Source organism: Janthinobacterium sp. GW821-FHT03C10, assembly GCF_059420865.1.
Window position 1 is genome coordinate 225,163 of record NZ_JBWKUN010000008.1, and the last position, 56,217, is coordinate 281,379.

Below are 56,217 nucleotides of genomic sequence, written 5' to 3' on the forward strand. Positions count from 1 at the left end.
TGGTGATTTAATGCTTGATATATATCTCTGAATAGCGCGATATAGCGCTTTACGACAACGTAGCCAGTCTACGGCCTCTGGCTGAAGCGAACCTTAAGAATACTTGCTTAATATCAAGATAACAGCAGATGGGGATGGTGAGGCGCATGGCGGCACCGCAGGCGCCGCCATGGAAAGGAAGGTCAGTTCAGGCGCGCCAGGTGGCGCTGCACGCAGAGGAAGGCGCCGATCAGGCCAAGGCCGGCGCTGACGGCCAGCAAGCCGGCCATCGGCAGCGGCGCCAGCGGCACCAGCTGGAATTCGGACGCGTACAGGCGCGCAAACTCGGCAATTGCGGTATTCAGCGGCTGCAAGGCCAGCGCCACGGCGCCCAGCGCCAGCGCACCGGCGCACAGGCCCAGCAGGGCGCCAGTGTAATAGAAGGGGCGGTGGATGAAAGTATCGGTGGCGCCGATCAGTTTCGAGATGCTGATTTCATCGCGCTGCTGCATCACCTGCAGGCGGATGGTATTGAAGACCACGGCGATCACGGCCACGCCCAGGGTGATCGCCAGCAACAGCAGCACCAGGCGCAGCACGCCCAGCAGGGCCGCCAGTCGCTTGACCCAGGCCGAATCGACTTGCGCCGATTCCACGCCTGGCAAGTGGCGCAATTGTTCCGCCACGGCATCGACGTCCTGCGCCTCGCTGGCGCTGCTGAAGGCGTCCAGTTTCAGTACATAGCTGTCGGGCAGGGGATTGTCGCCCAGGGTGCTCAGCACGTCGGCCAGGCCGTTCTTGTTCTTCAGCGTGTCGAGCGCCTGTTCGCGCGGGATGAAGACGATCTTCGCCTTTTGCTCGCCGACGATCTTGCGCATGGCGCTGGCCAGGGCCACGGCTTGCTCGCGCGGCGTGTCGATCTTCAGGAAGACGCTGATTTCCGGGTCGACCGACATCTGTTCCGACATGGGACGCACATTGTCGAGCATGGTCAAGCCGGCGAACGGCAGCGACAGGGCGATGGCGACGACGAGCACGTTCAAGAGAAAGCCGCCCGGCGACTTGCGCAAGTGAATCAGCGCCGAACCGAGCGCGAAGCGGTGTTGACGGAACCAGCCTCTCATGCCTGTTCTCCCTGCGCGTCGTCCGCATCGGGGGCGGGCGCAAAATCGGGGTCGGGCGGGGCGAAGACGGGCGCCTGCGTGGCCTTGTCGATGGCGACCAGCTGGCCGTTCTTCAGGTGGATCACGCGGGCGGCGGCGTCGAGCATCTGTTCGTCATGGCTGGAAATGAGGCAGGTCACGCCCACCGAGTGGAATGCTTTGAGGGCGTCGAGCACCTTGTTGGCGCTGGCGCGGTCCAGGTTGGCCGTCGGTTCGTCGGCCAGGATGATCTGCGGCCGGTTGACGATGGCGCGCGCGATGGAGACGCGCTGCTGTTCGCCGCCCGACAGCGACAGCGGGCGCGCCATGGCACGGTCCAGCAGTCCCACCTTGTCGAGCGCGGCGCGCGCGCGCTGCTCGGCCGCCACTTTGTGCGCGCCGACGACGAGCAGCGGCAGCATGACGTTGGCCAGGATGGAGCGGTCGTTCAGCAATTTTTGCTGCTGGAAGATCAGGCCCATGTTGCGGCGCAGAAAGGGCACGCCGGCCGGCTTGATCTTTGCCATGTCCTGGCCATTGACGATCAGCTTGCCCGACGTGGGCCGTTCCATGGCGGCGATCATCTTCAGCAAGGTGGACTTGCCGGCGCCGGACGGGCCGGCCAGGAAGACCAGCTCGCCTTTGGCAATATTGAGCGAAATGTCGCTGAGCGCCACGGCGTCGGCGGAGTATTGCTTGGAGACGTGCTGAAATTCAATCATGTATGGGCTTATCCGAGCAGCGCTTCGACAAATTCGGCAGCCACGAAGGGCTGCAAGTCCTCAATTTTCTCACCGATGCCGATGAAATACACGGGCACGGGGCGCACGCGGGCAATCGCCGCCAGCACGCCGCCCTTGGCGGTGCCGTCCAGCTTGGTGATCACCAGGCCGCTCAATTGCAGGGCATCGTCGAAGGCCTTCACTTGCGTGAGGGCATTCTGGCCCGTGTTGCCGTCGATGACGAGCAGGGTTTCATGCGGCGCGCCCTCCATGCCCTTGCCGATCACGCGCTTGATTTTCTTCAATTCTTCCATCAGGTGTAACTGCGTCGGCAAGCGGCCGGCCGTGTCGACCATGACCACGTCGATGCCGCGCGCCTTTGCCGATTGCACGGAATCGTAGGCCACGGCGGCCGGGTCACCCGATTCCTGCGAAATGACGGTGACGTTGTTGCGCTCGCCCCAGACCATCAGCTGCTCGCGCGCGGCGGCGCGGAAGGTGTCGCCCGCGGCCAGCAGCACGGACTGGTTGTTCGACTGCATGTGCTTGGCCAGCTTGCCGATGGTGGTGGTCTTGCCGGCGCCATTCACGCCGGAAATCATCATCACCAGCGGCTTGTGGCGGCCCAGCTCGAAGCGTTTTTCCAGCGGGCTCAGTAGCTCGATCAGCAGCACTTTCAGGGCGGCCTTGACGGCGGCCGCGTCCAGCAGCTTGTCTTCCTTGACCTTTTTCTTCAATTCCGTGAGCAGGAATTCGGTGGCGTCGATGCCGGCGTCGGACATCAGCAGCGCCGCTTCCAGCTCTTCGTACAGGGCGTCGTCGATCTTCGCGCCGACGAACAGCACGGATAAAGTGGTCGAGGTTTTCGATAGGCCCGCCTTCAGGCGCGTCATCCACGATTTTTTCTCGGGTTCGGCGGCCACGATCACGGGCACGAGCTCGGCCGGCGCGCCGCTCAGGGGCGCAGCGGCAGGCTGCGGTGCAGGCGGCGTGGCGGGAAGGACGAGGGGCTCGGCTGGCGCAGCCTCGGGAGCGATGGGTTTTTTCTTGAAGAAACTAAACATGGATGTGTGGTGGCGGGTGCTGACCTAAGGCCCGGCGGCGCCGGACACTGTGTTACGGGCTATTCTACCAGAGCGCGCCCGGCCCTTCATGCTTTACTGTTCGATTGGCAACATTGCGCGGCTATCCACGGAGATCGCCGCAGTTGCCGCGCTTTCCAGCCGGATCAATGGGTTTGCAGGGCCAGCGCCTGGTGGCGGCGGCGCCAGTCGGCGATGCTTTCGTCGACTTGCCGCAAGTCCAGCACATGCAGGAACGAGGGCGGCTGCTTGTACAGCACGGGACTGCGTCCGCCGGCCCACAACTCCATGCTTGGTGGCAAGCTTGCATGCAGCTGCTGCAGGCTGTCGCGCGTCTGCCGCTGCTTGCTGGCGCTGGAAAACGACAGCGCCACGATGTCGGCCCGCTGCGCGCGGGCGGCCGCGACGATGTCCGTCAGCGGCGTTTCCACCCCCAATGACATGCAATGGGCGCCCGCCGCCGCGCACAGCGCCTCGGCCATCAGCAGGCCCAGGCCATGCCGCTCCTGCGGCAAGGTGCTGAGGACGATGCGCGGCGTGCGCATGGACGGGCTGCTTGCTTGCGGCAGGGAAAAGATGGCATGGCGCATCACCGTCTGCAAGGTTTCGCTGTACAGATGCTCTTCATACACGGCCAGTTCGCCGCAGGCCCACGCTTCGCCCACCAGGCCCGTCAGGGGCGCGATGACGTCGATGGTGAAGCTTTTCAAGCCCAGCACGGCCAGCGCCTGGCGCAGGGCCTCACCCAGTTCCGCCATCTGGTGGCCACGGCAGAGGGACAGGTAATGCTCGAGCTGCGGTGCCGGCGCCGCCGGCGCCGCGCTGCCGGCACTGGCCAGCTGCTGCAGTTGCACGGTGCTGTGCTGCATGATCTTGCCCGGACGAAAGCCGAGGTCCAGCAGGCGCTTGACCATGCGCAATTTCTGCACTTGCTCGGCCGGGTAGCTGCGCTCGCCAAAGGCGTCGCGCTGGGGCTGGGGAAAGGCGTAGCGGCGTTCCCAGACACGCAAGGTTTCCTTGGCCAGCCCGGTGTCGCGTTCGACATCGCTGATGCTGAAGGCGGAAGTAGGTTGCAGGTCAGTATCCATACCAGGGGGCTTTGCTCGCTTGCGGAAGAACGTGGCATGCATTTTACGCCTTCCGCCGCCCCGGACCAAATCGCTGAATCCGATTGGAAATTGCTTGCGTATAAGTTTATGTGCGGCTGAGAGCGCTCATTGACATAAATCAATATTTCATCGATTATCCATGAGGCTCATTTTGTCCAGGACAAACTTAATACAGGTGTACTCATGAAAATTGCCGTCGTCGGAGCAGGAATTGCAGGATTGTCGTGTGCCTATCGCCTGGCGCAGGCGGGCCAGGACGTCACCTTGTATGAAGCGGGCGACTACTTTGGCGGCCACAGTCACACGGTCGATGTCACGCTCGATGGCTTCACGCATGGCGTCGACACGGGTTTTCTCGTGTTCAACCACGCCACCTATCCGCACCTGGTGCGGCTGTTTGAGGAACTCGGTGTCGAGGCGGCCGACAGCGACATGTCGTTTTCCGTGAAGATGCCTCTGGGTACTGCCCCCGATGCCCGCGTGCTGGAATGGGCGGGCGCCAATTTCGATACCGTATTTACCCAGCGCAGCAATCTGCTGCGCCCCGCCTTCCTGCGCATGCTGCGCGATATCCTGCGCTTCAACCGCCAGGCCAGCGCCCTGGCCACGGCCAGCGTGCCGGCGCCGGCCATGTCGCTGGGCGAATTCCTCGACCTGCACGGTTATGGCGAGGAATTCCGCCACTGGTATCTGCTGCCGATGGCCGCCTGCATCTGGTCGTGCCCGGCGCGTCAGATGCTGGCCTTTCCGCTGGCCACCTTCATCCGTTTTTGCCACAACCACGGCTTGCTGCAAGTGAGCGACCGGCCCCAGTGGCGCACGGTGCGGGGCGGTTCGCGCGTGTACGTGGAGAAACTGCTGGCAGGCATTCCGCAGCAGCGCCTGGCCTGTCCCGTGCTGGCCGTGCGCCGCCAGTCCCACGGCGGCGCGCGCATGATCGAGCTGCACACGGCCGCTGGCGTCGAGCACGCCGATCACGTGGTGCTCGCTTGCCACAGCGACCAGTCGCTGGCGCTGCTGGCGGACATCCGCGACGACGAGCGCTCCGTGCTCGAAGCCGTGCGCTACCAGCCGAACCGGGCCGTGCTACACACGGATGCGTCCTGTCTGCCGCGGCGGCGCCGCGCCTGGTCGGCCTGGAATTACCAGGGCAGGCCGGCCGAAGAAGGGGAGGCGCCGCAAGTGTGCGTGCATTATTTGCTGAACCAGCTGCAGCCCTTGCCCTTTGCCACGCCCGTCATCGTTTCGCTCAATCCCCTCGATGAACCGGACCCGGCATCCATCCTCGACGAGTTTTCGTATGCCCACCCCGTGTTCGATGGCGCGGCCATTGCCGCCCAGGCGCGCCTGGCCGGTTTTCAGGGCGCGCAGCATACGTGGTTCGCGGGCGCCTGGACGGGCTATGGTTTCCACGAGGACGGCTTGAAGTCGGGCCTGGCCGTGGCGCAAGTGCTCAATGACATGGCGGCGGCGGAGCTTGGCCATGCCGCGTGATCCCACGCAGCCGGCCCGGCCGCAGCCCCAGCTGTGCCTGGGGCGGGTGCGCCATGCGCGCCTGCGCCCGCGCGCGCATGCCTTTGCTTACGGCATGTTTTATCTGCGCCTGCCCTTGCGCAGCATGGGGATGCAGGATTTCCCGGCACGCTGGATCTCGCGCAACGGCGCCAATGTGCTGTCCTTCCGCGACAGCGACCATGGCGATGGCGCGACGCCGCTGCTGGACTGGATCGATGGCTTGCTGCGCCAGCATGGCGTGCTGGACGCGGGCGGCGAAATCTGGCTGCAAACCATGCCGCGCATGTTCGGCTATGTCTTCAATCCCGTCAGTTTCTGGTTTTGCCACCGCCCGGACGGCGCCTTGCGCGCCGTGGTCTGCGACGTGCGCAACACCTTCGGCGAGCGTCACCTGTACCTGCTCGAGCAAGGCGGGTCCATCGCCTATGGCAGCGAATTGCAGGCCAGAAAAATTTTCCATGTCTCGCCGTTTTGCAAGGTGGAAGGGCATTACCGCTTTCGTTTCCTGCGCAACAGCGAACACGATGGCGAACGCCACCTCGCCCGGGTCGATTACGATGATCTCGACGGTCCGCTGCTGCAGACGAGCTTGTCCGGCACGGCGCAGCCGCTGCGCGATGGCGCCATCGCCTGGGCCCTGCTGCGCTACCCATTGATGACGTTTGGCGTGATGGCGCGCATCCATTGGCAAGCCTTGCGCCTGTGGCTGCGCCGCGTGCCGTTTTTCAGCAAACCCCACCCTCCACAAGAAAAGGTGTCCCGATGAGCTCCGATTCCCTGCCGACCGGCCTGCATGCGCGCAGCAGTTCCACCCATTTGCATGGGCATGTGCATCTGGATATGCCCGCTTCCGCGCGCATGATCGTGCGCCTGCTGCAAAAATTACAATATGGCGCCCTGCGCCTGCGCACGCCGGACGGCAGTATCCTGCTGTATGGCGACGGCAGTCATCCCGTCACCCTGGACTTGCACAACTGGCGCCTGTGTGCGGCCGTCCTGCGCTCGGGCGACATCGGCTTTGCGGAAACGTTTATCGCCGGCGACTGGCGCACGGACAATCTGCCGGGCTTGATCGAATTGATGATACGCAACCGCGCGCAGATCGAGTCCTTGATCTATGGCAACTGGTGGGGCAACCTGGCCTATAAGCTGCGGCATTTGCTCAACCGCAATTCGCGCGCCGGCAGCAAGAAGAATATCCACGCCCATTACGACATCGGCAACGCCTTCTATCAGCTGTGGCTGGACCCGTCGATGACGTATTCGAGCGCCCTGTTCAGCGAGGGCGCCAGCCTGGAACAGGCGCAAGGGGCGAAATACGCGCGCATCGCGGATCAGCTGCAGCTGCAGCCTGGGGCGCGCGTGCTGGAAATCGGCTGCGGCTGGGGCGGCTTTGCGGAAACGGCGGCGCGCGATTACGGCGCCCAGGTGACGGGGCTGACCTTGTCGACCGAGCAGCTGGCGTATGCGCGCCAGCGCCTGCAGGACGCGGGGCTGGCGGCGCAGGCCGACTTGCGGCTGTGCGATTACCGCGACAGCGATGGCCAGTACGACGCCATCGCCTCGATCGAGATGTTCGAAGCCGTGGGGCAAAGCTACTGGCCCGGCTATTTCGCCTGCGTGGCGCGCAACCTGAAGCCGGGCGGACGGGCCTGTATCCAGACCATTGTCATCGCCGACGAATTGTTCGAGCGCTACAGCAAGAGCACGGATTTCATTCAACAGTACATTTTCCCGGGCGGCATGCTGCCGTCGCCGGCCGAGTTCCGCCGCGCCGCCGAGGCGCAGGGCTTGCGCGTGGTGGACGCCTTCCGCTTTGGCCTCGATTACGCGGAAACCCTGCGCCAGTGGCGCGCCAGCTTCCTGGCCCAGCGCATGGCGCTGGAAAAGCAGGGTTTCGATGGCCATTTCCTGCTGACCTGGGAGTTTTACCTCGCGTATTGCGAGGCCGCCTTCCAGGCGCACAACACGGATGTGATGCAATTTACCCTGGTGAAGGACTGACCATGCGCCGCCTGCTTGCCACCGTTGTGCTGTCATTGACCATGTTGGGCGCCGCGGCCGCGCCGCCGGCCTTTGTCGCCGCCGACGTGCCCGAAGCCCGGCTGGCGGGGGAGGGCGAATACACGTGGTTCGGCATGCGTATTTATCGGGCGCAATTGTGGGTGGGCGCGAACGGTTATCAGGGCGCGGCGTCGGCAACGGCGCCTTTCGTGCTGGAATTGCGCTACGCGCGTTCGCTCGACGGCAAGAAGATCGCCGAGGCCAGCTATGAACAGATGCAGAAAATCGGCGCCGGCACGCCGGAGCAGCGCCTGGCGTGGCTGGGCAGCATGCAGCGCATCTTCCCGGATGTGAAGGAAGGCCAGCGCATCGCGGGCGCCTACCGGGCCGGCATCGCGCCCGGCGTGCGCTTTTACCTCGACGGCAAGGTGCTGGCCGACGTGAGCGATGGCGATTTCGCGCGCGCCTTTTTTGCCATCTGGCTGGCGCCCGAATCGACGGCGCCCAAGCTGCGCGCGGCCTTGCTGCAGAGTGCGGCGCCGCTGCCATGAACGCCGGGGCCAGCGCGTTGAGCTTGCCTGCCCTGTTCAGTTATGGCCTGTTCGGCTTGCCGCTGGCCATGCTGGCGCTGCCCATCTATATCTATGTGGCGCCGTTCTATGCGCAGCGCAGCAGTCTAGACCTGGCGCAGATCGGCGCCGTGCTGCTGGCGGCCCGCATCGCCGCCGCCTTCATCGACCCTGCCCTGGGCGCCTGGATGGCGCGCGGCGGGCGCGCGTATGCCGTGTATGTCGGCGCCGCGCTGCCCTTGCTGCTGCTGGGCTTTGGCGCCCTGTTCCATCCGCCGTCCATGCAGGAGGCGGCCACCCTGGCCTGGTTCCTGGCAGCCTTGCTGCTCGTGTATGCCGCCTATGGCCTGGCCGGCATCGCGCACCAGAGCTGGGGCGCGGCGCTCACCCAGGCGCCCACGCAGCGGGCGCGCGTGGCGGCCGTGCGCGAAGGCTGCGGCTTGCTGGGCGTGATCCTGGCGGCGGGGCTGACTTCCGTGCTTGGTTATGACGGCTTGTCGCTGGCCTTTGCCTTCTGCCTGCTGGCGGCGGGTGCGCTGCTGCTGGCGCGCGCGCCGCGTCCCGCGTTGCGCAGCGCCGGGGAAACGGTTTCCGGCAATGGCTGGAAGCTGCCGTTTCGCCAGCGCGCGTTCCGCTGGCTGTTCACTGTTTTGCTCGTCAATGGCGTGGCGGCCGCCATCCCCGCCACCCTGTTCCTGTTCTTCGCCGGCGACTACTTGCGCCTGGGCCATTACGCGGGACCCTTCCTGATCGTCTACTTTTGCGCGGCGGCCGCCTCGATGCCCGTGTGGGTGGCGCTGGCGCGCCGCTTTGGCGAGGCGCGCGCCTGGGGCGGCGCCATGCTGCTGGCCGCGACCGTGTTTGTCTGGGCATATGGCCTGGGCGCCGGCGCCGCCTGGGGCTTTGCCGCCATCTGCCTGCTGTCGGGCCTGGCGCTGGGCGCCGACCTGGCCTTGCCGCCGGCCCTGCTGGCAGGGTTGATCGGCGCGGCCGGTCATGCCGGGCGGCACGAGGCGGCGTATTTCGGCTGGTGGAACTGGGGCGTGCAAATGAGCCTGGCGCTGGCGGCCGGCATCGCCTTGCCCCTGCTGGGCTGGCTCGGCTATGTGCCGGGCGGCAGCAAAGGCTTGCCGGCCTTGTCTGCCGCGTACGCCTTGCTGCCTTGCGCCCTGAAACTGCTGGCGGCGCTGCTGCTGTGGCGGACGCCCTTGCAACATATATATAGCGAACATCGGGAGAACCACGCATGCGCCTCATGACATTGTATGCACGCGGCATGGCGGCCGCCTTGCTGCTGGCGCTGGCCGCCTGCTCCACGCCGCCCACGCCTGCCACGTACGCGCAGGAAACACCCAAGCTGGATCTGCAGCAGTACTTCAATGGCACGCTGGACGCGCATGGCATCTTCCAGGACCGCTCCGGCAAGGTCGTGAAACGCTTCACCGTCGTGATGCGGGCCAGCTGGGCGGGCGAGATCGGCACCCTGGACGAGGATTTCACGTATGCGGACGGCAGCCGGCAGCGGCGCGTGTGGACCCTGCGCAAGACGGCGCCCGGACGCTTTATCGGCACGGCGCCCGATGTGATCGGGGAAGCCGTCGGCGAAGTGGCCGGCAATGCGCTGCGCTGGCAATACGTGCTGGCGCTGCCCGTCGACGGCACGGTCTACCACGTCGACTTCGAGGACTGGATGTTCCTGATGGATGACAAGGTCATGCTCAACCGCGCCGCCATGAGCAAGTTCGGCTTCAGCCTGGGCGCCGTCACTTTATCGTTCAGCAAGCGTCCACAGGCGGCCCCATGAATCGCAAGATCACCAGCTGGGCCGGCAAGCGCGTGTGGATCATCGGCGCGTCGAGCGGCATCGGCGCCGCCTGTGCCACCTTGCTGCTGCAGCAGGGCGCCTGCGTGGCCCTGTCGGCCCGCCACCGCGCCAGCCTGGAGCAACTGTGCGAGGGACAGCCGCTGGCGCAGGCCTTGCCGCTCGATATCACCCAGCATGCGCAAGTGCGGGCCGTCTGCGTGGCATTGCAGCAGCAGTGGACGCATATCGACCTGATCCTGGTCGTGGCGGGCGGCTATCAGGCCATGCGCGCCGACAGTTTCGACCTGGAAGCGGCGCAGGGCTTGCTGGCCCTGAACGTGGGCGGCGTCTTCAATTGCCTGGAGCAGGCCCTGCCGTGGCTGTTGCGCCAGGGCAGCGGCGGCATCGGCATCGTCGGCTCGGTGGCCGGCTATGGCGGCTTGCCCAAGGCGCTCGCGTATGGCGCCAGCAAGGCGGCGCTGATCAATCTGACGGAATCGCTGTATCTGGATTTGCATGGGCGGGGGATTGACGTGTATCAAATCAACCCTGGTTTTGTCGCCACGCCGCTGACGGCGGGCAACGATTTCACCATGCCTGCGCTGATGACGGCGCAGGACGCGGCCGCCGCCATGCTCGACGGCATCGAACGGGGCCAGTTCCACATCCATTTCCCCAAACGCTTCACGAATACCATGCGCCTGGCACGGCTGTTGCCGTACCGCGCCTATTTTTGGCTGATCCGCAAGGTGACGGGCCTATGAACGCGACCATGGACGGCCCGCTGGCGCGCCTGGTGGCGTTTTACGAGCACCTGAGCCTGGAAAGCCTGGCCCAGCTGGGCGCCGTGTACGCGCCGGACGCCCGCTTCAAGGACCCGTTCAACGAAGTGGTGGGCCATGCCGCCATCCTGGCCATCTTCGAGCACATGTTCGTGCAAGTCGATGCGCCCCGGTTTGTCGTGCTGGAAAGCCTGGGGCAGGGGGAGCAGGCGTTCCTGACATGGGAGTTTCATTTCCGCATGAAACGCCTGGTATCTGGCGAACAGTGCATTCGTGGCGCAACGCATGTGCGCTTCGATGCGCAGGGACGGGTGGTCGTGCACCGCGATTATTGGGATGCGGTGGAAGAATTGTATGAAAAACTGCCGTTGCTGGGCCCTTTCATGCGCCTGCTCCGGCGCGCAAGCCGGAACTAGCATTTTTTCTTGATGCTTTTAAGCAAAAAATGCGAAAAAGAAAAAGTAAATTGTGCGGAATGGGGCTGACGAAAACTTGATTTCAATCAAAGTGTCGTTTTTTAGACACAAATATGTCAAAATATTGAGAAGGCAACATTGTAAGAAATTGTTTCAACTGATGTGCAATTTGCAAGCAAGAGTCGTCCTCATCCGTTCGAATCGGCGCGCTGCGGCGTTGGCTGGAAAACATGGAAAACATTTCTATGTGAGCAATTTAAATTACCGGAAAGTCAGTAATTGTATTGTCACTCTGCCTATTTTCCTGACGCGCGCGCCGACGTCGAAAATGGCGCCTACGCCCCTGAATAATGCGGCAACGCACCAAAAGCGGGCGCATGAATTCCCGTTTTTGGGCGTTCGGCAGCAAACATTGGCGATGCCGTGTATGCTTCGTCCCGTTTATCCATTATCGCCTGACAAATTGTGCGCTTTGTCGCGTAAATATTCGAGGGAAAATGATGGGTAAAGCATGTTGACGTTTTAATCACTCGCCTGATACTGTTGCACTAATACAACGGGTGCCAGCATGCCATGCGCTATGATGGAATGGTCAATCAGGCCAATGCATTGGTTGGCAAGGGGCACTGGCTCTGTCGCGTAGTACGGTTGGCGATGGTCGGGATGCCTGAAAAAGCCCCCGGCCTGGTACCGGAAGTAACATGTTGGAACTTGATGGAATGTGAAACGGTCGTTATAGTGCCGCTTCCGGTGCCCTTTGAGCACCGAACCGGCGCACGAATGACGGTCGTTATGCAGCCTTCAAGCTTATCGGTGCAATAGCGTGCCGATACCGATATGAATGTTCCCCTGACCGGAACAGCAATGTGGCAGGTGGAGACCTTGCCCTCACTCATAAAAAGCGCTCTGTTAGAGCGCAGCTCGAGATGCATAGGCTGTATTACTTTTTGCTTCAAAAATTAAAGGAAATCGCAATGAAAAAAACTCTGATCACCCTGGCAGTTCTGGCAGCAGCCACTGGCGTAGCCCAAGCTCAATCGAGCGTTGTTATCTACGGTACCGTTGACGCTGGTTTCGTCAGCGAGCGCGGCGGTGTTAACGGCAACGTTAACAAACTGGACAGCGGCATTGCTTCGGCTTCCCGTATCGGCTTCAAAGGCACCGAAGATCTGGGCAGCGGCCTGTCGGCTCTGTTCGTTCTGGAATCGGGCTTCGGCGTTGACAACGGTCAACAAGACGTTGCAGGTACCTTGTTCAATCGTCAAGCTTACGTTGGTCTGAGCAGCAAAACGACCGGTACCCTGACCCTGGGTCGTCAATACACCCCTTGGTACAACACCCTGTCGAAAGTTGCTGATCCATTCGCAGCTGGCTACGCTGGTTCCGCTAAAAACTTGTTCCCAGCGAACACCCGCACCAGCAACACCGTGCTGTACACCTCGCCAAACTTCAACGGCTTTGACGCTGACGTGGCTTACACCTTCGGCGAAAACGCTGAGTCGAACAAAATCGGCCGCAAAATCGGCGCGTCGGCTGGCTACTCGAACGGTCCTCTGAACGCTCGTATCGCTTACAACAACACCAGCAACGACACCGCGCTGACCGAAACCGGCAGCGGCCGTAACTACCTGGCTGCAGCTAACTACGACTTCGCAGTTGCAAAAGCTTACGTCGCTTATGGCGTGAACAAAGGCAACAACAGCGCCATCCGCAACAACGGCAATGTGAACGCGTTTAACTACACTTCGGCTGGCTACAGCACCGACAGCAACAACATCCTGGTCGGCGCAACCGTACCTGTTGGCCCAGCTGGCACCGTAATGGCTTCGTTCATCCGCACGAACGACAAAACCAACGCCAATGCTGACGCTGATCAATGGGCACTGGGCTACTCGTACGCTCTGTCGAAGCGCACCAGCACCTACGCTTCGTACGCTAAAATCAAGAACAAAAACAACGCTGGCTACACCGTTGGTAACAACAGCAATGTTGGTACGGGCGACAAAGCCTTCAACGTTGGCGTTCGTCACTCGTTCTAATATTCGCGCAAGCGAAGCTTAGTACCGCTGCCAGCATCCCTTCGGGGATGCTGATAGGCAAGGAAACGCGTCTCCAGGCTAGTCCTGGCGGCGCGTTTTTGCATTGGCGGCGCCAGTTATAATGGCGCCGTTACTCAAGTAAAGGAATGCCATGTATCCATTCACCTCGCCGCGCCTGGCCGCCATGCTGGCCGCGCTGCTGCTCGCTGGCGCCACGGGCGCCGCTGTCGCTGCCGTCAAGGGCAAGAAGGCGGCCGGACTGGAGCGCTACGGCGTGGCCGTCTACTCCGACCTGTGCCTGCAGAAGGATAGCGGTGAAATCGGCGGCCAGCGCGTCACCCTGCACCGTTTTGCCGAAGCCGATTCCGTCATCTATGAATTCACGGCCGGCGCCCTGAGCTGGCCCATCGTGGCCAGCGACGTCAACCTGGACGCCGCCACGGGGGCCTTCGACTTCACCATCGCCGGCGCCGACAGCGAAGAGCGCACCATCGTCGGCAAGTTTTCCAAAGATGGCCAGACCCTGACCCTGGAAGGCGATTACTGCGGCGGCAACGTGCGCATGCCGATGAAACTGAGCCGCGTGCGCGATTTCGGCCGTCCCCTGAAAAACTGCACGCCATGCCCGCCGATGCCGGAAGCGCCGGCGCAGGCGCCAGCGCAGGACAGCGCCGAGGCGCCCGCCGCCTGACGCGGTTGTGACTTGCACATGAAAAAGGCCCGGTATCGACCGGGCCTTTGCTATTGCTCGCTAGGCAAGAGGCCTATTGGGCCGCCTGCGCCTTTTCCGCATTCGCACGGATGGTGGCGAGTGTCGCGTTCGGCGTGATCAGGTTGCCGTCATAGCGCAGCTCGATCAGGGCCGGCAAGTTGTGCGCCCTGGCGTGCGCCAGCGCCCGCTGCAGGGCAGGGGCGAACTCTTCCGTCGTATTCACCACTGCGCCATGCGCGCCGTATGCCTGCGCCAGCGCCGCGAAATCCGGGTTGTGCAGGGTCGTGCCCGACACGCGGCCCGGGTAGTCGCGCTCCTGGTGCATGCGGATGGTGCCGAACATCTGGTTATTGAAGACGATGATGACGACGCCCGCCTGGTATTGCACGGCCGTGGCCAGTTCCTGGCCATTCATCATGTATTCGCCATCACCGGCGAACGTGATCACGGTGCGCTCCGGATGCACGATCTTCGCCGCCACGCCCGACGGCACGCCGTAGCCCATGGCGCCATTCGTCGGCGCCAGTTGCGTGCGCATGCCGCCGTAGCGATAAAAACGGTGCGCCCACGAGGCGTAATTGCCGGCGCCGTTCGTCAGGATGGTGTCAGCGGGGGCCTGCGCCATGATCTCTTGCGTGACTTGCCACAGATCCAGCGGCGCCTGGCCATCCTGGAAGATGGGCGGGCGCTCCTGGTAGGCGGCCAGCTCGGCTTTGGCTTCGGCCGGCGTATGTTTCCATGCGGAAGCATCGACGGGGGCCATCGTGGCCAGCATGGCGCACACCTGCGGCATGCCGCTGTTGATCATCAGCTCGGCCTGGTAGACGCTGCCCAGTTCCTCGGCATCCGTATGGATGTGCACCAGGCGCTGGCGCGGCACGGGCGACTCGAACAGGGTGTAGCCGCCCGTCGTCATTTCGCCCAGGCGCGGGCCGATGGCGATGACCAGGTCGGCATTTTTCACGCGCGCGGCCAGTTTCGGGTTGATGCCGATGCCGACGTCGCCGATGTAGTTCGGGTGTGCATTGTCGAGCAAGTCCTGGAAGCGGAAGGCGCAGGCGACGGGCAGGTGATTGCTTTCCGCGAACTGCTGCAGGTCGGCGCACGCTTGCGACGTCCAGGTGGTGCCCCCGAGCAATACCAGCGGCTGCTTCGCCGTCGCCAGCATGGCGCGCAGTTGCTGCAGCTGGGCATCCGATGGCGCTGCCTGCACGGCTTGGTAGGCGCGCGTGTCGGCGACAGTCGCCATGGAAATGAGCATGTCTTCCGGCAATGCCAGCACGACGGGGCCGGGGCGCCCGCTGGTGGCGACCTGGAAGGCGCGCGCCAGGTATTCGGGGATGCGCTCGGCGCGGTCGATCTGCGCCACCCACTTGGCCATCTGGCCATACATGCGGCGGTAGTCGATTTCCTGGAACGCTTCGCGGTCGATGAAATCATTGCCCACCTGGCCGATGAACAGGATCATCGGCGTGGAGTCCTGGTAGGCCGTGTGCACGCCGATCGAGGCGTTGGTGGCGCCCGGTCCCCGCGTGACGAAGCAGATGCCCGGCTTGCCCGTCAGCTTGCCGTAGGCTTCGGCCATGAAGGCGGCGCCGCCTTCCTGGCGGTTGATGATGAAACGGATGCCCGAGTCGTGCAGGGCGTCGAGCACATCGAGGTAGCTTTCGCCAGGCACGCCAAAGGCGGTGTCGACACCGTGGATCTGCAGGGCATCGACCAGGATCTGGCCGCCGGTACGGGATTGTTGCGTCATGTTCGGCTCTTTATATTCTAGTGGGTGGCAAAGAAATGGGGCAAGCGGTGCGCATGCGCCTGCATGCAAGCAGCTTGCCCCATTCTATGTGAGCCGATTTGGCCCGGCTTTTGAAATGGCGACACCGAATTACACAATCCCTCGACGGCCACGCCGCGCTTTTGCAGAAACATGCTGCGGCGCGGTACAATGGCGGGTGAAGCAGGCCAGACAGTCGCTGGCCGGCGCAGCAATGCGCTGGCGGGAGGAAGGTCCGGACTCCATAGAGCGGGGTGACGGTTAACGGCCGTCCGCTGAAAGCCGCAAGGTATAAGGCGAGGAATAGGGCCACAGAGACGAGCGTATTAAGTTACGGTGAAACGCGGTAACCTCCACCTGGTGCAATTTCAAATAGGCACGCGATGATGCTGCTCGCGGAGCGTGCGGGTAGAAAGCTTGAGCGCCCGAGTAATCTGGCGCCTAGAGGAATGACTGTCATAGCGCCGACCTGCAAGGGAAGGCGCCGTAACAAAATCCGGCCTACCGGCCTGCTTCACTTGAATTCCTGCTCCCTGGCTCGCCAGGGAGCGTCTCGGCCGCAGCGGTTTTCACGCTGCACGCCGCGCCAAAAGCCCCCGCAACGGGGCTTTTTTTGTTTCTAAAAATATAGTGCTTGAGATAAAGTTGTATATACAACTAAAGATGGACAATTGGTTAAAGTTTCCGGCTTTCAATTAATTGCTGCATTGCAAAAATAGTTTTCCCGTGTCAGGCCAGGCCCGGAAAACAGGGCCGGTACGCGCCATGGGCGATTATTTTTTGCTTTAAACCAAGTCTTTCGCTGCGGCTGGCTACCGTTGTGCCTGGATGACGAAAGTATTGTCATGTGTCAACTAACTGTAAAAAATTCAATTTTTCGATTTCGTTTTTTTCGATGTTTACGGTAGGAAAACACATGTGTGCAGATGAGGTAGCACATTCACTATCTTTCATAAGTATCTAATTTATCGATATATTTTTATTTGAGACTCCTTCAACGATATGCGCTAAGTCCTTAATTTCATTAATAAAATTCCTGTTTTGCCAATCGGAAACCGCTTGACCACTATCTTTGCTTCCTCTAAAGTGGGCAACTGTGTGAAAAAGTGTGTTTTTGTGGGAAATTTTCCCTTTTCATCGCGATGCGCAAGCGTCGCAACCCAAGCTCAAAAAGGTCTTCCGTGTTTCAAGGCGCGTCCGCAATCAATCTCGATGCCAAAGGCAGGATGTCTATCCCTGCCAAGCACCGTGACGCGCTGGCGATCCAATGCGAAGGCCGTTTGACCCTGACCAAACACCCCGATGGCTGCCTGCTGTTTTTCCCCCGTCCCGTGTGGGAAAGCCACCGCCAGCAAATCGCCGCCTGGCCCATGTCGGCGCGCGCCTGGCAGCGCATCTTCCTCGGCAACGCCGTCGACGTCGAGCTGGACTCGGCGGGCCGCGTGCTGATCTCGCCCGAATTGCGCAACGCCGTCGGACTGGCGCGCGAAGTCATGATGATCGGCATGGGCAGCCACTTTGAAATATGGGATGCCGCCAAGTTGGCCGACAAAGAACAGCAGGCGATCGATGCCGGCACCCCCGATGTACTTTCCAATTTTTCTTTCTAAGGCTCCGTAATGACACAACTCACGGTGCCGGAATTTCAGCATCGCACGGTGCTGCTCGATGAGGCGGTCGATGCGCTCGACCTGACGGGCGACCGCGCGCACGGCATTTACGTCGACGGCACGTTTGGCCGCGGCGGGCATAGCCGCCTGATCCTGTCGCGCCTGGCCGATGACGCGCGCCTGATCGGCTTCGACAAGGACTTGCAAGCCATCGCCACGGCCGAACAGATCGGCGACCCTCGTTTTGAAATCGTCCATGACAGCTTTGCCACCATGACGGCCAGTCTGGCCGAACGCGGCGTGCGGCAGGTGGACGGCATCCTGCTCGACCTGGGCATCTCGTCGCCGCAGGTCGACGACGCGGCGCGCGGTTTCAGCTTCCGTAACGACGGACCGCTGGACATGCGCATGGATACCACGCGCGGCATTTCCGCGGCCGAGTGGCTGGCGGTGGAAACCGAGCAGAATTTAGAGAAAGTGATACGCGATTATGGGGAAGAACGGTTTGCTTTTCAGATTGCAAAGGCGATTGTTGCTGGCCGGGCAGTCCAGCCAATTTCAAGCACACGACAGCTTGCCGGCATCGTGGCAGGCGCCGTCAAGACCCGCGAGAAGGGTAAGGACCCCGCTACCCGCACCTTTCAGGCAATCCGCATTTTCATTAACAAAGAGCTCGAGGATCTCGAGATCGGTCTGAACCAGGCATATGCCTGCCTGGCGCCGGGCGCGCGTATGGCCGTGATCAGTTTTCATTCGCTGGAAGACCGCATGGTCAAGCGCTTCTTCGCCTCGAAGGCGAACGTGGAGCAGCCTGACCGCCGCCTGCCGATCCGCGCGGTCGATTTGCCGCAGCCGGAAATGAAGCTGATTTCGAAAATGAAGCCGTCCGATGCCGAGATCGAGGGCAATCCCCGTTCGCGTTCGGCCGTGATGCGCGTGGCGCAGCGCCTGCCGCTGGCCGCGCCTGCGAACGGCGGCGCCCGATGACTGGCAAGCTGTGTGTCGTGCTGTCGGCCCTGCTGGTGTGCTGCGGCCTGTCGCTGGTGAACGCGCAGTACCAGTCGCGCCACCTGCTGATCGACCTGGAACGCGCGCAAGCGCTGTCGCGCCAGCTCGACATCGACTGGGCGCAACTGCAGCTGGACCAGTCCACTTTGGGCAAGCATGAACGCATCGAATCGATCGCGCGGCGCGACCTGAGCATGACGCCGCTGACGGCGGCGCGTACGCAATACCTGACGGAGGGCGAATAATGAAGTTGGGCGGCAATAGCAACGGCCGGGTGGCGGCATCGAAAGGCGTGCCATTCTCGAAGAACCCCGTACTGGCGGTGCGTCTGCCCGTCTGGCGTTCGCGCGTCGTGCTGTTCCTGCTGTTCTTCGCTTTCGCCGGCCTGGGCGCACGCGCCCTGTGGCTGCAGGGCGTGTCGACGCAGTTCCTGCAAAAGCAGGGCAAGGCGCGCTATGAACGCACGCTGGAATTGCCCGCCACGCGCGGCAAGATCACCGACCGTAACGGCCAGGTGCTCGCTTCGTCCGTCCCCGTGAAAGCCATCTGGGCCATTCCCGACGACGTGCTGCAGGCGTCTCCCGAGAAAATCAATGCGCTGGCCGGCCTGCTGGAAATGAACGTCAACGAATTGCGCAAGAAGCTCGATTCGGACCGCAGCTTCGTTTACCTGAAACGCCAGGTCGAGATGGACGTGGCCGACAAGATTTCCAAGCTCGGCATCGACGGCATCGACGAGCGCAAGGAGTACAAGCGCTTCTACCCACAGGGTGAAGTGATGACCCACGTGGTGGGCTTTACCAACGTGGAAGACGTGGGCCAGGAAAGCATGGAGCTGGCGCAGCAGAAAACCCTCGTCGGCACCACCGGCAGCCGCCGCGTGATCAAGGACCGCCTGGGCCACATCGTCGAAGACATCGGCTTCATCCACGAACCGCATGACGGCAAGGACCTGACCCTGTCCGTCGACAGCAAGATTCAGTACATCGCCTTCACGCAGCTGAAGGAAGCGGTGGAGAAATTCAATGCCAAGGCCGGCGGCGCCGTGGTGCTCGACGTGCACACGGGCGAAGTGCTGGCCCTGGCCAATTACCCCAGCTACGACCCGAACGACCGCCGCAAGCTCACCGGCCAGCAGCTGCGCAACCGCGTCATGACCGATACTTTTGAGCCCGGTTCGACCCTGAAACCGATCACGGTCTCGCTGGCGCTCGACACGGGCCGCGTCAAGCCGGGTACGCTGATCGACACGGGCCCGGGCCGCTATACCATCGCCGACCGCACGATCACCGACACCAAGCCGCACGGCGTGATCAATGTCTCCGAAATCATCGAGATGTCGTCGAACATCGGCACCTCGAAGATCGCGCTGGGCATGCCGTCGCAGGAAATGTGGGAAATGTTTACCAAGGTGGGCTTCGGCCAGCAGCCGAAATGGGGCTTCCCCGGCGCCGTGGCCGGCCGCGTGCGTCCGTATAAATCGTGGCGCCCGGTGGAGCAGGCGACCATGAGCTACGGTAACGGCATTTCCGTGTCGCTGATCCAGCTGGCGCGCTCTTATATGATGTTCGCGCGCGACGGCGACACGATTCCCCTGTCGTTCCAGAAGGTCAATGAACTGCCCGTGGGCCAGCAGGTGATCAAGCCGAAGACGGCCGCCGAAATGCGCGCCATGCTCGAACTGGTGGTCTCCGGGGCGCACGGCTCGGCCAAGCGCGCCCAGGTCGCCGGCTACCGCGTGGGCGGCAAGACGGGTACCGCCTATAAGGTGGAAAACGGCCGCTATGCGATGCCGCGCAAATACATCGGCTCTTTCGTGGGCATGGTGCCGATGTCGGCGCCGCGCTTCATCATTGCCGTGATGATCGATGAACCGACCGGCCCGGCCCACTACGGCGGCCAGGTCGCCGCTCCCGCTTTCGCGGCGATTGCGACCAACGCGCTGCGCGCGATGAACGTACCGCCCGATTCCTCCGTTACCGAAATCGTGGTCCCGGCCAATGCCGGCCCGGAGGCCATGTGAAGTCACTCATGACCATACAAGACATCAGTTTGTGGATCAAAGCGGCTGCCCCGTCCGGGCAGCTGACGTCCGATTCGCGCCGCGTGCAGCGCGGCGACGTGTTTTTCGCCTATGCGGGCGCCACCGATTTCATCGCCGCCGCCATCGAACAGGGCGCCGCCGCCATCGTGCATGACGCCGTGGAATGGAACGCCGCATGGAGCGTGCCGCACCTGCTGGTCAGCGACCTGAAACGCCTGGCCGGCCCCGTGGCGCATGCTTTCTACGACATGCCCGATCGCGCCATGTTCAGCGCCGGCGTGACGGGCACGAATGGCAAGACTTCGTGCGCCTTGTGGCTGGCGCAGGCCCTGGCGCGCCTGGGCGAGCCATCGTCCGTCATCGGGACTTTGGGCGTGGGCCTGTGCAAGCCGCGCGGCGCCATCGAATTCGACGTCACCGGCTACACCACGCCGGACGCTGTGCTGCTGGCGCGCAAACTGGCCGCCATGCGCGATGCAGGCGCCAAGGCCGTCGCCATCGAAGTGTCGTCGATCGGCCTGGACCAGGACCGCGCGGCCGGCATGCATTTTGACGTCGCCATGTTTACCAATCTGACGCGCGACCACCTCGACTACCATGGCGACATGGCGGCCTACGAGGCGGCCAAGGTCAAGCTGTTCGACTGGCCCGGCCTGAAAACGGCCGTCATCAACCTGGACGACCCGATGGGCCTGCGCCTGGCGGCGCACGTGGACGGCAAGCTGGCCGGCGAATATCCCGTCATCGGCTATACCTTGCAGGATGCGGCGGCCTTGCCCGACTTGCCTGGCGTGCTGATGCTGCGCGCCAGCCAGTTCCGCAGCCGCAATGCCGGCACCGACTTCCACCTGGAATGCGCGCTGGGCGTGGCGCTGGTCAAGACGCAGCTGGTGGGCCACTTCAACATCAGCAACGCGCTGGCCGTGCTGGGCGCCTTGCTGGCGCACGGTACCGGCCTGCGCGCCGCCATCGACGGCATCGAATCCTTGCAGCCGGCCCCGGGCCGCATGCAGCAGGTGGGCGGCCAGGAAGCGCCGATGGTCGTCATCGATTACGCGCATACGCCGGACGCGCTGGAAAAGACCCTGGCCGCCCTGCGCCAGGTGGCGCAGGAGCGGGGTGGCCAGCTGTGGTGCGTGTTCGGCTGCGGCGGTGACCGCGATCCGGGCAAGCGCCCGCAGATGGGTGCCATCGCGCAGCTGGCCGATCACGTGCTCGTCACCAGCGACAATCCGCGCAGCGAAGATCCGCACGCCATCATCGCGCAGATCGTCGCCGGCATGCGCGCAGACGGTCCGCAGCCGCAGGCCATTGAAGACCGCGCCGCCGCCATCCTGTCGGCCATCAAGCACGCCGCCAAGCCGGACGTGATCCTGTTGGCGGGCAAGGGCCATGAGCCGTACCAGGAAATCAAGGGCAAGAAAATGCCGTTCTCCGATGCCGACCATGCGCAGCTGGCCCTGTCCGCGCGCCTGACCATGATGAGGACGAACTGATGCGCGGCACCCTGACAGAACTGATGCCGTCGCTGCACGGCGCGCAGCTGATTGGCGACGCCGCTTTTGACGGCGTCTCCACCGACAGCCGCAGCGCCCAGGCCGGTTCGCTCTTCGTCGCCCTGCGCGGCGAGAGTTTCGACGCCCACGACTTCCTTGAACAGGTGGCCGCCAGCGGCGTCGCCGCCGTGGTGGTCGAGCGCCTGCCCGCAGGCTGGGACAGCGGCAAGGTAGCGGCCATCGTGGTGCCCGATACCCTGGCCGCGCTGGGCCGCATCGCCAATTTCTGGCGCGCCCGTTTCAATATGCCCGTCATCGGCGTCACCGGCAGCAACGGCAAGACCACCGTCAAGGAGATGATTTCATCGATCCTGGCGGCGGCCTTCGGCGAAGACGCGCGCCTGGCCACGCGCGGCAACCTGAATAATGAAATCGGCGTGCCATTGACCCTGTTCCGACTGAGCGGGCAGCACAAGGCGGCCGTCATCGAGATGGGCATGAACCATCCGGGCGAAATCGCGCGCCTGGCCGCGATTGCCGCGCCGACCCTGGCGATGGTCAACAATGCGCAGCGCGAGCACCAGGAATTCATGCATACGGTCGAAGCGGTGGCGCGCGAGAACGGCGCCGCGCTGGCGGCATTGGCCGACGACGGCGTGGCCGTCTTCCCGCATGGCGATGAATTCACGCCCTTGTGGCGCGAGCTGGCCGGCGCACGCGCCGTCATCACCTTCGGCCTGTCGAAGGACGCCGACGTCAGCTGCACGCACCGCGCCGCCGAGGATTTTGGCAGCGACATGTTCGTCAGCGTGCGCGCGCAGGACGGCGCCTTGCGCCAGTTTTTCGTGGGCTTGCAGGCGGCGGGCGAACACAATGTGCGCAATGCGCTGGCTGCGGCGGCATGCGCCGTGGGCGCCGGCATCGCCATCGAACATATCAAGCAGGGCCTGGAGGCGTTCGCGCCCGTGAACGGCCGCCTGCAGAAAAAACGTGCCGCCAACGGCGCCACCATCATCGACGACACGTATAACGCCAATCCGGATTCGGCGCGCGCGGCCATCGATGTACTGGCGCAGGCCGCGGCACCGCGCATCCTGGTGCTGGGCGAGATGGGCGAAGTCGGCACGCAGGGGCAGCAGTTCCACGAAGAGATCGGCGCCTACGCCGCCGCCAAAGGCATCGAACACGTGCTGGCGACGGGCGGCCTGGCGCGCCATCTGGTAAGTGCGGCGCAGGCAGCCGCCAGCCAGGAATCGGGCACGGTCGTGGAGTATTTCGAACAGTTCGACGGTTTGCTGGCGGCGCTCGATGCGCATTTGTCCGGCCGTTCGGATGCAACAGTATTAATCAAGGGCTCCCGCTTCATGAAGATGGAACGGGCCGTGCAGCATTTGATTGGTTCAAACAACAAAAACAAGGAAGCTCACTAATCATGCTGCTCTGGCTCGCTCATTATTTCCAGGACGACATTGGCCCATTGCGGGTCTTTAACTTCATCACGTTCCGCGCCGTCTTCGCCACCTTGACGGCGATTTTGATCGGCCTGTGCGCCGGCCCCGCCGTGATCCGCATGCTCACGCGCATGAAGGTCGGCCAGGCCGTGCGTACGGACGGCCCGCAAACGCATCTGAAAAAACACGGCACGCCTACCATGGGCGGTGTGCTGATCCTCATCGCCATCGGCATTTCCACCTTGCTGTGGGCCGACCTGTCGAACCGCTTCATCTGGCCGGTCCTGATCGTCACGCTTGGCTTTGGCGCCGTCGGCTGGGCCGACGACTACCGCAAGGTGGTGCACCAGGACCCGGAAGGCATGCGCTCGCGCGAAAAATACTTCTGGCAGTCGCTGATCGGCATCGTCGCCGCGTTTTACCTGGCGTTTTCCGTCTCCGTGTCGGAACCGGACGCGGGCCACGTGTGGAACCTGATCTACGCCTGGGTGCAGTCCGGCTTCGCCATGGACCTGCCGCCGAAGGCCGACCTGATCGTCCCGTTCTTCAAGACCATCAGCTATCCGCTGGGCGTGTGGGGCTTCATCGCGCTGACCTATTGCGTCATCGTCGGCACCAGCAACGCCGTCAACTTCACGGACGGTCTCGATGGCCTGGCCATCATGCCGACCGTGATGGTGGGCACGGCCCTGGGGCTGTTCGCCTACCTGACGGGTAACGCCACGTATGCGCGCTACCTGTTCATCCCGCACATTCCGGGCGCCGGCGAACTGGTGATCTTCTGCGGCGCGCTGGCTGGTTCCGGCTTGGCCTTCCTCTGGTATAACACGCACCCCGCCAAAGTGTTCATGGGCGACGTGGGCGCGCTGGCGCTGGGCGGCGCACTGGGCACCATCGCCGTCATCGTGCGCCAGGAAATCGTCCTGTTCATCATGGGCGGCATCTTCGTCGTCGAAACGCTGTCCGTGATCATCCAGGTCGTCTGGTTCAAGTACACCAAGAAGCGCTATGGCGCTGGCCGCCGTGTCTTCCTGATGGCGCCATTGCATCACCATTTTGAACAAAAAGGCTGGAAGGAGACGCAGGTGGTCGTGCGTTTCTGGATCATCACCATGATGCTGGTGCTGCTCGGCCTGACCACCTTGAAGCTGCGCTGATGATGTACGACGCTAAAACCGCACTGGTACTGGGCCTCGGCGAATCGGGGCTGGCGATGGCCCTGTGGCTGGCCCGCAGCGGTGCTTGCGTGCGCGTGGCCGACACGCGCGAGGTGCCCGAGCGCCTTGCCGCGCTGCAGGCCGCCGTGCCGCAGGCGCAGTTCATCGCCGGCGCCTTCACGGCCGAATTGCTTGAGGGCGTCGACTTCGTCGCCGTCAGCCCCGGCCTGGCGCCGGGCCGCGAACTGGCACAGATCGCTCCAGCCGCTGTTGAGAAAAACATCCCCGTGTGGGGCGAGATCGAACTGTTCGCGCAGGCACTGGCGGCGCTCAAGGCGGAACGCGGCTATGCGCCGAAAGTCATCGCCATCACGGGCACGAATGGCAAGACGACCGTCACCAGCCTGGTGGGCCTGCTGTGCGAGCGCGCCGGATTGATCACGCGCGTGGCCGGCAATATCAGCCCGGCCGCGCTGGACGTGCTGCGCGAAGTGCTCGATGCCGAACCCGCGCCGCAGCCGGTGGATGCGGACGCTGAAGCGGCGGAACCCGTCGCCGGTACCTTGCCGCAAGCGTGGATACTTGAATTGTCCAGCTTCCAGCTGCACACGACGTTCAGCCTGCAGGCCGATGCGGCCACGGTCCTGAATCTGTCGCAGGACCACCTGGACTGGCATGGCGACATGGCTGCCTACGCTGCCGACAAGGCGCGCATCTTCGGCGACCAGACGGTGCGCATCCTGAACCGCGACGATGCGGCCGTCATGCGCATGGCCGATCCGCTGGCCGAGACGATCACCTTCGGCACGGGCGAGCCGGCGGAAGTGGACAGCTTTGGTCTGGTCAATGAACGCGGTATCTTCTGGCTGGCGCAAGCCGTGCCCAGCGAAGAAGTGATCGAGAAAAAACGCAGGAAGAACGATCCGGCGCCGGAACCGGTGCCGACGATGGCCAAGAAACTGATGCCGGCCGACGCGCTGAAAATCCGCGGCCAGCATAACGCCTCGAATGCGCTGGCGGCGCTGGCCCTGTGCCGCGCCATCGGCCTGCCATTTGCGCCGCTGCTGCACGGCTTGCGCGAATACCAGGGCGAGCCGCACCGCGTGGAGCTGATCACGGCCGTGGCTGAAGTTGAATACTACGACGACAGCAAGGGCACCAACGTGGGCGCGACAGTGGCCGCCTTGGCCGGCCTGGGCAAGGCCTTCGGCGGCGCGGAACAGCGCCTGGTGCTGATCGCCGGCGGCGACGGCAAGGGGCAGGATTTCTCGCCGCTGGCCGAACCGGTCTCGCGCTACGTGCGCGCCGTGGTGCTGATCGGGCGCGACGCGCCTGCCTTGCGCGCGGCGCTCGAGCCGGCCGGCGTGGACATCATCGACTGCGCCACCTTGCCGGAAGCCGTCAAGCGCGCCAGCGGCCTGGCGCTGGCCGGCGATGCCGTGCTGCTGTCGCCCGCGTGCGCGAGCCTGGACATGTTCAAGAACTATGCGCACCGCGCGCAGGTGTTTGTCGACGCCGTGCGCGACATCGCCTTGGAAAACGGACAGGATATCTGATGGCCTTCCAACTGCCCTTCAGCTTTGGTTCCAGCTCGGCTGCCAAGCCGCTGGACAGCCGCGCGCGGCAGTCGAAGATGATGGACTATGACAAGCCGCTGGTGTGGGTGGTCCTGCTGCTCATGTTGCTGGGCATGGTGATGGTGTATTCGGCGTCGATCTCGCTGTCGGATGCGCGCAAGTTCGCCGCCTATACGAACAATTATTTCGTCGTGCGCCAGGCGCTGTTCATCGGCGTGTCGATCATCGTCGGCGCGCTGGTGTTCCGCATCCCCGTCGCCACCTGGCAAAAGATGGCGCCGTGGCTGTTCATCGGCACCCTGGTGCTGCTGGTGATGGTCCTGATACCGGGTCTGGGCGTGTCCGTCAACGGCGGCCGCCGCTGGCTGAACCTGCCGGGCCTGCGGCCGCAGCCGTCCGAACTGATGAAGGTGGTGATGGTGCTGTACGCGGCCGACTACACGGTGCGCAAGCAGGAATACATGCACAAGCTGACCAAGGGCTTCATGCCGATGGCGCTGGCCGTCAGCTTCGTCGGCTTGCTGCTGCTGATGGAGCCCGACTTGGGCGCCTTCGGCGTGATCGTCTGCATCGCCATGGGCATCCTGTTTTTGGGCGGCGTCAACGCCATCTGGTTCGGCGGCATCGGCGCCATGCTGACGGCGATCTTCGTCACCATCATCGCTCTGTCGAAATTCCGCCGCGAGCGGTTTTTCGCGTATCTCGATCCGTGGCAGGAAGACAATGCGCTGAACAAGGCCTACCAGCTGACGCACTCGCTGATCGCCTTCGGGCGCGGCGAACTGTTTGGCGTGGGACTGGGCGGCAGCGTGGAAAAACTGCATTACCTGCCCGAAGCGCATACGGACTTTTTGCTGGCCGTGATCGGCGAGGAACTGGGCCTGGTGGGCGTGCTGGTCGTGATCGGCATGTTCTACTGGATTATCAAGCGCGCCTTCGACATCGGCCGCCAGGCGATCGCCATCGACCAGACCTTTGCCGGCCTGACGGCAAAGGGCATCGCCATCTGGATCGGCGTGCAGACCTTCATCAATATGGGCGTGAACCTGGGCCTGCTGCCAACCAAGGGCCTGACCTTGCCCTTGATGAGTTATGGCGGCACGGGCGTACTGATTAACTGTATCGGCCTGGCGATTTTGCTGCGCATCGATTACGAAAACCGGATCCTGATGCGCGGAGGCCGGCTATGAACAACGTGACGAACTTGAAAACGACGAAAAGACTGATGATCATGGCGGCCGGCACCGGCGGCCATATCTTCCCGGGCCTGGCGATTGCGCAGACGATGCGCGCGCGCGGCTGGGAAGTGAGCTGGCTGGGCACGACCCACGGCATGGAGCAGGAGCTGGTGCCGAAAAGCGGCATTCCCATGGACGCCATCGCGTTCTCGGGCATGCGCGGCAAGGGCCTGGCGCACACGGTCAAAGGCGGCTTCAGGATGCTGGCCAGCTTCTTTGCCATCCGCCGTTTCATCGCCAGCCGCAAGCCGGACGTGGTGATGGGCATGGGCGGCTACGTCACCGTGCCGGGCGGCCTGATGGCGCGCCTGAAGGGCGTGCCGCTGGTGCTGGTGAATGCCGACGCGGCGCTGCTGTTGTCGAACAAGACCCTGGTGCCGCTGGCGCAGCAGGTGTGCTTCGGTTTCCCCGCCGATTTCGGCAGTGCCGCCGGCAAGGCCGTCGTCACGGGTAATCCCGTGCGCGCCGAGATCCTCGCGATGGCGCCGCCGGCCGCGCGCTTCGCGGGCCGCAGCGGACCGCTGCGCATCCTGGTGGTGGGCGGCAGCCTGGGCGCGAAAGCGCTGAACGACAATCTGCCCGCCGCGCTGGCGCTGATGCCGCAGGGCGAACGCCCGCTGGTGACGCACCAGTCGGGCAAGAAGAATATCGACGCCCTGCATGCCGCGTATGCGCAGGCGGGCGTGCAAGCGAACGTCGTCGACTTCATCGACGACATGGCCCGGGCGTATACCGAGGCCGACCTGGTGATCTGCCGCGCGGGCGCGATCACCCTGTCGGAACTGACGGCGGCCGGCGTGGCCAGTGTGCTCGTGCCGCTGGTGGCGTCGACCACCAGCCACCAGCGCGACAACGCGCAATGGATGGCAAAACAAGGCGCGGCGATTCATCTGCCGCAGACGGAAATGAGTGCGGCGTCGCTGAGCACCCTGCTGGCGTCCTTGACGCGCGATACCTGCCAGCAGATGGCGCAGGCGGCACTGGCAGCAGGCAAGCGCGACGCCAATGAGGCGATCGCACACGTATTGGAAAAACTGGCATGAGGTTAGCTCTGTGAAGCATAAAGTAAACAATATCCACTTTGTCGGCATTGGCGGCAGCGGCATGAGCGGCATCGCCGAAGTGCTGGTCAACCTCGGCTACAAGGTGTCGGGCTCCGACCTGGGCAGCAATGCGGCGACGCAGCGCCTGGCGAGCCTGGGCGCAACCGTCATGCTCGGCCACGCGGCCGAGAACATCGGCGACGCCGATGCGGTGGTGACGTCGGGCGCCGTCCCGCAAGACAATCCCGAAGTGGCGGCCGCGCGCGCGCGCAAGATACCGCTGGTGCCGCGCGCCGTGATGCTGGGCGAGTTGATGCGCCTGAAACGCGGCATCGCCATCGCCGGCACGCACGGCAAGACGACGACCACCAGCCTGGTCGCTTCCGTGCTGGCGCAGGGCGGCCTCGATCCGACTTTCGTCATCGGCGGACGCCTGACCAGCGCCGGCGCGAACGCCAAGCTGGGCTCGGGCGACTATCTGGTGGCCGAAGCCGATGAATCGGACGCCTCGTTCCTGAACCTGACGCCGATGATCGAAGTGATCACGAATATCGACGCCGATCACATGGACACCTACGAGCACGATTTCGAAAAGCTCAAGCAGGCCTTCGTGCAGTTCACGCACCGCTTGCCGTTCTATGGCCGCGCCATGCTGTGCATCGACGATCCGCACGTGCGCGCCATCATCCCGTCCGTCACCAAGCCCGTCACCACCTACGGTTTCGCGGAAGACGCGCAGGTGCGCGCCATCAACGCGCGCGCCGTGGGCCTGGAAATGCATTTCACCGTGCTGCAGGAAGGCTATCCCGATTTGGACGTGGTGCTGAATCAGCCCGGCATGCACAATGTGCAGAATGCCTGCTCGGCGATCGCCATCGCGCGCGAAATCGGCATCGCCGACAGCGCCACGCAGCAAGGCCTGGCGGAGTTTTCCGGCGTGGGCCGCCGCTTTACCCGCTATGGCGACGTGGCGCTGCCGAACGGCGGCAGCTTCGCGCTGGTCGACGATTTCGGCCATCATCCGGTGGAAACGGAAGTGACCCTGGCCGCCGCGCGCGCCGCCTATCCGGGCCGCCGCCTGGTGCTGGCTTTCCAGCCGCACCGCTACAGCCGCACGCGCGACCTGTTCGAGGATTTCGTCAAGGTATTGGGTGCGCCCGACGTCTTGCTCTTGTCCGAAGTGTATGCGGCGGGCGAAGCGCCTATCGTCGCCGCCGACGGCCGCGCACTGGCGCATGCGCTGCGCGCACGCGGCAAGATCGAACCGATCTTCGTCGAGTCCATGACGGACATGGCCGATACCATCATGAGCGTGGCGCGCGACGGCGACGTCGTGCTGACCATGGGCGCGGGCTCCATCAGCGGCATCCCGCAACAACTGACAACGTATCCATCCAACACTGTAAAGGCCTGACGTGAACCAAGCTTCAGCTATCGACGTAAAACAATTGGGCAAGGTCGGCGTCCTGTTCGGCGGCCGTTCGGCCGAGCGCGAAGTGTCGCTGATGTCCGGCGCGGGCGTGCTGGCCGCGTTGAAAAGCCATGGCGTGGATGCGCATGGCTTCGACACGGGCGAACGCAGCCTGGCCGAACTGGCCGCTGAGAAGTTTGACCGCGTCTTCATCGCGCTGCACGGCCGCTTCGGCGAAGACGGCAGCCTGCAGGGCGCGCTGGAACAGCTGGGCATCCCGTACACGGGCAGCGGCGTGATGGCCTGCTCGGTGGGCATGGACAAGGTCTATACCAAGATGATCTGGCTGATGCACGAGCTGCCGACGCCGAAGTACGCGGTGCTGGACGACAGCTCCGACCTGGCCAAGGTGGCCGCGCAACTGGGCTTGCCGCTGATCGTCAAGCCGCCGCATGAGGGTTCGAGCATCGGCATCACGACGGTCAACGAAGCGTCGGCCTTCCAGGCAGCCTACGACATCGCCGCCGGTCTCGATGATTCGGTGCTGGCCGAGGAATTCATCAAGGGCCGCGAGTTCACCGTCGCGATCCTGGGCAAGGGCGCCGCGGCGCGCGCGCTGCCGCCGATTGAAATCGTCGCGCCGCAAGGCAATTACGATTACCAGAACAAGTACTTCACGGACGATACGCAGTATTTCTGCCCGCCGCAGCTGGACCCGGCGATCATCGCCGAGATGGAACGCATCGCCCTGGCGGCATACCGCGCCCTCGGCTGCGAAGGCTGGGGACGGGTCGATGTGCTGATGCGCGCGGCCGACAGCAAGCTGTTTTTGCTGGAAGTGAATACCTCGCCAGGCATGACCGGTCACTCGCTCGTGCCGATGGCGGCGCGCGCGGAAGGCACCAGCTATGAAGACCTGTGCCTGGAAATCGTTGCCGGCGCAAGCCTGAAAATGCACAAGGGACAGCGCTGATATGTGGCATGACGCTAAAAGCCTCAATACGACTGCCAACGGCTTGCTGGCCGCGGTGCTGGTCGTGTGCGTGGCCGCCGGCGTCTGGTGGGTGTCGCAGCGTCCCATGTTCGACCTGCGCACGATCAAGGTGGAAAGCGCGGACGACAAGGGCCTGCGCCATGTGAATTACCTGACCCTGCGCAGCGGCACCCTGGGCCGCATCAAGGGCAATTTCTTCACGACCAACCTGGAAAGCGTGCGCGGCGTGTTCGAATCGGTGCCCTGGGTACGCCGCGCCAGCGTACGGCGCGAGTGGCCGAACCAGCTGATCGTGGCGCTGGAAGAACATGAAGCACTGGGCACCTGGGGCGAGGATGGACGCCTGCTGTCGGCCAAGGGCGACGTGTTTACGGCCAATGTGGCCGAAGCCGAAGACGACCATGAATTGCCTGCGTTTGCCGGCCCCGATGGCAGTGAAAAGGAAGTACTGGCCACCTATGTGCAGCTGGCAAAGTGGTTTGCGCCGCTGAAGATGGTGCCTGAATCGCTGTCGCTGTCGAGCCGCTATGCGTGGACGGTGAAACTGGATAACGGCATGAGCGTGGCGCTGGGGCGCGAGCAGAATCATACGACCCTGAAGGCGCGGGTGGACCGGCTGGTGGGCATCTACCCGCAGCTGGCGAGCCGGCTGGAGAATATCGACACGATCGATATGCGCTACCAGAATGGCCTGGCGCTCAGTTCCGCCGGCCTGGTGATACCGGCCGAAGGCAAGGATGGCAAGCCAGTGATGAAGAAGAAAAACAGTAGTCCGATTAAAAAACCGACTTAACCCAATAATCTTAATTTATAGCCCATACAGTAGGCGACAGAAATGACAAAAGACGCGAAAAACCTGATCGTCGGCCTCGACATCGGCACCTCGAAAGTGGTGGCGGTCGTAGCCGAAGTGATGTCCGACGGGCGCCACGAAGTGATCGGGCTGGGCCAGCACGAATCGAAGGGCCTGAAAAAAGGCGTGGTGGTCAATATCGAGGCCACGGTGGAGTCCATCCAGCGCGCGCTGGAAGAGGCCGAGCTGATGGCCGATTGCAAGATCCGCAATGTGTACGCGGGCATTGCGGGCAGCCATATCCGCAGCTTCAATTCCAGCGGCATGGTGGCCATCAAGGACAAGGAAGTGACGGCGACCGACGTGGCGCGCGTCATCGAGACGGCAAAAGCGGTTAACATTCCGACCGATCAGCAATTGCTGCACACGGTGCCGCAGGAGTTCATCGTCGACAGCCAGGAAGATGTGCGCGAGCCTATCGGCATGAGCGGCATCCGCCTGGAGGTGAAGGTGCATATCGTCACCGGCGCCGTGTCGGCGGTGCAGAACATCGTCAAGTGCGTGCGCCGCTGCGGCCTGGAAGTGTCGGACCTGATCCTGCAGCCGATGGCCTCGGCCGATGCGGTGCTCACGCCCGACGAGAAGGAACTGGGCGTGGTGCTGATCGACATCGGCGGCGGCACGACCGATGTGGCGGTATTCTCCGATGGCGCGATCCGCCATACGGCCGTCATTCCCATCGCCGGCGACCAGATCACCAACGACATCGCCATGGCCTTGCGTACCCCGACCGCGGAAGCGGAAGAAATCAAGATCCGCTATGGCGTGGCCAAGCAGGTCCTGGCCGATCCCGGCGAATCGCTGGAAGTGCCGGGCCTGGGCGACCGCGGCCCGCGCAATCTGTCGCGTCAGGCGCTGGCGGCAGTGATCGAGCCGAGGGTCGAGGAGCTGTTCGCGATGGTGCACCAGGTGGTGCGCGAATCCGGCTATGAAGGCGTGCTGTCGTCGGGCATCGTGCTCACGGGCGGCACCTCCATCATGCCCGGCATGGTGGAAATGGCGGAAGACATCTTCCTGAAACCGGCGCGCCTGGGCACGCCCGAGTATCGGGGCCAGCTGGCCGACGTGGTGCGCAGTCCGCGCTATGCCACGGTATTGGGCCTGCTGCTGGAAGCGAAGAAGCAATACCTGCGCGGCCACATCGTGACGCGTCAGGACGGCTCGGTGAAGGCAGTCTGGCAGCGCATGAAGGAATGGTTTTTAGGGAATTTTTAAGGGCGTATTTCAGGCCCGGCAGGTCAGGCTTTTTGGCAGCATCGCAGGTACACACATAACTTTATTTTATATTTAACCGCAGTTTTCAATCTCCAGTTCTCCTACCAATATGAGGCCTGGCGCTTGGAAACCGCATCTGATAGGAGCACATCATGGAGTTCGATATGGTCGATAACACAGCTTTAGGTACCGTCATCAAGGTCGTCGGCGTCGGCGGTGCGGGTGGCAATGCAGTCCAACACATGATCAACAAAGGCATGTCGGGCGTGGAGTTCATTGCCGCCAACACCGACGCACAGGCCCTGTCGACATCGAAGGCCCACAACATCATCCAGATCGGCGATACGGGTCTGGGCGCCGGCATGAAGCCTGCCGTCGGCCGCCAGCTGGCGGAAGAATCGCGCACGCGCATCGCCGATTCGCTGCGCGGCGCGCACATGGTCTTCATCGCCGCCGGCATGGGCGGCGGCACGGGCACGGGCGCCGCTCCTATCGTGGCCGAAGTGGCCAAGGAACTGGGCGCGCTGACGGTGGCCGTGGTCTCCAAGCCATTCTCGTACGAAGGCCAGAAGTGCATGGACATCGCCGACGAAGGCCTGGAGCAGCTGTCCCTGCACGTCGATTCGCTGATCATCATCCTCAATGAAAAACTGGAAGAGATCTACGAAGACGAAAGCATGCTGGAATGGATGCAGCACGCCGATGATGTGCTCAACAACGCGGTGGCCGGCATTGCCGAGATCATCAACGTGCCTGGCCATATCAACGTCGACTTCAACGACGTGAAAACCATCATGGGCGAGCAGGGCAAGGCCATGATGGGCACGGCGACGGCTTCCGGCGTCGACCGCGCGCGCATCGCCGCCGAACAGGCTGTCGCTTCGCCGCTGCTGGACGGTATTGATCTCTCCGGCGCGCGCGGCGTGCTGGTCAACGTCACGGCCAGCCGTGGCTTGAAAGGTAAGGAGATCAAGGAAGTCATGGCCGCCGTGCGCGCGTTTGCCGCGCCGGACGCGTCGATCGCGCAAGGTATCGCCTACGACGATGCCATGGGCGACGACATCCGCGTCACCGTGGTGGCCACGGGCCTGGGGCGCGCCAAGAAAAACATCCAGCTGGTACCGCAGCAAGTGCTGCGTACCGGCACCCACAACGGCCCGCTGACCCCGTCGGCTGCCATGGGTAGCGCGCAAGCGGCGGCGACGACGGTTGGCGTGGCTACGCCGGCAGCCGGTTTCGACGGCATGAAGGCACCAGCCGTATGGCGCCGCGAATCGGCTTCGGAGCAAGTGCGCGCGATGGAAAAGAATGGCATGGAGACCTACGACATTCCAGCGTTCCTGCGCAAGCAAGCAGATTAAGGTGATCTGATGTCAGTAGCGATGACGGCGGCCTGAGGGTCGCCGTTTTTTTTGCCGTTTTTTGACTTTTGGCTTTGCCTTTCCGCCCACTTTCTGCACAAATACGGCAAGTCAGGCATACTATCGCGCAGTGTCGGCATCACGCCGGCAGCATCCTCAACCGACAGCACACAAGGAGTCAACATGACCATCAAGATCGGCGACACCCTGCCAGAAGGCACCCTGGCCGAATTCATCGAAAGCGAAACCGAAGGTTGCGCACTGGGTCCGAACACGTTCAACGTGCAAGACCTGGTCAAGGGCAAGAAGATCGCCATCTTCGGCCTGCCAGGCGCCTACACCCCGACCTGCTCCGCACAGCACGTGCCAGGCTACGTCAAGCACGCCGCCGACCTGAAAGCTGCGGGCGTCGATGAAATCTGGTGCATCTCCGTCAACGACGCGTTCGTGATGGGCGCCTGGGGCCGCGACCAGAAAGCCACCGGCGTCGTACGCATGATGGCTGACGGCAACGCCGCCTACAGCAAGGCCCTGGGCCTGGACGCCGATTTCTCCAAGTTCGGTATGGGCACGCGCTCGCAGCGCTACTCGATGCTGGTCGACAATGGCGTCGTGACGCAATTGAACGTCGAGCAGGGCGGCAAGTTTGAAGTGTCGAATGCGGAAACCTTGCTGGGCCAGCTGGCTTAAGCAGATCGCAGGTCGGCGTAGGTCGGCTTAGCGCAGCGTAAGCCGACGTGCGGCGTGCGCATCACGTTTGCTCTGGCATTGTTGGATTACGCGCTGCGCGCTAATCCAACCTACGCAATAAAAACGGCGCCATCGGCGCCGTTTTTTTATTGCACCTGCGGTTTTATCGCCTCGAACATGGCCGCATCGATGCTGAACGAATAATCGTCCTGCAGCGCGAAATACTGGCGCGCCTCCTCTGGCGCGCCATCGAACAGGTTACGGATGGCCGCCACTCTTTCGTTCGGCGTGCGCATGCGCGCCACCCACTCGTCGAACTGCATCGTCAGTTTCCACACGCTGCGCAAGCTGTGCGTAAAGCCCGCGTTGTCGAACTTGGCGCCCCATTCGCAGGTGCGGTAGTCGCGCACATGCGAGGCGTCGCGCAGCATTTCCACCGCCTGCAAGGTGCTGTCGTACAGCGCCGTCTTGGGCGCCACGATATCGACCACCAATAACGTGCCGTTCGGGCGCAGCACGCGCCACGCTTCGGCCAGGGCGCCCGCCACGTCGTTCCAGTGGTGCGCGGAAAAGCGCGTGACGACCATGTCGAAGCTGGCGTCGGCAAACGGCAGGCGCGCCACGTCGCCCTGTTGCGTGCGGATATTGTGCAAGCCGCGCTGCGCCCTGGCGTGGTCGACCACGTCGAGCATGGGCTGCGCCAGGTCGTAGGCGACGACGGATGCTGCCACGGGAGCGACGGCGAAGCTGGCGTGGCCGGCGCCGCAGCCCAGGTCCAGCACGGCCGGCTGGCCGTGGCGGCGCGCGCATTCCTGCATCAGCACCAGGTCGGCGCCTTGCGCGTGGACCGCGCTGCTCAGGTAGGCATGGGCCGTCTTGCCAAACTGTTCGGTAACGACATCGTGCTGCTGCATGGTTTTCTCCTGTGGATGGGTGAGTTCCTGCAGAATAGGGATAAAATTATCCTGTAACAAGACCATAACTTATACTGGTATATCTACTACCATGCATTTGTGCCATGTCGAACAAGCTCGCTGAATTCATCCGCGTCCGGCGCGAAGCCGTCACCCCCGCCATGGCTGGCTTGCCCGGCGGCGGACGCCGGCGCACGCCGGGTTTGCGGCGCGAGGAACTGGCGCAATTGTGCGACGTCAGTCCCACGTGGCTGACGTGGCTGGAGCAGGGGCGGCCCGTGTCGGCGTCGGCCAAGATGCTGGCCCGTCTGGCGCAGGTGCTGCAATTGAGCGCGGCCGAGCGCGCCTATCTGTTCGAGGTGGCCGACAAGCATGACCCCAGCCATGGCACAGGCGAGGGCGCTGGGCCTGCCAGCGCCGAGCTGGCCGCCATCGTCGCCGCCATCGGCGCGCCCGCGTACATCCTCGACCGCGAATGGAACGCCGTGGCGTGGAACGGAGCGGCGTCCGCCTTGTTCACGGGCTGGCTGCATGGCGACGGGGACGCGCCGAACCAGCTGCGCTTCATGTTCCTGGAACCTGGCGCGCGCGACCTGATCGTCGGCTGGCCCGAGCGGGCGCAGCGGCTGGTGGCGGAGTTTCGCGCCGATATCGGCCGCCAGGCGGACCAGGCGCCGCTGGCCGGGCTGATCGCGGAGCTGGCCGGCGCCAGCCCTGAATTTCGCCAGTGGTGGGGCGCGCAGCAGGTGCAGGGCCGCGACGGGGGCTTGCGCCGCTTCCAGCATGCGCACCAGGGCGCGCTCAGCTTCAACCAGGTCACCCTGCACCTGGCGCGCCAGCATGAATTGAAACTGGTGATGCTGTTGCCTGTGTCATAAGGTAAAACAGCCGCGCTTGCTATAATCTGGTTGACCGCCTGGCCCGGCCTTTCCAGACCATGCTGTCCTGGCTCCGGCCGTCGCCATGATGACGGTCCCGCTCTTTCGCCAGGAGTCTGTCCTGATATCCCGCAATCCCAACCTGCGCAGCATCTATGTGATGCTGGTCGCCGTCGCCATGTTTTCCCTGATGGACACGGCCATGAAGCTGTTGTCCGTCCATTATCCGCCCATGCAGGTGACGGCCTTGCGCGCCCTGTCGTCCTTGCCGCTCGTCTGCCTGTACCTGCTGTACCGTGGCGCCTTCAAGAATGTGCTGAAGGTGCGCTGGCCCCTGCACTTGCTGCGCGGCGCGCTGGGCGTGCTGATGATTACCCTGTTCGCCTACGGCTTGAAGCGCATGTCGCTGGCCGAGACGTATGCGCTGTTCTTCGTTGCGCCCTTGCTGATCACGGTGTTGTCGGTTTTTATCTTGAAGGAAAAAGTCGACGTCGCACGCTGGTGCGCCATCGTCGTGGGTCTCTTGGGCGTGCTGGTGGCGCTGCGCCCCGACGGTACCGGCTTCTTTTCGCTGGCCGGGCTGGCCGTGCTGGGCTCGGCCGCCTGCTACGCCATTTCTGCCGTCACGGGCCGCATCCTGAGCCGCACGGATGCCAGCGAAAGCATGGTCTTCTGGCTGATGGTGATGATGGCCCTCGGCGGCGTGGCCCTGTCGGCGCATGAATGGGTGGGCATCCGCCGCGAAGACTGGTGGCTGCTGGCCGGTTTGTCGCTGAGCGGCTTTCTGGGCCAGCTGGCCATCACGGAGGCATTTCGTTTTGGCAAAGCGTCCAGCGTGGCGCCGTTCGAATACTCGGCCCTGGCCTGGGGCATGGCCCTGGACTGGATGCTGTGGCGCGCCTTGCCCGACGAATACACCTTGATCGGCGCGGCCATCATCATCGGCAGCGGCATTTACCTGGTGCGGCGCGAAGCCGTGCACGCGGAAAGCGAACATCCGTGAGGAGCGGTTGTGGTATTTCTGGCGTGGGCCATGCCGCGCCGCAACGAAAATCCGGCAAATAGATATAATCGACAGATGTTAAAACAACGCACCATCAAACAACAGGTCCGCACCATCGGTGTCGGTTTGCACTCTGGCACCAAGGTCGAACTGACCTTGCGTCCCGCCGCGATCGACACGGGCATCGTGTTTCGCCGCATCGACCTCGATCCCATCGTGGAGTTTCCCGCCAGCGCCATGGCCGTGGGCGATACGCGCATGGCTTCCGTACTGATCAAGGACGGCGCCAGGGTTTCCACGGTGGAACATCTGATGTCGGCCGCGGCCGGCCTGGGCATCGATAATATGGTGATCGACGTGAATGCGGAAGAAATTCCCATCATGGATGGTTCCGCCTCGTCCTTCGTCTACCTGCTGCAGCAAGCGGGGGTGGAAGAGCAGCAGGCGCCGAAGAAATTCATCAAGGTCGTCAAGCCCGTGGAAGTGCGTCAAGGCAAGGGAGACGCGGAAAAATGGGCGCGCTTGTCGCCGTACGACGGCTTCAAGCTCGATTTCTTCATCGAATTCAATCACCCGGCCGTTGATGGCACGATGCAGCGCGCCTCGGTGGACTTTGGCGACGTGTCCTATGTGCACGACGTGGCGCGCGCGCGCACCTTCGGTTTCATGCAGGACGTGGAAAGCTTGCGCGGCATGGGCCTGGCGCGAGGCGGTTCGCTGGAAAACGCCATCGTCATGGACGAGTACCGCATCCTCAACGCCGACGGCTTGCGCTACGAAGACGAGTTCGTGCGCCACAAGATCCTCGACGCCATCGGCGACCTGTACCTGGTGGGCCATCCCTTGCTCGCCTACTACACGGCGCACAAGTCGGGCCACGCGCTGAACAACCAGCTGCTGCTGGCGCTGCTGGAGCAGCCTGATGCGTATGAAATCGTCTCGTTCGCCACGAACGAGGCGGCGCCGCAGTCGTATCTCCGGCAAATGGAGCGCGAGTGGTCGTTGACGTAGGTCGGATTAGGCCGCAGGCCGTAATCCGACAACCCCGCAGGCGCCAACAATGTTGTCGGATTACGGCCCGAAGGGCCTAATCCGACCTACGTGCTGCCGCCTGGCGTTGCTAATCTTTAGGTTCGCGGTGGTGGCGGACCATATTGCGCAGCGCCGCGATCAATTGCTCGTTCTGCTTCGACGCAGGCAGGGCCGTGCTCAGTTCTTCCAGAGCCGACATGGCCTTTTCCGGCAAGACCAGCGCCCGCGTATGCACGATGGGCGCGATGCTCTTGATGACTTGCACTTTCAGCTTGATGCCTGCAATCTGCCAGCCCTTTCTTTCCAGTTCTCCTTGTAACTTCGGCAATTGCTGCTTGAGCTTGGCCGCCAGCGCCGCGTTCGGCGTGGCCAGCACCAGTTGGCCGCCTTCGAATTGCAGGATGTCGCAATGCTCGAACATCGCCGGCAAGGCTCTGGCGCAATCTTTTTGCAGGGCGGCCAGGCGCGTGACGGTGGGCATCAGGGAAGCCATCGTGGCGTTGCCGCGCAGAAAATCGGTTGCGCCCGTCGCGGCCGGGCCGGAACGGGCGAAGCCGTAGCCGCGGCGCGGTGCCGGAGAATAAGTGGGAGTTCGCATGGCCGAAACATAGCACACTCGCCCGCGCATGACGAGTGCGGCGGCGGGTGCGGTGCAGGCGGGCGGGCCGCATTGCCTTACAGTATGGGAAATGTCCGCAATTTCTGCCATTTGTTTGTCATTAAGCTATTGTTATATGGTGCATTACCCCAACCTTGGCGGGAACGCATGATAAAATCATCGTCTTTTGCCATAGTCGAACTCCGTGCGGTCACGCGATTGTTACCTCGCTGTCAGCTACCGAGCTTTTTTTAACGGCGTTTTTTCAAGAATTCAAGCATGTCATTACTGACCCAGATTTTCGGTAGCCGCAACCAGCGGCTGCTCAAGCAATACCAAAAAACGGTACGCGAGATCAATGCGCTCGAGCCGGCCATCGAAAAGCTGTCGGATGCCGAGCTGCAAGCGAAGACGCCTGCCTTCAAGGAACGCATCGCCGCCGGCGAATCGCTCGATGCCTTGTTGCCGGAAGCGTTTGCCGTTTGCCGCGAGGCCAGCAAGCGCGTCCTGCGCATGCGCCATTTCGACGTGCAGATGATCGGCGGCATGGTTTTGCATTTCGGCAAGATCGCGGAGATGGGCACGGGCGAGGGCAAGACCCTGATGGCAACCTTGCCAGCCTACCTGAATGCCCTGTCGGGCAAGGGCGTGCATATCGTCACCGTCAATGATTACCTGGCGCAGCGCGATGCCGAGACCATGGGCCGCCTGTATGCGTGGCTGGGTCTGTCGACGGGGGTGAACATGTCGCAGATGGAGCACAGTGCCAAGCAGCAGGCATACAGCTCGGACATTACCTACGGCACGAATAATGAATTCGGTTTCGACTTCTTGCGCGACAACATGGTCTACGAAGCGCGCGAGCGCGTGCAGCGCAGCCTGAACTTCGGCATCGTCGATGAAGTCGACTCGATCCTGATCGATGAAGCGCGTACGCCGCTGATCATTTCCGGCCAGGCCGAGAACCACACGGACCTGTATCACAAGATCAATGCAGTGCCTGCGCGCCTGACCTTGCAGATCGGCGAAGAAACGCCGGACGGCAAGGGCAAGGTGGAAGTGCCGGGCGACTACACCAAGGATGAAAAGGCGCACCAGGTGCTGCTGACGGAAGCGGGCCATGAAAAGGCCGAAGGCATCCTGATGGAAATGGGCCTGCTGCCGGAAGGCGCGTCGCTGTACGATTCGGCCAACATCACCCTCGTGCACCACCTGTATGCGGCCTTGCGCGCGCATGCGCTGTACTTCAAGGATCAGCACTATGTGGTGCAGAACAATGAAGTGGTGATCGTCGATGAATTCACGGGCCGCCTGATGACGGGCCGCCGCTGGTCCGATGGCTTGCACCAGGCCGTCGAAGCGAAGGAAGGCGTCAAGATCCAGAACGAGAACCAGACCCTGGCCTCGATCACCTTCCAGAACTACTTCCGCATGTACGCCAAGCTGGCAGGCATGACCGGCACGGCCGATACGGAAGCGTACGAATTCCAGGAAATCTACGGCTTGGAAACGGTCGTGATTCCGCAAAACCGTCCATTGCAGCGCAAGGACCGCCAGGATCAGGTCTACAAATCCTCGGCGGAAAAATACAACGCGATGTTGAACGACATCCGCGACTGCTACGAGCGCGGCCAGCCCGTGCTGGTGGGCACGACCTCGATCGAGAACTCGGAACTGCTGTCGGGCATCCTGACCAAGGCCGGTTTGCCGCACAACGTGCTGAACGCGAAGCAGCATGCGCGCGAAGCGGAAATCATCGCCCAGGCAGGCCGTCCGAAAGCCATCACCATCGCCACCAACATGGCCGGCCGCGGTACCGACATCGTGTTGGGCGGCAACGTCGAAAACCAGATCAAGTTCATCGAAGCCAATGCTGAGCTGAGCGACGCCGACAAGGCAGCCCAGTCGCAGACCTTGCGCGATGAATGGCAGTCGCTGCACGACCACGTGGTCAATGCGGGCGGCTTGCACATCATCGGCACCGAACGCCACGAATCGCGCCGCGTCGACAATCAGTTGCGTGGCCGTGCCGGCCGCCAGGGTGATCCGGGTTCCTCGCGCTTCTACCTGTCGCTCGACGACGCGCTGCTGCGCATCTTCGCCGGCGACCGCGTGCGCGCCGTGATGGACCGTTTGAAAATGCCGGAAGGTGAACCGATCGAGGCAGGCATCGTCTCGCGTTCGATCGAATCGGCCCAGCGCAAGGTCGAAGCGCGCAACTTCGACATCCGCAAGCAATTGCTGGAATACGATGACGTCGCCAACGATCAACGCAAGGTCATCTACCAGCAGCGTAACGAGCTGCTGGAAACGACCGATATTTCCGAGATGATCGGCTCGCTGCGCCACGGCGTGTTCACCGACCTGGTGCACGAATACGTGCCGCGCGAATCGGTGGAAGAGCAATGGGATATCAAGGGCCTGGAAAACACCCTGGCCAGCGAATGGCAGCTCGACCTGCCGCTGCAGCAAATGCTGGAAGCCGATGCGACCCTGACGGACGAAGAGATCCTGGAAAAAGTGCTGGCCGCGGCCGATGCCGTGTACCAGTCGAAGATCGATATCGTCGGCAAGGAATCGTTTGGCGGCTTCGAGCGCAATGTCATGCTGCAAAGCGTGGACAGCCACTGGCGCGAACACCTGGCGGCGCTCGATCACCTGCGCCAGGGTATTCACCTGCGCGGTTATGCGCAGAAGAATCCGAAACAGGAATACAAGCGCGAAGCGTTTGAACTGTTTGGCCAGATGCTCGACATGATCAAGAACGACGTTACGAAACACGTGATGACGGTACGCATCCAATCGCGCGAAGAAGTCGATGCGGCCGAACAGGCGATGCAGCAGTCGCACGTGGAAAACGTGCACTACCAGCACGCCGAATTCGACCCGAACGCGGCGCCGGAAGAGCTGCTGGCGCCTACGGCCGGCGGCAACATGGACAACGTCGACGACATGAGCGTGAGCATGGGCGTCAAAGTGGGCCGCAACGATCCATGCCCTTGCGGCAGCGGCAAGAAGTACAAGGCTTGCCACGGCAAGCTCGCTTAAGCGCGGTTTGTCAGCGTGAACAAAAAACGGAGACCGCGGTCTCCGTTTTTTTATGTCCGCAATACTGGGCTTGGCCCCTGCTCAGGGAAAGGCCCAGTATTGCGGCGCCTGCGAGGGAATGCCTTTCAAGCCGCCGCGGTTCCTGGCCCGTTGCCCCGTCTTGATCATGGTGGCGATATCGGTCAGCAGGACGCGGTTGCTGGCGAAGTAATCGTGGCCCATGAAATTCATGATGACGGCCGAGGCATCGACGAGTTCCATGCCGGGGATGCTGACGACGGGGCCGCGGATGTCGCCTATCCTGTCCCAGTCGGCAAAATTGTAGGAGGCGCGGATGGCCTTGTCGTTCGCGGACGCGTACAGGGTGGCGGGAAGCTTGAGGCTGGCAAAACGGGGAGCGATCTGCTCGCGGAAGATATCGGCATTGATGTCCGGCGCCGCCAGCACCACCTGCTTGAACAGGGGCCGCAGCTCGGGGCGCTTTTCCAGCAGGCTGGCCAGGGCCACGGTCATCGGGCGGTTGCCCATGCTGTGGGCGATGATGTAGATATCGGTGGCGGAAGAGTGCTCGGCGAAGTCGGCCAGGAAGGCCTGCAGGTGCGCCTGCGTCCATTCGGCGGCGTTTTCATCGAACTCATAGCCTGCAAACGTGCCTTTCGACGGCCAGCTGTAGAACACGGGCAGGGCGCCGATATCGAGGTCGACCGCCATCTGCGCCGTGCGCCGGGCCGCGTCGTCAAACGAGTTGCTGTAGCCGTGGATGTAGATGAAGGCGGCGCGCCGTTCCGGGGCGCCCTGTATCCTGGCCTTGACGGTGGCGAGAAAATCCGCGCGCGACAGGCGCGTGCTTGCCTTGATCAGCACATATTTTTGCGCATTGTCGCCGGACAGGATGGCGTACCAGGGCGGCAACGGCAGCTCGCCCGGCGCTCTTTTCTCCGGGATGCTCACCACGACGCTGCCATAGCTCAGGTAGGGCGCCACGCGGTTGGGCTGCCAGCCATAATTGTGGCTGCCGGGCTGGTATTTCCGGTCGGTGGCGTAATACACGGTGACGTGCGTGGCGCCGGGGGGCGGCGCATCGTTGTCGGATCTCGGCGTGCCGGCGCTGCCCGTGCTGCCGACCAGATTGCCGCGGTTGCCGAGCAGGCCGCCTATGCCCGACCATGCATTGCTCCACGGACTGGCAGGCGATGGCGGCGGTACCGCGGCTGGCGGTGGAACTTCAGCCGCAGGCGGCGCTTCGGATGCCTGTTCGGTGGCGTGGATGCTGTCGCCATCCGCGGGGCCGCGCGGCACCGTACAGGCTGTCAACCAGGCCAGCAGGCAAAGCAGGGATAGGCGGCGCAACAGGCACGACAGGCCTGAAGCGCTGCGCTGCATCCGGTTTGACTGACCCTGCGCCATGACATCCTTCCCTGGGCGGTGCGATTGCAAGACGCGCCTTCGTCCATTCCCATACCTTAGCGCCGCCAGGCGGCATGGTTCTGATAAATCGCAAGCCTGGCCGCGCCACCGGCCCCTATCGGCGCCGCCGTGGCCAGCGCGACTATTCACTTGCTGCATGTTCACCCGCGCCGCGAAGGCGCTACAATAGCGCTTCCCTTTTCCCTCGCAGAAGAAATCACCATGGCCGTCAATTCTCCCAAGCCCGTCGCCGCCGACCTGAAAGCCGTCGCCGGCATTGAAATCGGTGTTGCCGAAGCCGGCATCAAGAAACCCAACCGCAAGGATTTGCTGGTATTGAAACTGGCGCCGACGGCCACCGTGGCCGGCGTGTTTACCCTGAACCGCTTCTGCGCCGCGCCCGTGCAAATCTCGAAGGCCAACCTGGCCGCCGTGACGGCCGGCGCCGCGCCGATCCGCGCGCTGCTGGTCAATACGGGCAACGCGAATGCAGGCACGGGCGAATCGGGCCTGGCCGATGCACAGGCCAGCTGCGCTGCGCTGGCCGAGCTGCTGGGCTGCACGCCGCAGCAAATCCTGCCGTTTTCCACCGGCGTGATCCTGGAACCGCTGCCCGTGCAACGCCTGGTCGCCGGCCTGCCGCAAGCCGTGGCCGCGCTGACCTCGGATAACTGGTTCTCGGCCGCCGAAGCCATCATGACCACCGACACGCAGCCGAAAGCCGGTTCGCGCACGGTCACCATCGGTGGCCACACGGTGACCCTGACGGGCATCAGCAAGGGCGCCGGCATGATCAAGCCGAACATGGCCACCATGCTGGGCTTCCTCGCGTTCGACGCCACCGTGGCCCAGCCCGTGCTGGACCAGCTGGTGAAACAGGCGGCCGACAAATCGTTCAACTGCATCACCATCGACGGCGACACGTCCACCAATGACTCGTTCATGCTGGTGGCCACGGGCGCCGGCAGCCTGGTCATCGATTCGACCGATTCGCCGCACTATGCGGAACTGGCCGCCGCCGTGACCGAGCTGTCCACTTTTCTCGCGCAAGCCATCGTGCGCGACGGCGAAGGCGCCACCAAGTTCATGACGGTGACCGTGGAAGACGGCCGCAACGTGGAAGAGTGCCGCAAGATCGCCTATTCCATCGCCCATTCGCCGCTGGTGAAAACCGCTTTTTTTGCCTCCGACCCGAACCTGGGCCGCATCCTGGCCGCCATCGGCTATGCGGGCGTGGACGACCTGGACGTGGGTCAATTGAATTTGTACCTGGACGACGTGTGGGTGGCGAAGAACGGCGGCCGCAACCCCGATTACCAGGAGCAGGATGGCCAGCGCGTGATGCAGCAAAGCGAAATCACCATCCGCGTCAAGCTGGCGCGCGGCGACGCCACGGCCACCCTGTGGACGTGCGACCTGTCGCATGACTACGTGTCGATCAACGCCGACTACCGCTCATGACCGGCCTCGATCAATTCCTGATCCGCGCCGAGCGGGTACTGGCGCGCCTGGAGTCGATCTTGCCGCCGGCCTTGCCGGCGACCGACTGGAACAGCTTTGCCTTCCGCTGGCGCCGGCGCCAGGGCGCCGCCAGCCATCTGCAGGCGGTGGCGCACGTGTCGTCCATCGCTTTGGATGACTTGCACAACATCGGCACGCAAAAAGCGCAGATCGAGCAGAACACACGCCAGTTCGTGAGTAACCGTCCGGCCAACAACGTGCTGCTGACGGGCGCGCGCGGCACGGGCAAGTCCTCGCTGATCAAGGCATGCCTGAACCAGTTTGCGGATCAGGGCCTGCGCCTGATCGAAGTGGACAAGGCGGACCTGGCCGACTTGCCCGACATCGTCGACCTGGTGGCGGCGCGCCCCGAGCGCTTCATCATCTTTTGCGACGACCTGTCGTTCGAAGAGGGAGAAAGCGGCTACAAGGCGCTGAAAGTGGCGCTCGACGGCAGCATCGCCGCGCAATCGGACAATGTGCTGATCTATGCCACTTCGAACCGCCGTCACCTGATGCCCGAACGCATGTCGGACAACACCAGCTACAAGACGGACGACGATGGCGATTTGCATCCGGGCGAGACGGTGGAAGAAAAAATCTCGCTGTCCGAGCGCTTCGGCCTGTGGCTGTCGTTCTACCCGTTCAAGCAGGATGACTACCTCGATATCGCGGAGCACTGGCTCGCTTCGTTCGGCTGCACGCCGGAGCAGATCGCGCAAGCGCGCGGCGACGCCCTGCGCTGGGCCTTGCAGCGCGGTTCCCGTTCGGGCCGGGTGGCGTGGCAATTTGCGCGCGATTATGCTGGGAAACTACCTGCGGGAAAGTTGCCGCAATGAGCGAGGTGAAAGTGACACCGGTCGATGTGGCCGTCGGCATCCTGATGAAGCCAAATGGCGACGTGCTGCTGGGCCAGCGCCCGGCCGGCAAGCCGTATGACGGCTATTGGGAATTTCCTGGCGGTAAAGTCGAACCGGGCGAAGCCATTTTGGACGCCTTGAAACGCGAGTTTGTCGAGGAGCTGGGTTTATACATCGACAGTGCCGAGGCCTGGTGCGGCGTCGAATATGTATATCCGCACGCCCATGTGCGCCTGCATTTCTATATCAGCCGCGAATGGCGGGGCGAGCCGCAAAGCCTGGAAGGGCAGGCGTTCGCCTGGCAAGGCACGGTCGGCGTGGAACCCTTGCTGCCGGCCACCATTCCCCTGCTGGAATGGCTTGATGAGGTACGCCAGGAATCCCTGGCCACCTGAGTTCGATTTGTGCCAGCATGCAGCCCGTGCGCTGCGCTGGCGCAAACCAGTGTTGTCCTTCCCTTGTATTGCCGGTGTTTTGCGTTAGAGTGCTCTCATGACGCACTGGGGAATTCGCATGCCGCTGACCCTGACCTTCACCGATACCGATGAACTGCTGCTCGCGGCGCTGCACAAGCGTGCTCGCGCGCATGGGCGCAGCATTGAGGAAGAGCACCGCGACATCCTGCGCAGCGCCTTGCGGCCGTTGCCGAAACGGCCGCTCGACGATATTTTGCGCGGCATGCCCGATGTGGGGGGCGATGGGGACTTCGAGCGCCGCTCCTGAGCCGCCATGGGCGCCTATCTGGTCGATACGGATGTGATCGTTGCTGCACGCAAAGGGACAGGTGCACCGGCGGGCATTGCCGCTTTCTTCGAGCGGGTGGCGCCCGAGGCGCGCTACTTACCGGTACAGGTGATCGCGCAATTGCGCGCAGGCATACAGTGCAGCTGGCGGCGTGAAGCGCCCCTGGAAGCGTTGGCCCTGGAAGGCTGGCTGGAAGCGCTGCTGGCCGATTATGCTGCGCGGCTGCTGGACTTCGACCTCGATTGCGCGCTCGTCTGTGCCCGTTTGCAGGGCCGTGGCGCCGTACAGGGTGTGGACACGCAGATCGCGGCGATGGGCATCGCCTATGGCTTGACGGTGGTCAGCGGCAGGCTCGACAGTTTCGCGGCGCAGGGGCTGCGCCTGGAAAATCCATTCAAATGAAGCTTACTGCGGCTTGTTGTCTTCATCTGCCAGGGGATCTTCAAACGGATCGGCGGCGGGGATCGTATATTTCTCTTCCGCCCAGGCGCCCAGGTCGATCTGCTTGCAGCGTTCCGAGCAGAAGGGGCGGAATTTGTTGGCTTCAGTCCATTCGACTTTGGCGGCACAGGTAGGGCAGTTAACGACGGTCATGATGGGGCAAATAAGTAACAGTTAAAAATTACAGAGCGTGAGCTCGAATGGTACATCTTCTTCCAGCGGCTTGGGTTTCAAGTCGCCGCCCTGGGTAGTGAAGCGTACCCACAGCATATACTTGTTGGCGGAAATCTCCGGGATGGCGCCGCTGTTTTCATCGAGGCTCAGGCGCAGCATCTGGTACACCTTGCCTTGCAGCATTTGCTGGTAGCTGCCGCCATTGGCGATCAGTTTGACGGGTCCGCCGGAATCGCGCAGCAGGCGCAAGACGAGGGCCAGCGCATCGAACAGGGGCGCCAGCGGGGCGAACCACGCGTGGATATCGGTCAGGCGCTGCTCGCAGCTGCGTTTTTGCCAGGCGAAGTACGACGGCAAGTCGAATTCGCAGGCGCCGCCCGGGATGATGGTGCGGCCGCGTATGCTCATCAGCCATTCATTGTCGCGGATATTCTGGCCCGTCTTGCCTTGCGCCGCCACGAGGGCGCCGCTGACACTGTCGAGTTCGCCGAGGATGGCATCCAGGGTTTCCGGCTCCACGTTCGGATTGCTGCGGTAGCCCAGCAGGCTCTGGCGCTGGCGCTCGAGTTCCTGCAGCAGGTCGGACTTCAGGTCGGCGCGGCCGGCCACTTCGAGCATATCGAAAATAGTTGCCAAGGCAACATGATGCTGCATTGCATGCTCTTGCTGGATGAAGAACTTGAATTTGTCGTACAGGTCTTCCAGCCGCAACAAGGTACGTATGCGTTCGTTGAAAGGGTATTCGTAGACAATCAAAATAATTCCCTTAAGTAAGGACCTGCAAACAATCCCGTGATTTTGAACCAAGCGTCGACAAATTACAAACGTTGCGGCCCGATTCCAGCCATTCTTTTTGAAAATGCCAGATATAAATCGTGCAACTGGGCAATCTGCGGCGCCAGGGCCGCCAAATCGCCATTATTGTCGATCACATCGTCCGCCGCCGCCAGGCGCATGGCGCGCGTGGCCTGCGTGGCCATGATGGCTTTGACTTGTTCTTCCGACAATCCATTGCGCGTCATCACGCGCGACACTTGCAGGCTTTCCAGGCAATCGATGACCAGTACGCGGTTGACCCGCTCCACCCAGCCGCCGGACTCGACCAGCAGGGGCACGGCAAAGATCACATAGCTGCCCGTCGCTGCGGCGGCGGCCGCCAGCGTGGCCTGGCGAATGCGCGGGTGCAGGATGGCTTCCAGTTTCGCCTTGGCGGCGGCGTCGGAGAATACGAGATTGCGCATTTTGGTGCGGTCGAGGGCGCCGCGCGCATCGGCGTAGCCGGGGCCGAATTCCGCCACCAGGGCCGGCATGGCCGCGCCATTCGGCGCCGTCAGGCTGTGCGCGATCTGGTCGGTGTCGACGATGGAGGCGCCACGCGCGGCGAACAGGTCGGCCACCGTGCTCTTGCCGCAACCGATGCCGCCGGTGAGGCCGACGCTGAAATAGGGGGCGTTTTGTAATTGCATGTGTGTATCCATAAGGGGCTGGTCAGCCGGTCAGGCCCAGCGTGAGGCGTGACAGGGGCGTGCCGTACAGCAGCGCGATCAGGCCTGCCGCCGCCAGGTAGGGGCCGAACGGAATCGGCTTGTCGCGCCCCCGCTTGGCAAACACGATCAGGCCGATGCCGACCACGGCGCCCACCACCGACGACAACAATATGATCGTCGGCAACATGGTCCAGCCCAGCCACGCACCGAGCGCCGCCAGCAATTTGAAGTCACCATAGCCCATTCCCTCCTTGCCTGTCGCCAGCTTGAAGGCCCAGTACACGGCCCACAGGGCCAGGTAGCCGGCGGCCGCGCCGATGACGGCCTCCTGCAGCGGCACGAAGGTGCCGTTGATATTGACCAGCAAACCCGCCCACAGCAGGGGGAAGGTGAGGTCGTCCGGCAGCATTTGCGTATCGGCATCGATGAAGGTCATGGCGATCAGCAGCCAGGCAAACACGAGCGTCGCCAGGCCCGTCCAGCCGCTGCCGAAATGCCAGATCAACAGGGCCGACAGCGCGCCCGTCAGCAGTTCCACCAGCGGATAGCGCGCGGAGATGGGCGCCTTGCAGGCGCTGCATTTGCCGCGCAGCAGCAGGTAGCTGATGACGGGGATGTTTTCCATGGCCGTGATGCGGTGGCCGCAAGCGGTGCAGTTCGAGTGCGGCAGCATCAGGTTGTAGCGGTCCGTATGCGGCAAGGGCAAGCCGCTTTCCTCCGCCACGTAATTATCGGAGTCGCGCTGCATCATCTTCGGCACGCGGTGGATCACCACATTCAGAAAGCTGCCGACGATCAGGCCGAACAGGGCGGCGACGAGGGCGACGGGAAGATTGCCGGGCGCGGCGAACAGCAGGGTATCTTGCAGCATGGTGGATTTGTCTGAGGTGATGATGTTGCCGCGCAAACATTGCCTGGCACTGCCGCAGTGTAAAACATCTGCCGGCACGTGGGGATGTTTTGCGCAGGGCGAACCGTTAAATCACGGCCCCCAGCTTGAAAATCGGCAAATACAAGGCGATTACGAGGGAGCCGACGAGCACGCCCAGCACCACCATCAGCGCCGGTTCCAGCAGCGTGGAAAGGGTGGTCACGGTGGCGTCGATGTCCGCCTCGATGATCTCGGCCGCGCGCGACAGCATGGCGTCGAGCGCGCCCGACTCCTCGCCGATCAGGGCCAGTTGCGTCAGCAGCGGGGGAAATACGCCGCTGTGCTCCATGGCCAGGGCCAGGCTGCCGCCGGCGCGGATTTCACGCTCGATGCGCGCCGTCGCTTCCTGGTACAGCGCGTGGCCGGAGGCGGCGCCCACCAGGCCGAGCGAGTCGAGCAGCGGCACGCCGGCGGCGAACATGGCGGCCAGGGTGCGCGTCCAGCGGGCGATCGCCGCCTTGCGCAGGAGCGGGCCGAACACGGGAAGGCGCAATGCCCGCAGTTGCGTGTTGCGCCGCAAGGCGGGCCAGCGGCGCCAGGCCAGGTGCAGCAGCACGCAAGCGAGCACGAGCGCCACCAGCAAGGCCAGCCAGTAGCGGACCAGAAAGGCGGACACGCCCATGACGGCCAGGGTGGGCAGCGGCAAGGGGGCGCCGAAGCTGTCGAAGACCTGGCGGAAGGCGGGCACGACCACGCTCATGATGATGGCCGTGACGACGATGGCGACGAGCACGATGACCAGCGGATACATCAGCGCGCCGCGCACTTGCCGCCGCAGGGCGATGGCTTTTTCCTGGTGCGTGGCCAGGCGCGCCAGCAAGTCCTGCACGATGCCGGCCTGTTCGCCCGCCGCCAGCAGGTTGCAATACAGCTCGTCAAACAGCAGGGGAAATTGGCGGAAGGCCTGCTGCAGGCTGCTGCCCGCTTCGATGTCGTGGCGCAAGTCGCGCATCAACTCGGTGATCGCGGGTTTGGCGTGGCCCTTGCCGGCGATGTCGAAGGCGTGCAGCAGCGGCACGCCGGCCGCCATCATGGTCGACAACTGGCGCGTGAACAGGGCGATATCCTTGCGCGTGATGGCCTTGCCCGGCGCGCTGCGCGCAGCCTGCACACGGGTGGCCAGGATGCCCTGGCGTCTGAGCGCGACCGTCGCCGCGCCGGCGTCGGCGGCGCGCAAGACGCCATCGGCCGCCTTGCCGTGGCGGTCCGTGCCCTTCCATGCAAAGCGCCGCTCGGCCGCCATGTGCACCTCCTGCCGTCACGGTAGCAGCGCCGGACAAAAGCACCAGCGGCGCTGGCGGCAAGCTTGATGTGGCTCAGCTTTTTGTGGTTTGCACTTCCGTCTGCACAACGGCCTGGGCCTTCACGTCGGCCGCATCGTCCTCGTCGCTGTCCGTGCCCTTGCTGATGCTTTCGCCATCGTCGCGGCGCAGGGTCCAGAAGGTCAGCGAGGACAGCACCGTGAGGGCGGCCAGGGTGAGGAAGGCGTGGTGCAGGGCCGTGCTGAGCATGGCGCGGTCCGACTGCGGCATGTCGCCCAGGTACCAGCCCGTGATCAGCGAACCGAAGGCCAGGCCAAAGCTCATCGACAGTTGCTGCATCGAGCTGGCGATGGTGCTGGCCATGCTGGAATCGGCCTTGTCGACGTCGGCGTACGCGATGGTGTTCATGCTGGAAAACTGCAGCGAATTGAAAAAGCCCATGCACAGGCTGATGGCGACGATCACGTACAGGGGCGTGCCGGCGTCTACCAGCGAAAACATGGCGATGGTGACGCCGATCAGCACCGTGTTGACGATCAGCACCTGGCGGTAGCCGAAGCGGGCCAGCACGCGCGCGGAAATGAATTTCATGCCCATGGCGGCGGCCGCCGACGGCATCATCAGCAAGCCCGACTGCCAGGCAGGCAAGCCCAGGCCCAGCTGGTACAGCAGCGGCAACAGGAAGGGCAGGCCGCCCACGCCCAGCCGTGTGACGAAGCCGCCCATCACGGAGACGCGGAAGGTGCGGATCTTGAACAGGGCCAGGCGCAGCAGCGGGTGCAGCACTTCGCTCGAATGCCAGGCATACGCGGCCAGCAGGCTGATGGAAATGAACAGCAGCACGGCAAACGAGGTGCCGTCGATGCGGTGTTCGCCGAAGATTTCCAGCAGCCACGACAGCAGCGCGATGCCCGTGCCGAACAGCACCAGTCCGATCAGGTCCAGCGGGCGGGGCTTGTCGCCATAGTAGTCGGGCATGTAGCGGTGCGCCAGGTACAGCGCCACCAGGCCGACAGGCACGTTGACGAAGAAAATCTCGCGCCACGACAGCCAGTGCACGATCAGCCCGCCCACCGTGGGCCCCAGCAGGGGGCCGATCAGGGCGGGGATGATGACGAAATTCATGGCCGCCAGCAATTGCGACTTGGGAAAGGTGCGGATGATGGTGAGCCGGCCCACCGGCATCATCATGGCCGCGCCCACCCCTTGCAGCAGGCGCGCGGCCACCAGCATGGGCGCATTCACGGACAGGCCGCACAGGATGGAAGCGACGGTAAAGATGGCAACGGCGGCGGAAAACACGCGCCGCGTGCCGAAGCGGTCGGCCATCCAGCCGCTGATGGGAATGCACACGGCCAGGCTCAGGATGTAGCTGGTGACGACGGCCTTCAGGCTCAGCGGCGTCACATGCAGGCTGGCGGCCATGGCGGGGATGGCGGTGTTGACGATGGTGGAGTCGAGTTGCTCCATGAACAGGGCGGTGGCGACCACCCAAGGCAGGTAGCTTTTAATCGGGGAACTGGTCATGGATGCGAGCCTGAGGAGGTAAGACGGAGCCGACAGTACGACGAATTGTCACATAAATGGCGCAGGCGTGCCGCCCGCGCCATTCATTCTGGCAGTGCGCCGGGGGCATCGTCCATGGAACATTTGTTCCATGGCAATAGATTGCTGGCAAGGCTAGCATGTGTTTTCCGGCAACTCCCGCCCCTCCTTCCCGAAAGTCATGCCACATGAAAAATGCACTTACCTTCCTTGCCCTGAGCGCCGCCCTGTCCGCCTGCGGTGGCGGCGGCGATCACGCTGCACCGGAAGCGCCGGTCACGCCGCCCGTCGTGGTCACGCCTGTCGCCGAGCCCGTGACGGTCGCCTCGCAAGCGGTCGCCGCCCAGGCTGGCCTGGCCGTGATCGCCGGCGCCAATGCGGACGAGACGGTGTATGACGTGGCGGCCGATATCGGCGACACATGGCGCATCACGTTCGACAGCGTCAAGAAAACCTACGCGATCCGGGTGCTGTCGACGCAGTTCGGCTTGAGCGACCGCAGCGGCACGTTCAGCGCCGTCACCGCTGGCCATCTCACCACCTACACGGCAGCGGATTTCAGCGTCACTGTCGACGCGCGCACGCGCTTGTTGAGCGGAAATATCAAGCTGGGTAACATGGCCTCGACCGTCAGCGGCACCGGCTATGCGGTGGGGGACGTGGCCGGGCTGGCCGGCAGCTATATTTTCCTGGGTGCCATGCGCAATGCATCGAACGGCGGCGACCGTTTCAATCCGAAAGGCAGCCTGAAGGTGGCGGCCGACGGCAGCGCGCAACTGTGTAATGGCGGCGTGTTCAATGCGCAAGGCGTGTGCTCGGCGGTATCGCCGCAGCTGGAGGCGGAAAACGCCAGCCTGACCCTGGTCAAGGATGCGAAGAGCGGTTTGCTCGTCGCCCGCCAGGGCCAGCAGGATTTCGGCATCGTCCACGTGCATGCCGGCGACCGGGGGCTGGCGCTGTTCATCGACCGCTACAGCCGCAACCAGGAAAACGTGCTGCGCGTGGGTACCATCGTGGCGGCCAAACGACAGAAGATCGGCAGCGAAATCGCCGGCAGCTACGCCTGTGCGGCGCCGGGCATCAGCGCCAGGATCGAGATTGCGGGCGGCACCGCCACCCTGACGAATAACACGAGCGGCAAGACGCATGCGGAAACCATCACCGCCAACAAGCTGGGCCTGGGCGCGCAGGCCGCCGATTTCGATGGCATCGCCGTGTTCAAGGACCCGGCCGACGTGCCGGCCGACTATTCGATGTTCATGCCCGTGTCGTCGAGCATGGCGGTCGAGTTTTCCACCGACCGCACGTATATGGGCACGTGCCTGAAAAATTAAGAGGTGCCGCCACGTGCCTGTGTGAGTAGGTCGGGTTAGCCGGTACGGCGTAACCCGACAACACCATCAGCCCGGTAATCGTTCCAATGCCTCCATCAACGGCATCGCAGCATCGGCGATGCGTTCCAGGCTCGCCTCGCGCAGGGCGGCGGTGTCCACCGTGTGGCCGGAGTCCAGCCCCGCCCAGCGCAGCAGCGCCGCACACGCGGCGGGCGTGTCGAACATGCCGTGCAAATAGCTGCCGAGGATTTGCCCGTCGTCCGATACGGCTCCCTCGGGCCGGCCGTCGATGATGAAGGCCGGCTGCGCCAGCGCCGCGCCATGCGACACGCCCATGTGGATTTCGTAGCCTGCCACGGGGGCATCGGCCGCACCGTCAAACGCGCAGTGGCCAGCGACCTGCTGCAGGCGTTTTTCCGCCGTCAATTCCGTCACCATGTCGAGCAGGCCCAGTGCCGCTGACTCTCCCGCCGCGCCTTCCACGCCCAGCGGATCGCGCACGCTCTGCCCCAGCATCTGGAAGCCGCCGCAGATGCCGAGCACCTTGCCGCCGTAGCGCAGGTGTTTCGCCAGGTAGGCGGACCAGCCCTGCTGCCGCAGCCAGGCCAGGTCGCCGCGCGTGTTCTTGCTGCCGGGCAGGATCACCAGGTCGGCAGCTGGAATCGGCTGGTCCTGTTTGATGAATTGCAGGTCGATGCCGGGGTGGGCACGCAGCGCGTCGACATCCGTGTGGTTGCTGATGCGCGGCAGTTGCGGCACCACCACCTTGAAGGCACCCCGTTCGGCCTGCGTCGCTTCGACGGCGTCTTCCGCATCGAGGAACAGGCCTTGCAGGTAGGGCAGCACGGCCAGCACGGGCTTGCCCGTCTGCTGTTCCAGCCAGTCGATGCCGGGTGTGAGCAGCGAGATATCGCCGCGGAAGCGGTTGATGACGAAGCCGACGATGCGCGCGCGCTCGCTGTCGGACAAACACGCCAGGGTGCCGATGATGTGCGCGAAGACGCCGCCCCGGTCGATGTCGGCCACCAGGATCACGGGGCAGTCGACGGCTTCGGCAAAGCCCATGTTGGCGATGTCGCGCGCGCGCAGATTGACTTCGGCGGGGCTGCCCGCGCCTTCGACGACGACGGCCTCGTACTGCTGGCGCAAGCGCGTGAACGATTCCAGCACGGCGCCCATGGCGATGGTCTTGTATTGCTGGTAGTCGCGCGCATCCATCTCGGCGCGCACCTTGCCGTGGATGATCACTTGCGCGCCCGTGTTCGACGACGGTTTTAATAGCACCGGATTCATGTCCGTGTGCGGCGCGATGCCGCAGGCCAGCGCCTGCAAGGCCTGGGCGCGGCCGATCTCGCCGCCGTCGCTCGTCACCGCGCTGTTCAAGGCCATGTTTTGCGGCTTGAACGGCGCTACCGTCACGCCACGGCGCTTCAACAATCGGCACAGGGCCGCGACGACGGTGCTCTTGCCCGCGTCGGACGTCGTGCCCTGCACCATCAGGACGGGGAAGGGAAGCTTCATGCCTGCTGCTCCTGCAGATGTTGCCAGCGCGCGATGATGTCGCTGATCTGGCGCAGCCCTTCGGTAATCGCCGCCGGGCCGGGCGACAGGATGTCGGGCGACTTGATCTCGAACAGCATCTGGTTTTTCACGGCGGGAATCGCATCCCAGTCCGGGCGCGCCGCCAGTTGCGAGGGCTGGAATTTCTTGCCGCACCAGCTGGCGAGGATGATGTCGGGCGCGCGTACGACCACGTCGTGGGAATCGGCGATGATGCGCTCCTTCGCGCCCGGCTGCACGGACAATTCCGGGAAGGCGTCCGTGCCGCCGGCGATGGCGATCAGTTCCGCTGCCCAGCCGATGCCGCTCATCAGGGGATCATTCCACTCTTCAAAATAAATCACGGGCTTGCGCGTCCAGGCCGCGGCCCGGTTGTGGGCGGCGGCGATGTCCGCGCGCAGGCTGGCGATCAGCAATTTGCCCGCTTCCTCGCGCCGCACCAGCGCGGCAAGGACGGCGATCATGCGCAGGATGCCGTCGACCGTGCGCTGGTTGAACTGGTGTACTTCGATGCCGGCCTTGACCAGGTCGCGGCAGATATCGGCCTGCATGTCGCAAAAGCCGATCACGAGATCCGGTTCCACTGCCAGGATGCGTTCCAGGTTCGTGGACGAAAAGCCGCTGATCCTGGTTTTTTCCTCGCGCGCCCGTGGCGGACGCACGGTAAAGCCCGAGATGCCCGCGATGACGTCCTCGGCGCCC

52 protein-coding genes and 1 other RNA gene (1 of these 53 only partly in view) are annotated in these 56,217 nt (G+C 63.4%); 37 read left to right on the forward strand and 16 right to left on the reverse strand.

Going from position 1 to position 56,217, the window contains the following annotated elements; all coding sequences use genetic code 11:
• Positions 1-182: 182 nt before the first annotated feature.
• From ftsX to AC07VH_RS24710, 4 genes are all read right to left on the reverse strand, one after another.
• The gene (gene ftsX, locus AC07VH_RS24695) at positions 183-1,103 is read right to left on the reverse strand and encodes a permease-like cell division protein FtsX (protein WP_070222518.1); all 921 of its coding nucleotides are present in this window, start codon (positions 1,101-1,103) and stop codon (positions 183-185) included.
• Entirely contained in the window at positions 1,100-1,843 is a 744-nt protein-coding gene (locus AC07VH_RS24700) for a cell division ATP-binding protein FtsE (protein ID WP_494788589.1), read from the reverse strand. The genes ftsX and AC07VH_RS24700 overlap by 4 nt, the downstream gene beginning before the upstream one ends.
• 8 nt (positions 1,844-1,851) lie before the next feature.
• Positions 1,852-2,907: a signal recognition particle-docking protein FtsY gene (ftsY, locus tag AC07VH_RS24705; protein WP_475413875.1), complete on the reverse strand. Its 1,056-nt coding sequence runs from the start codon at positions 2,905-2,907 to the stop codon at positions 1,852-1,854.
• 164 nt (positions 2,908-3,071) lie between these two features.
• Positions 3,072-4,013 (reverse strand): MerR family transcriptional regulator, encoded by a 942-nt coding sequence (locus AC07VH_RS24710; RefSeq protein WP_489628841.1) that lies wholly within the window; start codon positions 4,011-4,013, stop codon positions 3,072-3,074.
• Positions 4,014-4,217: 204 nt separating this feature from the next.
• On the opposite strand from AC07VH_RS24710, the gene AC07VH_RS24715 reads away from it, so the two are divergent.
• The 10 genes from AC07VH_RS24715 (at position 4,218) to AC07VH_RS24760 (ending at position 13,854) form a co-directional block, all read left to right on the forward strand.
• Positions 4,218-5,528 carry an NAD(P)/FAD-dependent oxidoreductase gene (locus AC07VH_RS24715; RefSeq protein WP_494788590.1) on the forward strand — a complete coding sequence of 437 codons (1,311 nt, stop codon included), beginning with the start codon at positions 4,218-4,220 and terminating at the stop codon, positions 5,526-5,528.
• Positions 5,518-6,315 carry a DUF1365 domain-containing protein gene (locus AC07VH_RS24720; protein ID WP_494788591.1) on the forward strand — a complete coding sequence of 266 codons (798 nt, stop codon included), beginning with the start codon at positions 5,518-5,520 and terminating at the stop codon, positions 6,313-6,315. The genes AC07VH_RS24715 and AC07VH_RS24720 overlap by 11 nt, the downstream gene beginning before the upstream one ends.
• Positions 6,312-7,553, forward strand: a complete 1,242-nt coding sequence (locus AC07VH_RS24725; RefSeq protein ID WP_494788592.1) for a class I SAM-dependent methyltransferase — start codon at positions 6,312-6,314, stop codon at positions 7,551-7,553. The genes AC07VH_RS24720 and AC07VH_RS24725 overlap by 4 nt, the downstream gene beginning before the upstream one ends.
• A gap of 2 nt (positions 7,554-7,555) precedes the next feature.
• Positions 7,556-8,104, forward strand: a complete 549-nt coding sequence (locus AC07VH_RS24730) for a chalcone isomerase family protein (protein WP_494788593.1) — start codon at positions 7,556-7,558, stop codon at positions 8,102-8,104.
• Positions 8,101-9,381, forward strand: a complete 1,281-nt coding sequence (locus tag AC07VH_RS24735; protein ID WP_494788594.1) for an MFS transporter — start codon at positions 8,101-8,103, stop codon at positions 9,379-9,381. The genes AC07VH_RS24730 and AC07VH_RS24735 overlap by 4 nt, the downstream gene beginning before the upstream one ends.
• Positions 9,369-9,926: a DUF3833 domain-containing protein gene (locus AC07VH_RS24740; protein ID WP_475413882.1), complete on the forward strand. Its 558-nt coding sequence runs from the start codon at positions 9,369-9,371 to the stop codon at positions 9,924-9,926. Before AC07VH_RS24735 ends, AC07VH_RS24740 begins: the two co-directional genes overlap by 13 nt.
• On the forward strand, positions 9,923-10,690 hold the full coding sequence (locus AC07VH_RS24745) for an SDR family NAD(P)-dependent oxidoreductase (RefSeq protein ID WP_475413883.1): 768 nt from the start codon (positions 9,923-9,925) through the stop codon (positions 10,688-10,690). Before AC07VH_RS24740 ends, AC07VH_RS24745 begins: the two co-directional genes overlap by 4 nt.
• The gene (locus tag AC07VH_RS24750; protein ID WP_494788595.1) at positions 10,687-11,124 is read left to right on the forward strand and encodes a nuclear transport factor 2 family protein; all 438 of its coding nucleotides are present in this window, start codon (positions 10,687-10,689) and stop codon (positions 11,122-11,124) included. The genes AC07VH_RS24745 and AC07VH_RS24750 overlap by 4 nt, the downstream gene beginning before the upstream one ends.
• 974 nt (positions 11,125-12,098) lie before the next feature.
• Positions 12,099-13,163, forward strand: coding sequence for a porin (locus AC07VH_RS24755; RefSeq protein ID WP_475413885.1), 1,065 nt, complete (start codon positions 12,099-12,101; stop codon positions 13,161-13,163).
• A 151-nt stretch (positions 13,164-13,314) separates the two neighbouring features.
• On the forward strand, positions 13,315-13,854 hold the full coding sequence (locus tag AC07VH_RS24760; protein WP_475413886.1) for a hypothetical protein: 540 nt from the start codon (positions 13,315-13,317) through the stop codon (positions 13,852-13,854).
• Between the two features lie 73 nt (positions 13,855-13,927).
• Here the strand turns inward: AC07VH_RS24760 and AC07VH_RS24765 are convergent, their stop codons facing one another.
• A complete protein-coding gene (locus AC07VH_RS24765) occupies positions 13,928-15,631 on the reverse strand; it encodes a thiamine pyrophosphate-binding protein (protein WP_494788596.1) in 1,704 nt (567 codons plus the stop codon).
• Positions 15,632-15,829: 198 nt separating this feature from the next.
• Between AC07VH_RS24765 and rnpB the strand changes: the two genes are divergently transcribed.
• The 17 genes from rnpB (at position 15,830) to AC07VH_RS24850 (ending at position 34,797) form a co-directional block, all read left to right on the forward strand.
• An RNA gene (gene rnpB / locus AC07VH_RS24770) (RNase P RNA component class A) lies at positions 15,830-16,169 on the forward strand.
• A 661-nt stretch (positions 16,170-16,830) separates the two neighbouring features.
• The gene (gene mraZ / locus AC07VH_RS24775; protein ID WP_034748899.1) at positions 16,831-17,259 is read left to right on the forward strand and encodes a division/cell wall cluster transcriptional repressor MraZ; all 429 of its coding nucleotides are present in this window, start codon (positions 16,831-16,833) and stop codon (positions 17,257-17,259) included.
• 9 nt (positions 17,260-17,268) lie between these two features.
• The gene (gene rsmH / locus AC07VH_RS24780; protein WP_475413888.1) at positions 17,269-18,246 is read left to right on the forward strand and encodes a 16S rRNA (cytosine(1402)-N(4))-methyltransferase RsmH; all 978 of its coding nucleotides are present in this window, start codon (positions 17,269-17,271) and stop codon (positions 18,244-18,246) included.
• Positions 18,243-18,512: a cell division protein FtsL gene (ftsL, locus tag AC07VH_RS24785; protein ID WP_034748894.1), complete on the forward strand. Its 270-nt coding sequence runs from the start codon at positions 18,243-18,245 to the stop codon at positions 18,510-18,512. The genes rsmH and ftsL overlap by 4 nt, the downstream gene beginning before the upstream one ends.
• Positions 18,512-20,290 (forward strand): peptidoglycan D,D-transpeptidase FtsI family protein, encoded by a 1,779-nt coding sequence (locus AC07VH_RS24790; protein WP_034748891.1) that lies wholly within the window; start codon positions 18,512-18,514, stop codon positions 20,288-20,290. The genes ftsL and AC07VH_RS24790 overlap by 1 nt, the downstream gene beginning before the upstream one ends.
• Positions 20,291-20,298: 8 nt before the next feature.
• A complete protein-coding gene (locus AC07VH_RS24795; protein WP_494788597.1) occupies positions 20,299-21,807 on the forward strand; it encodes a UDP-N-acetylmuramoyl-L-alanyl-D-glutamate--2,6-diaminopimelate ligase in 1,509 nt (502 codons plus the stop codon).
• Entirely contained in the window at positions 21,807-23,237 is a 1,431-nt protein-coding gene (locus AC07VH_RS24800; RefSeq protein WP_494788598.1) for a UDP-N-acetylmuramoyl-tripeptide--D-alanyl-D-alanine ligase, read from the forward strand. The genes AC07VH_RS24795 and AC07VH_RS24800 overlap by 1 nt, the downstream gene beginning before the upstream one ends.
• Positions 23,238-23,239: 2 nt before the next feature.
• Positions 23,240-24,415: a phospho-N-acetylmuramoyl-pentapeptide-transferase gene (gene mraY, locus AC07VH_RS24805; RefSeq protein ID WP_034748886.1), complete on the forward strand. Its 1,176-nt coding sequence runs from the start codon at positions 23,240-23,242 to the stop codon at positions 24,413-24,415.
• Positions 24,415-25,971 (forward strand): UDP-N-acetylmuramoyl-L-alanine--D-glutamate ligase, encoded by a 1,557-nt coding sequence (murD, locus tag AC07VH_RS24810; RefSeq protein ID WP_494788599.1) that lies wholly within the window; start codon positions 24,415-24,417, stop codon positions 25,969-25,971. Before mraY ends, murD begins: the two co-directional genes overlap by 1 nt.
• Positions 25,971-27,182, forward strand: a complete 1,212-nt coding sequence (gene ftsW / locus AC07VH_RS24815; RefSeq protein ID WP_494788600.1) for a putative lipid II flippase FtsW — start codon at positions 25,971-25,973, stop codon at positions 27,180-27,182. Before murD ends, ftsW begins: the two co-directional genes overlap by 1 nt.
• Entirely contained in the window at positions 27,179-28,273 is a 1,095-nt protein-coding gene (murG, locus tag AC07VH_RS24820) for an undecaprenyldiphospho-muramoylpentapeptide beta-N-acetylglucosaminyltransferase (protein ID WP_489628827.1), read from the forward strand. Before ftsW ends, murG begins: the two co-directional genes overlap by 4 nt.
• A 10-nt stretch (positions 28,274-28,283) precedes the next feature.
• A complete protein-coding gene (gene murC, locus AC07VH_RS24825; protein WP_475413894.1) occupies positions 28,284-29,687 on the forward strand; it encodes a UDP-N-acetylmuramate--L-alanine ligase in 1,404 nt (467 codons plus the stop codon).
• A 1-nt stretch (position 29,688) separates the two neighbouring features.
• Positions 29,689-30,657, forward strand: a complete 969-nt coding sequence (locus AC07VH_RS24830; RefSeq protein WP_489628826.1) for a D-alanine--D-alanine ligase — start codon at positions 29,689-29,691, stop codon at positions 30,655-30,657.
• Position 30,658: 1 nt separating this feature from the next.
• Positions 30,659-31,471 carry a cell division protein FtsQ/DivIB gene (locus AC07VH_RS24835; RefSeq protein WP_494788601.1) on the forward strand — a complete coding sequence of 271 codons (813 nt, stop codon included), beginning with the start codon at positions 30,659-30,661 and terminating at the stop codon, positions 31,469-31,471.
• Between the two features lie 42 nt (positions 31,472-31,513).
• The gene (gene ftsA, locus AC07VH_RS24840) at positions 31,514-32,746 is read left to right on the forward strand and encodes a cell division protein FtsA (RefSeq protein WP_010394955.1); all 1,233 of its coding nucleotides are present in this window, start codon (positions 31,514-31,516) and stop codon (positions 32,744-32,746) included.
• 152 nt (positions 32,747-32,898) lie between these two features.
• Complete coding sequence (gene ftsZ, locus AC07VH_RS24845) at positions 32,899-34,107, forward strand: cell division protein FtsZ (protein WP_092717088.1); 1,209 nt, start codon at positions 32,899-32,901, stop codon at positions 34,105-34,107.
• A gap of 183 nt (positions 34,108-34,290) precedes the next feature.
• On the forward strand, positions 34,291-34,797 hold the full coding sequence (locus tag AC07VH_RS24850; RefSeq protein ID WP_494788602.1) for a peroxiredoxin: 507 nt from the start codon (positions 34,291-34,293) through the stop codon (positions 34,795-34,797).
• A gap of 146 nt (positions 34,798-34,943) precedes the next feature.
• Here the strand turns inward: AC07VH_RS24850 and AC07VH_RS24855 are convergent, their stop codons facing one another.
• Positions 34,944-35,711, reverse strand: coding sequence for a class I SAM-dependent methyltransferase (locus AC07VH_RS24855; RefSeq protein ID WP_494788603.1), 768 nt, complete (start codon positions 35,709-35,711; stop codon positions 34,944-34,946).
• Positions 35,712-35,815: 104 nt separating this feature from the next.
• Here AC07VH_RS24855 and AC07VH_RS24860 point away from each other — a divergent pair, with 104 nt between their 5' ends.
• The 3 genes from AC07VH_RS24860 to lpxC all read left to right on the forward strand — a co-directional run bounded on the left by AC07VH_RS24860 (position 35,816) and on the right by lpxC (position 38,603).
• The gene (locus AC07VH_RS24860; RefSeq protein ID WP_494788604.1) at positions 35,816-36,589 is read left to right on the forward strand and encodes a helix-turn-helix transcriptional regulator; all 774 of its coding nucleotides are present in this window, start codon (positions 35,816-35,818) and stop codon (positions 36,587-36,589) included.
• A 160-nt stretch (positions 36,590-36,749) separates the two neighbouring features.
• Positions 36,750-37,592 carry a DMT family transporter gene (locus AC07VH_RS24865; RefSeq protein ID WP_494788631.1) on the forward strand — a complete coding sequence of 281 codons (843 nt, stop codon included), beginning with the start codon at positions 36,750-36,752 and terminating at the stop codon, positions 37,590-37,592.
• A 75-nt stretch (positions 37,593-37,667) separates the two neighbouring features.
• Positions 37,668-38,603 (forward strand): UDP-3-O-acyl-N-acetylglucosamine deacetylase, encoded by a 936-nt coding sequence (lpxC, locus tag AC07VH_RS24870; RefSeq protein WP_494788605.1) that lies wholly within the window; start codon positions 37,668-37,670, stop codon positions 38,601-38,603.
• A 109-nt stretch (positions 38,604-38,712) separates the two neighbouring features.
• Here the strand turns inward: lpxC and AC07VH_RS24875 are convergent, their stop codons facing one another.
• Positions 38,713-39,222 carry a DciA family protein gene (locus tag AC07VH_RS24875; RefSeq protein ID WP_475413902.1) on the reverse strand — a complete coding sequence of 170 codons (510 nt, stop codon included), beginning with the start codon at positions 39,220-39,222 and terminating at the stop codon, positions 38,713-38,715.
• A 279-nt stretch (positions 39,223-39,501) separates the two neighbouring features.
• Between AC07VH_RS24875 and secA the strand changes: the two genes are divergently transcribed.
• The gene (gene secA / locus AC07VH_RS24880; RefSeq protein ID WP_494788606.1) at positions 39,502-42,270 is read left to right on the forward strand and encodes a preprotein translocase subunit SecA; all 2,769 of its coding nucleotides are present in this window, start codon (positions 39,502-39,504) and stop codon (positions 42,268-42,270) included.
• A gap of 81 nt (positions 42,271-42,351) precedes the next feature.
• Here the strand turns inward: secA and AC07VH_RS24885 are convergent, their stop codons facing one another.
• Complete coding sequence (locus AC07VH_RS24885; protein ID WP_494788607.1) at positions 42,352-43,569, reverse strand: alpha/beta hydrolase; 1,218 nt, start codon at positions 43,567-43,569, stop codon at positions 42,352-42,354.
• A 330-nt stretch (positions 43,570-43,899) separates the two neighbouring features.
• Here AC07VH_RS24885 and argJ point away from each other — a divergent pair, with 330 nt between their 5' ends.
• The 5 genes from argJ to AC07VH_RS24910 all read left to right on the forward strand — a co-directional run bounded on the left by argJ (position 43,900) and on the right by AC07VH_RS24910 (position 47,183).
• A complete protein-coding gene (argJ, locus tag AC07VH_RS24890; protein WP_494788608.1) occupies positions 43,900-45,138 on the forward strand; it encodes a bifunctional glutamate N-acetyltransferase/amino-acid acetyltransferase ArgJ in 1,239 nt (412 codons plus the stop codon).
• Positions 45,135-46,016, forward strand: coding sequence for an ATP-binding protein (locus tag AC07VH_RS24895; protein ID WP_494788609.1), 882 nt, complete (start codon positions 45,135-45,137; stop codon positions 46,014-46,016). Before argJ ends, AC07VH_RS24895 begins: the two co-directional genes overlap by 4 nt.
• Complete coding sequence (locus tag AC07VH_RS24900) at positions 46,013-46,432, forward strand: NUDIX domain-containing protein (RefSeq protein ID WP_475413907.1); 420 nt, start codon at positions 46,013-46,015, stop codon at positions 46,430-46,432. The genes AC07VH_RS24895 and AC07VH_RS24900 overlap by 4 nt, the downstream gene beginning before the upstream one ends.
• Before the next feature lie 118 nt (positions 46,433-46,550).
• A complete protein-coding gene (locus AC07VH_RS24905; RefSeq protein WP_475413908.1) occupies positions 46,551-46,760 on the forward strand; it encodes a FitA-like ribbon-helix-helix domain-containing protein in 210 nt (69 codons plus the stop codon).
• A gap of 6 nt (positions 46,761-46,766) precedes the next feature.
• Entirely contained in the window at positions 46,767-47,183 is a 417-nt protein-coding gene (locus tag AC07VH_RS24910; protein WP_475413909.1) for a PIN domain-containing protein, read from the forward strand.
• Between the two features lie 3 nt (positions 47,184-47,186).
• Here the strand turns inward: AC07VH_RS24910 and yacG are convergent, their stop codons facing one another.
• The 6 genes from yacG to AC07VH_RS24940 form a co-directional block, all read right to left on the reverse strand.
• On the reverse strand, positions 47,187-47,378 hold the full coding sequence (gene yacG, locus AC07VH_RS24915) for a DNA gyrase inhibitor YacG (RefSeq protein ID WP_034748814.1): 192 nt from the start codon (positions 47,376-47,378) through the stop codon (positions 47,187-47,189).
• 18 nt (positions 47,379-47,396) lie between these two features.
• Positions 47,397-48,152 carry a cell division protein ZapD gene (gene zapD / locus AC07VH_RS24920; RefSeq protein WP_070219363.1) on the reverse strand — a complete coding sequence of 252 codons (756 nt, stop codon included), beginning with the start codon at positions 48,150-48,152 and terminating at the stop codon, positions 47,397-47,399.
• Positions 48,153-48,214: 62 nt separating this feature from the next.
• Positions 48,215-48,862: a dephospho-CoA kinase gene (gene coaE, locus AC07VH_RS24925; RefSeq protein ID WP_494788610.1), complete on the reverse strand. Its 648-nt coding sequence runs from the start codon at positions 48,860-48,862 to the stop codon at positions 48,215-48,217.
• 22 nt (positions 48,863-48,884) lie between these two features.
• The gene (locus AC07VH_RS24930) at positions 48,885-49,754 is read right to left on the reverse strand and encodes a prepilin peptidase (protein ID WP_489628818.1); all 870 of its coding nucleotides are present in this window, start codon (positions 49,752-49,754) and stop codon (positions 48,885-48,887) included.
• A gap of 106 nt (positions 49,755-49,860) precedes the next feature.
• Entirely contained in the window at positions 49,861-51,057 is a 1,197-nt protein-coding gene (locus AC07VH_RS24935; protein WP_475413912.1) for a type II secretion system F family protein, read from the reverse strand.
• Between the two features lie 73 nt (positions 51,058-51,130).
• Positions 51,131-52,603 carry a DHA2 family efflux MFS transporter permease subunit gene (locus AC07VH_RS24940; RefSeq protein WP_494788611.1) on the reverse strand — a complete coding sequence of 491 codons (1,473 nt, stop codon included), beginning with the start codon at positions 52,601-52,603 and terminating at the stop codon, positions 51,131-51,133.
• Between the two features lie 206 nt (positions 52,604-52,809).
• On the opposite strand from AC07VH_RS24940, the gene AC07VH_RS24945 reads away from it, so the two are divergent.
• Positions 52,810-53,955 (forward strand): hypothetical protein, encoded by a 1,146-nt coding sequence (locus AC07VH_RS24945; RefSeq protein ID WP_494788612.1) that lies wholly within the window; start codon positions 52,810-52,812, stop codon positions 53,953-53,955.
• Between the two features lie 66 nt (positions 53,956-54,021).
• Here the strand turns inward: AC07VH_RS24945 and AC07VH_RS24950 are convergent, their stop codons facing one another.
• Positions 54,022-55,476 carry a cobyric acid synthase gene (locus tag AC07VH_RS24950; RefSeq protein ID WP_494788613.1) on the reverse strand — a complete coding sequence of 485 codons (1,455 nt, stop codon included), beginning with the start codon at positions 55,474-55,476 and terminating at the stop codon, positions 54,022-54,024.
• Positions 55,473-56,217, reverse strand: the 3' portion of a protein-coding gene (locus AC07VH_RS24955; protein ID WP_494788614.1) for an ABC transporter substrate-binding protein. Its footprint extends 62 nt past the window's final position; 745 of the gene's 807 nt are visible here — the last part of the coding sequence; the start codon falls outside the window, past its right edge — the gene reads right to left on this strand; its stop codon occupies positions 55,473-55,475. The genes AC07VH_RS24950 and AC07VH_RS24955 overlap by 4 nt, the downstream gene beginning before the upstream one ends.

What these genes read in the sequence shown, in the direction of transcription:
- ftsW (WP_494788600.1), top strand. Translation starts at nt 25,971, where the DNA reads ATGGCCTTCCAACTGCCCTTCAGCTTTGGTTCCAGCTCGGCTGCCAAG.
- AC07VH_RS24900 (WP_475413907.1), top strand. Translation starts at nt 46,013, where the DNA reads ATGAGCGAGGTGAAAGTGACACCGGTCGATGTGGCCGTCGGCATCCTG.
- AC07VH_RS24945 (WP_494788612.1), top strand. Translation starts at nt 52,810, where the DNA reads ATGAAAAATGCACTTACCTTCCTTGCCCTGAGCGCCGCCCTGTCCGCC.
- rsmH (WP_475413888.1), top strand. Translation starts at nt 17,269, where the DNA reads ATGACACAACTCACGGTGCCGGAATTTCAGCATCGCACGGTGCTGCTC.
- coaE (WP_494788610.1), bottom strand. Translation starts at nt 48,862, where the DNA reads ATGCAATTACAAAACGCCCCCTATTTCAGCGTCGGCCTCACCGGCGGC.
- AC07VH_RS24905 (WP_475413908.1), top strand. Translation starts at nt 46,551, where the DNA reads ATGCCGCTGACCCTGACCTTCACCGATACCGATGAACTGCTGCTCGCG.
- lpxC (WP_494788605.1), top strand. Translation starts at nt 37,668, where the DNA reads ATGTTAAAACAACGCACCATCAAACAACAGGTCCGCACCATCGGTGTC.
- AC07VH_RS24760 (WP_475413886.1), top strand. Translation starts at nt 13,315, where the DNA reads ATGTATCCATTCACCTCGCCGCGCCTGGCCGCCATGCTGGCCGCGCTG.
- secA (WP_494788606.1), top strand. Translation starts at nt 39,502, where the DNA reads ATGTCATTACTGACCCAGATTTTCGGTAGCCGCAACCAGCGGCTGCTC.
- AC07VH_RS24750 (WP_494788595.1), top strand. Translation starts at nt 10,687, where the DNA reads ATGAACGCGACCATGGACGGCCCGCTGGCGCGCCTGGTGGCGTTTTAC.
- AC07VH_RS24735 (WP_494788594.1), top strand. Translation starts at nt 8,101, where the DNA reads ATGAACGCCGGGGCCAGCGCGTTGAGCTTGCCTGCCCTGTTCAGTTAT.
- AC07VH_RS24875 (WP_475413902.1), bottom strand. Translation starts at nt 39,222, where the DNA reads ATGCGAACTCCCACTTATTCTCCGGCACCGCGCCGCGGCTACGGCTTC.
- AC07VH_RS24740 (WP_475413882.1), top strand. Translation starts at nt 9,369, where the DNA reads ATGCGCCTCATGACATTGTATGCACGCGGCATGGCGGCCGCCTTGCTG.
- AC07VH_RS24765 (WP_494788596.1), bottom strand. Translation starts at nt 15,631, where the DNA reads ATGACGCAACAATCCCGTACCGGCGGCCAGATCCTGGTCGATGCCCTG.
- murG (WP_489628827.1), top strand. Translation starts at nt 27,179, where the DNA reads ATGAACAACGTGACGAACTTGAAAACGACGAAAAGACTGATGATCATG.
- ftsZ (WP_092717088.1), top strand. Translation starts at nt 32,899, where the DNA reads ATGGAGTTCGATATGGTCGATAACACAGCTTTAGGTACCGTCATCAAG.
- mraY (WP_034748886.1), top strand. Translation starts at nt 23,240, where the DNA reads ATGCTGCTCTGGCTCGCTCATTATTTCCAGGACGACATTGGCCCATTG.
- AC07VH_RS24790 (WP_034748891.1), top strand. Translation starts at nt 18,512, where the DNA reads ATGAAGTTGGGCGGCAATAGCAACGGCCGGGTGGCGGCATCGAAAGGC.
- AC07VH_RS24865 (WP_494788631.1), top strand. Translation starts at nt 36,750, where the DNA reads ATGCTGGTCGCCGTCGCCATGTTTTCCCTGATGGACACGGCCATGAAG.
- AC07VH_RS24730 (WP_494788593.1), top strand. Translation starts at nt 7,556, where the DNA reads ATGCGCCGCCTGCTTGCCACCGTTGTGCTGTCATTGACCATGTTGGGC.
- AC07VH_RS24850 (WP_494788602.1), top strand. Translation starts at nt 34,291, where the DNA reads ATGACCATCAAGATCGGCGACACCCTGCCAGAAGGCACCCTGGCCGAA.
- AC07VH_RS24940 (WP_494788611.1), bottom strand. Translation starts at nt 52,603, where the DNA reads ATGACCAGTTCCCCGATTAAAAGCTACCTGCCTTGGGTGGTCGCCACC.
- AC07VH_RS24755 (WP_475413885.1), top strand. Translation starts at nt 12,099, where the DNA reads ATGAAAAAAACTCTGATCACCCTGGCAGTTCTGGCAGCAGCCACTGGC.
- AC07VH_RS24950 (WP_494788613.1), bottom strand. Translation starts at nt 55,476, where the DNA reads ATGAAGCTTCCCTTCCCCGTCCTGATGGTGCAGGGCACGACGTCCGAC.
- AC07VH_RS24715 (WP_494788590.1), top strand. Translation starts at nt 4,218, where the DNA reads ATGAAAATTGCCGTCGTCGGAGCAGGAATTGCAGGATTGTCGTGTGCC.
- AC07VH_RS24745 (WP_475413883.1), top strand. Translation starts at nt 9,923, where the DNA reads ATGAATCGCAAGATCACCAGCTGGGCCGGCAAGCGCGTGTGGATCATC.
- AC07VH_RS24800 (WP_494788598.1), top strand. Translation starts at nt 21,807, where the DNA reads ATGCGCGGCACCCTGACAGAACTGATGCCGTCGCTGCACGGCGCGCAG.
- AC07VH_RS24720 (WP_494788591.1), top strand. Translation starts at nt 5,518, where the DNA reads ATGCCGCGTGATCCCACGCAGCCGGCCCGGCCGCAGCCCCAGCTGTGC.
- AC07VH_RS24835 (WP_494788601.1), top strand. Translation starts at nt 30,659, where the DNA reads ATGTGGCATGACGCTAAAAGCCTCAATACGACTGCCAACGGCTTGCTG.
- AC07VH_RS24895 (WP_494788609.1), top strand. Translation starts at nt 45,135, where the DNA reads ATGACCGGCCTCGATCAATTCCTGATCCGCGCCGAGCGGGTACTGGCG.
- AC07VH_RS24710 (WP_489628841.1), bottom strand. Translation starts at nt 4,013, where the DNA reads ATGGATACTGACCTGCAACCTACTTCCGCCTTCAGCATCAGCGATGTC.
- AC07VH_RS24860 (WP_494788604.1), top strand. Translation starts at nt 35,816, where the DNA reads ATGTCGAACAAGCTCGCTGAATTCATCCGCGTCCGGCGCGAAGCCGTC.
- ftsA (WP_010394955.1), top strand. Translation starts at nt 31,514, where the DNA reads ATGACAAAAGACGCGAAAAACCTGATCGTCGGCCTCGACATCGGCACC.
- ftsX (WP_070222518.1), bottom strand. Translation starts at nt 1,103, where the DNA reads ATGAGAGGCTGGTTCCGTCAACACCGCTTCGCGCTCGGTTCGGCGCTG.
- argJ (WP_494788608.1), top strand. Translation starts at nt 43,900, where the DNA reads ATGGCCGTCAATTCTCCCAAGCCCGTCGCCGCCGACCTGAAAGCCGTC.
- AC07VH_RS24930 (WP_489628818.1), bottom strand. Translation starts at nt 49,754, where the DNA reads ATGCTGCAAGATACCCTGCTGTTCGCCGCGCCCGGCAATCTTCCCGTC.
- ftsY (WP_475413875.1), bottom strand. Translation starts at nt 2,907, where the DNA reads ATGTTTAGTTTCTTCAAGAAAAAACCCATCGCTCCCGAGGCTGCGCCA.
- AC07VH_RS24700 (WP_494788589.1), bottom strand. Translation starts at nt 1,843, where the DNA reads ATGATTGAATTTCAGCACGTCTCCAAGCAATACTCCGCCGACGCCGTG.
- ftsL (WP_034748894.1), top strand. Translation starts at nt 18,243, where the DNA reads ATGACTGGCAAGCTGTGTGTCGTGCTGTCGGCCCTGCTGGTGTGCTGC.
- AC07VH_RS24935 (WP_475413912.1), bottom strand. Translation starts at nt 51,057, where the DNA reads ATGGCGGCCGAGCGGCGCTTTGCATGGAAGGGCACGGACCGCCACGGC.
- AC07VH_RS24725 (WP_494788592.1), top strand. Translation starts at nt 6,312, where the DNA reads ATGAGCTCCGATTCCCTGCCGACCGGCCTGCATGCGCGCAGCAGTTCC.
- AC07VH_RS24855 (WP_494788603.1), bottom strand. Translation starts at nt 35,711, where the DNA reads ATGCAGCAGCACGATGTCGTTACCGAACAGTTTGGCAAGACGGCCCAT.
- AC07VH_RS24795 (WP_494788597.1), top strand. Translation starts at nt 20,299, where the DNA reads ATGACCATACAAGACATCAGTTTGTGGATCAAAGCGGCTGCCCCGTCC.
- murD (WP_494788599.1), top strand. Translation starts at nt 24,415, where the DNA reads ATGATGTACGACGCTAAAACCGCACTGGTACTGGGCCTCGGCGAATCG.
- AC07VH_RS24910 (WP_475413909.1), top strand. Translation starts at nt 46,767, where the DNA reads ATGGGCGCCTATCTGGTCGATACGGATGTGATCGTTGCTGCACGCAAA.